General features: G+C 65.9%; 60 protein-coding genes and 1 pseudogene (1 of these 61 running past the window's edge). 21 read left to right on the top strand and 40 right to left on the bottom strand.

Annotated features, from left to right (window positions below):
- The 4 genes from tatC to QMG28_RS08555 all read right to left on the bottom strand — a co-directional run.
- Positions 1-110, bottom strand: the 5' portion of a protein-coding gene (gene tatC, locus QMG28_RS08570; RefSeq protein ID WP_281841812.1) for a twin-arginine translocase subunit TatC. 940 nt of this gene lie to the left of the window's left edge; the window shows 110 of its 1,050 coding nt (coding positions 1-110); the start codon lies at positions 108-110; its stop codon lies beyond the left edge, outside the window.
- A complete protein-coding gene (gene tatB, locus QMG28_RS08565; RefSeq protein WP_281841811.1) occupies positions 107-763 on the bottom strand; it encodes a Sec-independent protein translocase protein TatB in 657 nt (218 codons plus the stop codon). The genes tatC and tatB overlap by 4 nt, the downstream gene beginning before the upstream one ends.
- Positions 764-783: 20 nt before the next feature.
- Positions 784-993 (bottom strand): twin-arginine translocase TatA/TatE family subunit, encoded by a 210-nt coding sequence (tatA, locus tag QMG28_RS08560; RefSeq protein ID WP_281842039.1) that lies wholly within the window; start codon positions 991-993, stop codon positions 784-786.
- A gap of 111 nt (positions 994-1,104) precedes the next feature.
- Positions 1,105-2,208, bottom strand: a complete 1,104-nt coding sequence (locus tag QMG28_RS08555; protein WP_281841810.1) for an ABC transporter ATP-binding protein — start codon at positions 2,206-2,208, stop codon at positions 1,105-1,107.
- 159 nt (positions 2,209-2,367) lie between these two features.
- On the opposite strand from QMG28_RS08555, the gene QMG28_RS08550 reads away from it, so the two are divergent.
- Positions 2,368-3,192 (top strand): universal stress protein, encoded by an 825-nt coding sequence (locus QMG28_RS08550; protein ID WP_281841809.1) that lies wholly within the window; start codon positions 2,368-2,370, stop codon positions 3,190-3,192.
- A 9-nt stretch (positions 3,193-3,201) separates the two neighbouring features.
- On the opposite strand, the gene QMG28_RS08545 is transcribed toward QMG28_RS08550, so the two are convergent.
- Complete coding sequence (locus QMG28_RS08545) at positions 3,202-3,981, bottom strand: SDR family oxidoreductase (protein WP_281841808.1); 780 nt, start codon at positions 3,979-3,981, stop codon at positions 3,202-3,204.
- A gap of 236 nt (positions 3,982-4,217) precedes the next feature.
- Between QMG28_RS08545 and QMG28_RS08540 the strand changes: the two genes are divergently transcribed.
- The 3 genes from QMG28_RS08540 (at position 4,218) to QMG28_RS08530 (ending at position 7,458) form a co-directional block, all read left to right on the top strand.
- Positions 4,218-5,237, top strand: coding sequence for a Hint domain-containing protein (locus QMG28_RS08540; protein WP_281841807.1), 1,020 nt, complete (start codon positions 4,218-4,220; stop codon positions 5,235-5,237).
- A gap of 41 nt (positions 5,238-5,278) precedes the next feature.
- Positions 5,279-6,892 carry a peptide chain release factor 3 gene (locus QMG28_RS08535; protein WP_281841806.1) on the top strand — a complete coding sequence of 538 codons (1,614 nt, stop codon included), beginning with the start codon at positions 5,279-5,281 and terminating at the stop codon, positions 6,890-6,892.
- Positions 6,893-6,963: 71 nt separating this feature from the next.
- The gene (locus QMG28_RS08530; RefSeq protein WP_281841805.1) at positions 6,964-7,458 is read left to right on the top strand and encodes a DUF6869 domain-containing protein; all 495 of its coding nucleotides are present in this window, start codon (positions 6,964-6,966) and stop codon (positions 7,456-7,458) included.
- Positions 7,459-7,461: 3 nt separating this feature from the next.
- Here the strand turns inward: QMG28_RS08530 and QMG28_RS08525 are convergent, their stop codons facing one another.
- Entirely contained in the window at positions 7,462-7,881 is a 420-nt protein-coding gene (locus tag QMG28_RS08525) for an OsmC family peroxiredoxin (RefSeq protein WP_281841804.1), read from the bottom strand.
- Between the two features lie 196 nt (positions 7,882-8,077).
- Between QMG28_RS08525 and QMG28_RS08520 the strand changes: the two genes are divergently transcribed.
- On the top strand, positions 8,078-9,553 hold the full coding sequence (locus QMG28_RS08520; protein ID WP_281841803.1) for a DEAD/DEAH box helicase: 1,476 nt from the start codon (positions 8,078-8,080) through the stop codon (positions 9,551-9,553).
- A 177-nt stretch (positions 9,554-9,730) separates the two neighbouring features.
- Here QMG28_RS08520 and QMG28_RS08515 read toward each other — a convergent pair whose 3' ends face one another.
- From QMG28_RS08515 to QMG28_RS08385, 27 genes are all read right to left on the bottom strand, one after another.
- Entirely contained in the window at positions 9,731-11,395 is a 1,665-nt protein-coding gene (locus tag QMG28_RS08515) for a ribonuclease J (protein ID WP_281841802.1), read from the bottom strand.
- A 28-nt stretch (positions 11,396-11,423) separates the two neighbouring features.
- Entirely contained in the window at positions 11,424-12,206 is a 783-nt protein-coding gene (locus QMG28_RS08510) for a type III pantothenate kinase (protein ID WP_281841800.1), read from the bottom strand.
- Positions 12,207-12,218: 12 nt separating this feature from the next.
- On the bottom strand, positions 12,219-12,968 hold the full coding sequence (locus tag QMG28_RS08505; RefSeq protein WP_281841799.1) for a biotin--[acetyl-CoA-carboxylase] ligase: 750 nt from the start codon (positions 12,966-12,968) through the stop codon (positions 12,219-12,221).
- A gap of 69 nt (positions 12,969-13,037) precedes the next feature.
- A complete protein-coding gene (gene nuoN, locus QMG28_RS08500; RefSeq protein ID WP_281841798.1) occupies positions 13,038-14,477 on the bottom strand; it encodes an NADH-quinone oxidoreductase subunit NuoN in 1,440 nt (479 codons plus the stop codon).
- Between the two features lie 10 nt (positions 14,478-14,487).
- Positions 14,488-16,026, bottom strand: a complete 1,539-nt coding sequence (locus QMG28_RS08495) for an NADH-quinone oxidoreductase subunit M (RefSeq protein ID WP_281841796.1) — start codon at positions 16,024-16,026, stop codon at positions 14,488-14,490.
- Positions 16,026-18,140: an NADH-quinone oxidoreductase subunit L gene (gene nuoL / locus QMG28_RS08490; RefSeq protein ID WP_281841795.1), complete on the bottom strand. Its 2,115-nt coding sequence runs from the start codon at positions 18,138-18,140 to the stop codon at positions 16,026-16,028. Before nuoL ends, QMG28_RS08495 begins: the two co-directional genes overlap by 1 nt.
- 5 nt (positions 18,141-18,145) lie before the next feature.
- The gene (gene nuoK, locus QMG28_RS08485; protein WP_281841794.1) at positions 18,146-18,451 is read right to left on the bottom strand and encodes an NADH-quinone oxidoreductase subunit NuoK; all 306 of its coding nucleotides are present in this window, start codon (positions 18,449-18,451) and stop codon (positions 18,146-18,148) included.
- A gap of 37 nt (positions 18,452-18,488) precedes the next feature.
- Positions 18,489-19,094: an NADH-quinone oxidoreductase subunit J gene (locus QMG28_RS08480; protein WP_281841793.1), complete on the bottom strand. Its 606-nt coding sequence runs from the start codon at positions 19,092-19,094 to the stop codon at positions 18,489-18,491.
- The gene (locus QMG28_RS08475; protein ID WP_281841792.1) at positions 19,091-19,501 is read right to left on the bottom strand and encodes a carboxymuconolactone decarboxylase family protein; all 411 of its coding nucleotides are present in this window, start codon (positions 19,499-19,501) and stop codon (positions 19,091-19,093) included. Before QMG28_RS08475 ends, QMG28_RS08480 begins: the two co-directional genes overlap by 4 nt.
- A complete protein-coding gene (nuoI, locus tag QMG28_RS08470; protein WP_281841791.1) occupies positions 19,498-19,989 on the bottom strand; it encodes an NADH-quinone oxidoreductase subunit NuoI in 492 nt (163 codons plus the stop codon). Before nuoI ends, QMG28_RS08475 begins: the two co-directional genes overlap by 4 nt.
- 3 nt (positions 19,990-19,992) lie before the next feature.
- On the bottom strand, positions 19,993-21,030 hold the full coding sequence (gene nuoH, locus QMG28_RS08465) for an NADH-quinone oxidoreductase subunit NuoH (protein ID WP_281841790.1): 1,038 nt from the start codon (positions 21,028-21,030) through the stop codon (positions 19,993-19,995).
- A gap of 12 nt (positions 21,031-21,042) precedes the next feature.
- The gene (locus tag QMG28_RS08460; protein WP_281841789.1) at positions 21,043-21,444 is read right to left on the bottom strand and encodes a YNQ4 family lipoprotein; all 402 of its coding nucleotides are present in this window, start codon (positions 21,442-21,444) and stop codon (positions 21,043-21,045) included.
- Positions 21,441-23,462 carry an NADH-quinone oxidoreductase subunit NuoG gene (gene nuoG, locus QMG28_RS08455; RefSeq protein ID WP_281841788.1) on the bottom strand — a complete coding sequence of 674 codons (2,022 nt, stop codon included), beginning with the start codon at positions 23,460-23,462 and terminating at the stop codon, positions 21,441-21,443. The genes QMG28_RS08460 and nuoG overlap by 4 nt, the downstream gene beginning before the upstream one ends.
- A 3-nt stretch (positions 23,463-23,465) precedes the next feature.
- On the bottom strand, positions 23,466-24,755 hold the full coding sequence (nuoF, locus tag QMG28_RS08450) for an NADH-quinone oxidoreductase subunit NuoF (RefSeq protein ID WP_281841787.1): 1,290 nt from the start codon (positions 24,753-24,755) through the stop codon (positions 23,466-23,468).
- 6 nt (positions 24,756-24,761) lie between these two features.
- A complete protein-coding gene (locus QMG28_RS08445) occupies positions 24,762-24,989 on the bottom strand; it encodes a DUF5337 domain-containing protein (RefSeq protein WP_281841786.1) in 228 nt (75 codons plus the stop codon).
- Between the two features lie 20 nt (positions 24,990-25,009).
- On the bottom strand, positions 25,010-25,882 hold the full coding sequence (locus QMG28_RS08440; protein ID WP_281841785.1) for a helix-hairpin-helix domain-containing protein: 873 nt from the start codon (positions 25,880-25,882) through the stop codon (positions 25,010-25,012).
- Positions 25,883-25,982: 100 nt separating this feature from the next.
- On the bottom strand, positions 25,983-27,098 hold the full coding sequence (gene nuoE / locus QMG28_RS08435) for an NADH-quinone oxidoreductase subunit NuoE (RefSeq protein ID WP_281841784.1): 1,116 nt from the start codon (positions 27,096-27,098) through the stop codon (positions 25,983-25,985).
- A gap of 2 nt (positions 27,099-27,100) precedes the next feature.
- Positions 27,101-27,391: a hypothetical protein gene (locus QMG28_RS08430; RefSeq protein WP_281841783.1), complete on the bottom strand. Its 291-nt coding sequence runs from the start codon at positions 27,389-27,391 to the stop codon at positions 27,101-27,103.
- Positions 27,388-27,642 (bottom strand): hypothetical protein, encoded by a 255-nt coding sequence (locus QMG28_RS08425; RefSeq protein WP_281841782.1) that lies wholly within the window; start codon positions 27,640-27,642, stop codon positions 27,388-27,390. Before QMG28_RS08425 ends, QMG28_RS08430 begins: the two co-directional genes overlap by 4 nt.
- Positions 27,639-28,007, bottom strand: a complete 369-nt coding sequence (locus QMG28_RS08420) for a hypothetical protein (protein ID WP_281841781.1) — start codon at positions 28,005-28,007, stop codon at positions 27,639-27,641. Before QMG28_RS08420 ends, QMG28_RS08425 begins: the two co-directional genes overlap by 4 nt.
- Positions 28,007-29,227, bottom strand: a complete 1,221-nt coding sequence (locus QMG28_RS08415; protein WP_281842038.1) for an NADH-quinone oxidoreductase subunit D — start codon at positions 29,225-29,227, stop codon at positions 28,007-28,009. Before QMG28_RS08415 ends, QMG28_RS08420 begins: the two co-directional genes overlap by 1 nt.
- Positions 29,227-30,090: a sulfotransferase gene (locus QMG28_RS08410; protein ID WP_281841780.1), complete on the bottom strand. Its 864-nt coding sequence runs from the start codon at positions 30,088-30,090 to the stop codon at positions 29,227-29,229. Before QMG28_RS08410 ends, QMG28_RS08415 begins: the two co-directional genes overlap by 1 nt.
- Before the next feature lies 1 nt (position 30,091).
- On the bottom strand, positions 30,092-30,706 hold the full coding sequence (locus tag QMG28_RS08405; RefSeq protein WP_281841779.1) for an NADH-quinone oxidoreductase subunit C: 615 nt from the start codon (positions 30,704-30,706) through the stop codon (positions 30,092-30,094).
- 4 nt (positions 30,707-30,710) lie between these two features.
- Positions 30,711-31,244 carry a NuoB/complex I 20 kDa subunit family protein gene (locus tag QMG28_RS08400; protein ID WP_281841778.1) on the bottom strand — a complete coding sequence of 178 codons (534 nt, stop codon included), beginning with the start codon at positions 31,242-31,244 and terminating at the stop codon, positions 30,711-30,713.
- Positions 31,235-31,600 (bottom strand): NADH-quinone oxidoreductase subunit A, encoded by a 366-nt coding sequence (locus tag QMG28_RS08395; RefSeq protein ID WP_281841777.1) that lies wholly within the window; start codon positions 31,598-31,600, stop codon positions 31,235-31,237. The genes QMG28_RS08400 and QMG28_RS08395 overlap by 10 nt, the downstream gene beginning before the upstream one ends.
- Before the next feature lie 242 nt (positions 31,601-31,842).
- Positions 31,843-32,214: a hypothetical protein gene (locus tag QMG28_RS08390; RefSeq protein WP_281841776.1), complete on the bottom strand. Its 372-nt coding sequence runs from the start codon at positions 32,212-32,214 to the stop codon at positions 31,843-31,845.
- 122 nt (positions 32,215-32,336) lie between these two features.
- Positions 32,337-32,852, bottom strand: coding sequence for an O-acetyl-ADP-ribose deacetylase (locus tag QMG28_RS08385; protein WP_281841775.1), 516 nt, complete (start codon positions 32,850-32,852; stop codon positions 32,337-32,339).
- Positions 32,853-32,952: 100 nt separating this feature from the next.
- Between QMG28_RS08385 and pyrC the strand changes: the two genes are divergently transcribed.
- The 6 genes from pyrC to QMG28_RS08355 all read left to right on the top strand — a co-directional run bounded on the left by pyrC (position 32,953) and on the right by QMG28_RS08355 (position 39,695).
- The gene (gene pyrC / locus QMG28_RS08380; protein ID WP_281841774.1) at positions 32,953-33,993 is read left to right on the top strand and encodes a dihydroorotase; all 1,041 of its coding nucleotides are present in this window, start codon (positions 32,953-32,955) and stop codon (positions 33,991-33,993) included.
- Positions 33,994-34,063: 70 nt separating this feature from the next.
- Positions 34,064-34,744 carry an orotate phosphoribosyltransferase gene (locus QMG28_RS08375; RefSeq protein ID WP_281841773.1) on the top strand — a complete coding sequence of 227 codons (681 nt, stop codon included), beginning with the start codon at positions 34,064-34,066 and terminating at the stop codon, positions 34,742-34,744.
- A 168-nt stretch (positions 34,745-34,912) separates the two neighbouring features.
- A complete protein-coding gene (locus QMG28_RS08370) occupies positions 34,913-36,403 on the top strand; it encodes a replicative DNA helicase (RefSeq protein ID WP_281841772.1) in 1,491 nt (496 codons plus the stop codon).
- A 121-nt stretch (positions 36,404-36,524) separates the two neighbouring features.
- Complete coding sequence (locus QMG28_RS08365) at positions 36,525-37,889, top strand: DUF1800 domain-containing protein (protein WP_281841771.1); 1,365 nt, start codon at positions 36,525-36,527, stop codon at positions 37,887-37,889.
- Positions 37,890-37,899: 10 nt separating this feature from the next.
- Positions 37,900-39,084: a DUF1501 domain-containing protein gene (locus tag QMG28_RS08360; RefSeq protein ID WP_281841770.1), complete on the top strand. Its 1,185-nt coding sequence runs from the start codon at positions 37,900-37,902 to the stop codon at positions 39,082-39,084.
- 38 nt (positions 39,085-39,122) lie between these two features.
- Entirely contained in the window at positions 39,123-39,695 is a 573-nt protein-coding gene (locus QMG28_RS08355) for an NYN domain-containing protein (protein ID WP_281841769.1), read from the top strand.
- Positions 39,696-39,754: 59 nt separating this feature from the next.
- Here QMG28_RS08355 and QMG28_RS08350 read toward each other — a convergent pair whose 3' ends face one another.
- Positions 39,755-40,339: a biotin transporter BioY gene (locus QMG28_RS08350; protein ID WP_281841768.1), complete on the bottom strand. Its 585-nt coding sequence runs from the start codon at positions 40,337-40,339 to the stop codon at positions 39,755-39,757.
- Positions 40,340-40,505: 166 nt separating this feature from the next.
- Positions 40,506-40,922 carry a DUF6314 family protein gene (locus QMG28_RS08345; protein ID WP_281841767.1) on the bottom strand — a complete coding sequence of 139 codons (417 nt, stop codon included), beginning with the start codon at positions 40,920-40,922 and terminating at the stop codon, positions 40,506-40,508.
- Between the two features lie 76 nt (positions 40,923-40,998).
- Between QMG28_RS08345 and purB the strand changes: the two genes are divergently transcribed.
- From purB to QMG28_RS08320, 5 genes are all read left to right on the top strand, one after another.
- Positions 40,999-42,306 carry an adenylosuccinate lyase gene (gene purB / locus QMG28_RS08340; RefSeq protein WP_281841766.1) on the top strand — a complete coding sequence of 436 codons (1,308 nt, stop codon included), beginning with the start codon at positions 40,999-41,001 and terminating at the stop codon, positions 42,304-42,306.
- Positions 42,307-42,390: 84 nt separating this feature from the next.
- Complete coding sequence (locus tag QMG28_RS08335; RefSeq protein ID WP_281841765.1) at positions 42,391-42,546, top strand: hypothetical protein; 156 nt, start codon at positions 42,391-42,393, stop codon at positions 42,544-42,546.
- A 138-nt stretch (positions 42,547-42,684) separates the two neighbouring features.
- Positions 42,685-43,758: a flagellar motor switch protein FliG gene (locus tag QMG28_RS08330; protein WP_307726347.1), complete on the top strand. Its 1,074-nt coding sequence runs from the start codon at positions 42,685-42,687 to the stop codon at positions 43,756-43,758.
- Positions 43,759-43,844: 86 nt separating this feature from the next.
- Entirely contained in the window at positions 43,845-44,213 is a 369-nt protein-coding gene (locus tag QMG28_RS08325; protein ID WP_281841764.1) for a hypothetical protein, read from the top strand.
- A gap of 103 nt (positions 44,214-44,316) precedes the next feature.
- A complete protein-coding gene (locus QMG28_RS08320; RefSeq protein WP_281841763.1) occupies positions 44,317-45,210 on the top strand; it encodes a DMT family transporter in 894 nt (297 codons plus the stop codon).
- Here the strand turns inward: QMG28_RS08320 and QMG28_RS08315 are convergent.
- On the bottom strand, positions 45,197-45,907 hold the full coding sequence (locus tag QMG28_RS08315; protein WP_281841762.1) for a DUF1223 domain-containing protein: 711 nt from the start codon (positions 45,905-45,907) through the stop codon (positions 45,197-45,199). The two genes, QMG28_RS08320 and QMG28_RS08315, sit on opposite strands and share 14 nt — an antisense overlap.
- Before the next feature lie 218 nt (positions 45,908-46,125).
- On the opposite strand from QMG28_RS08315, the gene acnA reads away from it, so the two are divergent.
- The gene (acnA, locus tag QMG28_RS08310; RefSeq protein WP_281841761.1) at positions 46,126-48,879 is read left to right on the top strand and encodes an aconitate hydratase AcnA; all 2,754 of its coding nucleotides are present in this window, start codon (positions 46,126-46,128) and stop codon (positions 48,877-48,879) included.
- Between the two features lie 69 nt (positions 48,880-48,948).
- Here acnA and QMG28_RS08305 read toward each other — a convergent pair whose 3' ends face one another.
- Positions 48,949-49,677 carry a hypothetical protein gene (locus tag QMG28_RS08305; RefSeq protein ID WP_281841760.1) on the bottom strand — a complete coding sequence of 243 codons (729 nt, stop codon included), beginning with the start codon at positions 49,675-49,677 and terminating at the stop codon, positions 48,949-48,951.
- 91 nt (positions 49,678-49,768) lie between these two features.
- Here QMG28_RS08305 and QMG28_RS08300 point away from each other — a divergent pair, with 91 nt between their 5' ends.
- On the top strand, positions 49,769-49,933 hold the full coding sequence (locus QMG28_RS08300) for a hypothetical protein (protein ID WP_281841759.1): 165 nt from the start codon (positions 49,769-49,771) through the stop codon (positions 49,931-49,933).
- A 57-nt stretch (positions 49,934-49,990) separates the two neighbouring features.
- On the opposite strand, the gene QMG28_RS08295 is transcribed toward QMG28_RS08300, so the two are convergent.
- On the bottom strand, positions 49,991-50,617 hold the full coding sequence (locus QMG28_RS08295) for a peptidylprolyl isomerase (RefSeq protein WP_434784435.1): 627 nt from the start codon (positions 50,615-50,617) through the stop codon (positions 49,991-49,993).
- Positions 50,610-51,110: a peptidylprolyl isomerase gene (locus QMG28_RS08290; RefSeq protein WP_281841758.1), complete on the bottom strand. Its 501-nt coding sequence runs from the start codon at positions 51,108-51,110 to the stop codon at positions 50,610-50,612. Before QMG28_RS08290 ends, QMG28_RS08295 begins: the two co-directional genes overlap by 8 nt.
- Before the next feature lie 219 nt (positions 51,111-51,329).
- Between QMG28_RS08290 and QMG28_RS08285 the strand changes: the two genes are divergently transcribed.
- The 3 genes from QMG28_RS08285 (at position 51,330) to QMG28_RS08275 (ending at position 54,031) form a co-directional block, all read left to right on the top strand.
- Complete coding sequence (locus QMG28_RS08285) at positions 51,330-52,523, top strand: phosphoglycerate kinase (protein WP_281841757.1); 1,194 nt, start codon at positions 51,330-51,332, stop codon at positions 52,521-52,523.
- 179 nt (positions 52,524-52,702) lie between these two features.
- Positions 52,703-53,593 carry a fructose bisphosphate aldolase gene (locus QMG28_RS08280; RefSeq protein ID WP_281841756.1) on the top strand — a complete coding sequence of 297 codons (891 nt, stop codon included), beginning with the start codon at positions 52,703-52,705 and terminating at the stop codon, positions 53,591-53,593.
- A 135-nt stretch (positions 53,594-53,728) separates the two neighbouring features.
- Positions 53,729-54,031, top strand: a complete 303-nt coding sequence (locus QMG28_RS08275; protein WP_281841755.1) for a septum formation initiator family protein — start codon at positions 53,729-53,731, stop codon at positions 54,029-54,031.
- A 19-nt stretch (positions 54,032-54,050) separates the two neighbouring features.
- Here the strand turns inward: QMG28_RS08275 and QMG28_RS08270 are convergent.
- A pseudogene (locus tag QMG28_RS08270) lies at positions 54,051-54,245 on the bottom strand (hypothetical protein); the annotation flags it as partial.

The following is a 54,245-nucleotide window of genomic DNA, read 5'->3' as shown; positions in this document are numbered from 1 at the left end:
AAGGCCAGCACGAAGGCCAGCACCGCCCGGATCAGCCGGGTGCGCAGCTCGGCCAGGTGTTCGATCAGCGGCGCGGAGCTGTCTTCGATCTCGTCTTCGGTGCGGCTCATGCGTCGTCGGCCTTGTCAGTCCTGGCGGATGGTTTCGGCGCGGCTTTCTTCGCCGGAGCCTTTTTCGCGGCCGGTTTTGCAGCCGGTTTCGCGGTGGCGGGCTTTTTCGCGGCCGGTTTCTTCGCGGCAGGCTTTTTCGCGGGGGCCTTGGCGGCGGGTTTCTTCGCCGCCGCGGTCTTCGCGGGGGCCTTGGCCGGTTTGGCTGGCGCTTCCGCCTCGGTTTTCACCTCCGCCCCGGCTTTCGTCGCCGCTTCGCGCTCCAGCTTCGCCCGGCCCGCCTTCTCGGTGGCGGCGCGGATCTTTTCGATATCCGCCTGACGCTCCGGATCGACCGGCTTGGCCGGTTCGGCCTCGTCCTTCGCCTTTGCCGGCTTGGACGGGTCCCATTTGTCGAAGGCGTCGGCGGCCTCGTTGAGCTTGTTGAGCCCGTAGGAGCGCGGCGAGGTCATGCTCTTGAGCTCCTTGGCCGCGTCGCGCATGCCGCTTTCATCGGCGGCGGCGTTCATGGCGGAGGTGAACTCACGCCCCAGCGCCCGCGCCCGCGCGGTAAACCGGCCCAGCGTGCGGAACATCGCGGGCAGATCCTTCGGCCCGACGACGATCAGCGCCACGACGCCGATCACAAGCAGCTCAGTGAACCCGATATCGAACATGAGACGGCCCCCGGGCTAAATCAGGCGTCGTCCTTGTCCTTTTCCGGGGTGACGTCTTTCGCCGCCTCGGCCGCCTGATCCTCGATTTCCCGCTTGCCTTCGTCGACGCCCCGTTTGAACGAGGTAATCCCCTTGCCGACTTCGCCCATCAGCGAGGCGATCTTGCCGCGCCCGAAGAGAACGAGAACGACAACCGCAATCAACAAGACTTGCCATGGCCCAAGTGACATTCGCTTTCCTTTCGCGGAATGATTTGAAAACTCCCGGCTCGTATCTATTGCCTCGCGGCTCAAGATCAAACCCCGAATGCATCTCTGCGGGCAATAAAATGCCGCCCGGCGTCAGTCTTCGCGCCTGCGCCAGTCTTTTTTCGGGGTCACCGGGAAGACGAAACACCGGTCGCGGCGGATCGCGATCCAGAGCGGCGTGCCGGGTTTGGGCAGGAACACACTGGGCACGGTGGCCTTGAGCGAGGAGCCGTCGAACTCCATCCGGAACTCGACCAGGCTCTCCTTGCCGATGAAGCGCGCCCGTTCGACGATGCCGCGCGCCCAGACGCCGTGTTCGGGGCTGGGCGCCGGCCCCTGCCCGCCCCGGTCGAAGTCGATCTTGAGGTGCTGGGGCCGGATCACGATCTCGACATTGGCGCCGTCGGCCTGCCCCGGCGCCATGAACTTGCCGAACGCCGTCTCGGTCAGCAGCCCCTGCACGCTGCCACGGATCACATTGATATCGCTGAAAAAAGCCGCAGCCTCTCGGTCGACCGGCGCGTTATAGACGTTGTAGGGCGCGCCCTGCTGAACGATCTCGCCCTTGCGCATCAGGGCGATGTCATCGGCCATGCGCATCGCCTCCTCAGGCTCGTGGGTAACGAGCAGTACCGCCGTGCCCTCGTCCTTCAGGATCGACAGCGTCTCGTCGCGGATCCCGTCGCGCAGCCGGTTGTCGAGGCCCGAAAACGGCTCGTCCATCAGCATGATGCGGGGGCGCGGTGCGAGCGCCCGCGCCAGCGCGACGCGCTGCTGTTCACCGCCGGAAAGCTCATGGGGGAAGTTGTCCATGTAACGCACGAGGCCGACCTTTTCGAGCAGCTCGCGCACCCGCAGGCGCTTTTCGGTGCGGGTGCCCGTGAGGCCGAAGGCGACGTTGTCGAACACGCTCAGATGCGGAAACAGCGCAAAATCCTGAAACATCAGCCCGGTGCCGCGCTGTTCGGGCGGCACGAAGACGCCCTGGTTCACGATCACCGTGCCGTCCATGCGAATCTCGCCGGTATCGGGCCGGTCGACACCGGCGATGATCCTGAGCGTGGTGGACTTGCCGCAGCCGGAGGGGCCGAGCAGGCAGGTCACCTGCCCGGGCATGACCTTGAGCGACACGTCGCGCACCACCGCCCGCCCGCCATAGGCCCGCGTGATGTTTCGCACTTCCAGCCGAGGTTCCATGCGCGCGCCGTTCCGCTCCCGATACCCGATCAAACTGCTCGGAATTTCCCTTAAGCCGCAGATAACAGCCGGCGTCTCGCCCCGCAAGCCTGCGGCACCCGGCCCCGCTTGCAGCCGGCAAAAGCGTCCCCATTTGTGTAGGAGGAAGGGAGTACTGCTGTGAAAACAATTCTCGTTGCCACCGATCTGTCTGAACGCTCCGATCGCGCGGTGCGCCGCGCTCTGCGCCTGGCGGCGCAGTTCGGCGCCGATTGCCACGTTCTGCATATTGTCGATGACAGCCTGCCGACGGATATGGCCGAACCGCTGCGTGCGGAGGCCGAACTTCGTCTGCGCCGTTTCGTGACCCACAACCAGGGCGACGTGGACGCCCGCGTTCACGTGCTCATCGGCGATCCGCCCAGTGTGGTGCCCGCCGAAGCCCGCGCCCTCGATGCCGATCTCGTGGTGGTCGGCCTGCACCGCCCGCGCGCCATTCTCGACCGGCTGCGCGAAACCACGATGGAACGGATCGTGCGGTTGCTGAACCGGCCCGTGCTCCTGGTGCGCGACACCGCCGACCACGATTATGGCCGGGCGCTGGTGCCGGTGAGCTTCTCGCCCGCCTGCGCCTCGGCGTTGCGTGCGGCCAATACGCTGGCGCCGCAAGGCGAGATCACCGTGTTTCACGCCGTCTACCTGCCCTTTGCCGGCCTCACCCGCGAGCACCCGGGCGGCCCGATGGACCGCGAACTGACCCGCGAAGCCAAGGCCGTCTGCGAACACTGGCGCGACACCGAAAAGCTTACCGGCCCCGAAGGGCGGGTGAGCTTCACATCCGGCAGCCTGTCGGAAGTATTCCAGCGCAAGCTGGCCGAGGTGCAACCGGACCTGGTCGCGCTCGGCGCGCATACGCGCGGGCCGCTCGCCGTGTATACGCTCGGCAGCTTCGCCGCCGATCTGCTGCGCGATCCGCCGACCGATCTGCTGTTGGCGCATCCATAGGCGTTAGGCTCAGAAGGTCGCGTTCACCTCGCCACCGTCGACCAGAACGTTCTGGCCGACCATGAAGGCCGCCTGCTGCGAGCACAGGAAGGCGCAGACAGCGCCGAATTCCTGCGGTGTGCCGTCACGCCCCACCGGGTTGGCGGCCAGCCGGGCGGCTTTCTGCGCCTCGACGGTGATGCCCTTCTGCCCGGCATTGCGGGCATCGGTGCCGCGCAGGCGGTCGGTGTCATGGCTGCCGGGCAACAGGTTGTTGACGGTCACGCCCGAGCCGGCCACCTGCCGCGCCATCCCGGCGACAAAGCCGGTCAGCCCGGTGCGCGCGGTGGTGGACAGGCCAAGCGCGGGCAGCGGCGCCTTCACCGCGCGCGAGGTGATGTTGACCACACGGCCCCAGCCGCGCGCCATCATCCCCGGCACCAGCGCCTGCATCAATGCGACGGCCGAGAGCATGTTGGCGTCGAAGGCGGCGATGAAAGCGTCGCGGTCCCAGTCGGTCCAGACACCCGGCGGCGGGCCACCGGCATTGGTGACGAGGATATCCACCTCGCCGGCCATTGCGAGCACCGCGGCACGCCCCTCTTCGGTCGAAATATCGGCGGCAACGGTCTCGACCGGCACACCGCAGCGCGCGCGAATCTCCGCCGCCGTCGCCTCAAGCGCTTCGGCGCCGCGCGCGTTCAGCACGAGGGCCACGCCCTCGCCCGCCAGCGCCTCGGCCACGCCGCGCCCCAGCCCCTTCGACGCGGCGCAGACCAGCGCCCGTTTGCCCCTGATGCCGAAATCCATGCCGTTTCCTTTCGCGTCGCCAGATTTGCCCCCCCGGTAACAAACCCCGCGCGATTCGCCCATGCCGCCCGGCGCGGGAACAATCACCCCCGCTCGCGCCCGCCCGTCGCCGCCCCGGCAACAAAGTCCGCCCGGCCCCGTCCGGATCGCGGCATATCCCAAGGGATTTGTTGACCTTTTGCAGCGCTCGGACTACCGTCATGCGGCTGCGGTGGGGGCCGCGCGGTGGAGTTGTCATGTCGTTTCAACCCTCTCTTATCGAGTTGCCGGTTCGTCACCTGTCCGTGTTCCGGGCGGATCTGTTCCGGGTGTCGCATGGCGTGAACGAAAACGAACCGCTCAGCGACGCCTCCGAACTCATTCACGAAGATATCTACATGCTCGCTGAGGGCGCCCAGCCCGTGCGCCTCGCGCTCGCCCCGGAGGATGAGCGCGGCGCCTTCCGGGTGGCCGCCGACAGCGCAGCCGGCCGTGCCGGTGCGCCGCTCTACCTCGACAGCCTGCTCACCTTCATGGACGCCACCGGCGATACCCGCGAAGTGCTCGTCTTCGTCGAGGTCGACGGGCGCGAAGGCACCATCGCGCAGGTCTATCTCCATGCGCTCGCCCCGCTCGACGAAAAAACCGGCTATACCCTCGTCACCATCGACCGTGACGGCGCCCGCGCCCGGCTCGCGGCCTCGGCCACGATTGCCTTCACCCGCGGCACCCGGATCACGATGGCGGACGGGCGGCAGGTGCCGATCGAAGCCCTGCGGCCCGGCGACCGCGTGCTCACCCGCGACAGCGGCCCGCAGGCCGTGCGCTGGACGGGGATGCAGACGCTGCGCGCCACCGGCGCCTTCGCGCCGATCACCATCGCGGCGGGCACGCTCAACAATACCGGCACGCTGGTGGTGAGCCCGAACCACCGGCTGTTCATCTACCAGCGCGTCGATGCGCTGAAGGCCGGGCGCAAGGAAATCCTCGTCAAAGCCGGGCTTCTGGTGAACGGCACCAGCGTGACGCAGGAACCGGGCGGCTTTGTCGATTACTTCCAGGTCCTCTTCGACAAGCACGAGATCATCTATGCCGAGGGGATCGCCGCCGAGAGCCTGTTCCTCGACACCAATACCCGGCCCGCCCTGCCCGAAGAAGTGGCCCGCCGCCTCGCCGGCACCGCCGCCACCCGCCTGCCCGGCCATGAGCTGCACGAGGCCGACCTTGCCGCCCGCAAGGATGCGGTGGCGCTGCTCAAGCGAATCTCGGCGCTCTGACGCCGCTTGCCGCGCCCCCGGCGCGCGGCTATATCGCGCCCATGTTGGACGCAGCCGCCCCGAACCGCCCGAACCTGCCGCCGGAGATTGCCCGGCGGCGCACCTTTGCCATCATCTCGCACCCCGATGCCGGCAAGACGACGCTGACCGAAAAGTTCCTGCTCTACGGCGGCGCGATCCAGATGGCGGGCCAGGTGCGCGCCAAGGGCGAGGCCCGGCGCACCCGCTCGGACTTCATGAAGATGGAGCAGGACCGGGGCATCTCCGTCTCGGCCTCGGCGATGAGCTTCGATTTCGGCAAATACCGCTTCAACCTCGTCGACACGCCGGGCCACTCCGACTTCTCGGAAGACACCTACCGCACGCTCACCGCGGTGGATGCCGCGATCATGGTGATCGACGGCGCGAAGGGTGTGGAGAGCCAGACGCAGAAGCTGTTTGAAGTCTGCCGGATGCGCGATCTGCCGATCCTGACCTTTTGCAACAAGATGGACCGCGAGGCGCGCGACACGTTCGAGATCATCGACGAAATCCAGGAGATGCTGGCGATCCACGTCACGCCCGCAAGCTGGCCGATCGGCATGGGGCGCGACTTTCTCGGCTGTTACGACATGCTGAACGACCGGCTGGAACTGATGGACCGCGCCGACCGCAACAAGGTGGCCGAGAGCATCAAGATGGAGGGGCTCGACGACCCGAAACTGGCCGACCATGTGCCCGCCCATCTGCTGGAGCTATTGCGCGAAGAGGTCGAGATGGCGCGCGAGCTGCTGCCCGCCATCGACGCCGAAGAAGTGGCGGCGGGGATGATGACGCCGATCTGGTTCGGCTCGGCGATCAACTCCTTCGGCGTGAAGGAACTGATGGAGGGGATCGCCAAATACGGCCCCGAACCGCAGCCGCAAAGCGCCGAACCGCGCCAGATTTCCCCAGAGGAAACAACGGTTTCCGGCTTCGTCTTCAAGGTTCAGGCGAATATGGACGCCAAGCACCGCGACCGGGTGGCCTTCGTGCGCATGGCCTCGGGGCATTTCAAACGCGGCATGAAACTGACCCATGTGCGCTCGAAGAAACCGATGGCGATCTCCAACCCGGTGATGTTCCTCGCCTCCGACCGGGAACTGGCCGAGGAAGCCTGGGCCGGCGATATCATCGGCATCCCCAATCACGGCCAGCTGCGCATCGGCGACACGCTCACCGAGGGCGAGGCGCTGCGGGTGACGGGCATCCCCTCCTTCGCGCCGGAACTGCTGCAGACCGTGCGCGCCGGCGATCCGATGAAGGCCAAGCATCTGGAGAAAGCCCTGATGCAATTCGCCGAGGAAGGGGCCGCCAAGGTGTTCAAGCCCGATATCGGCTCGGGCTTCATCGTCGGCGTTGTCGGCGCGCTGCAATTCGAGGTGCTGGCGAGCCGGATCGAGCTGGAATACGGATTGCCCGTGCGCTTCGAGGCCACGCAATTCACCTCCGCGCGCTGGATCTCGGGCCCGAAGGCGGAGATGGAGGCATTCATCAAGGCCAACAAGCAGCATATCGGCCATGACCATGACGGCGACCCGGTCTATCTGACCCGCCTGCAATGGGATATCGACCGCGCCGAGCGGGATTACCCGGAGCTGACGCTCTCCGCGACGAAGGAAATGCACGGGGCGTAAGCGGCGGCGAGGGGGCCAGCCCCCTCGCGCTCCCCCGAGGTATTTTTGGAACGAAGAAAAGGAGGCCCGCCATGCCTCAGGCCATCCCGCGCACCCTCGTCGCCAGCGCCCTCGGCGTGCCGGAATCCGACCTGCCGCCGGGCGATCTGCCGCTCGACCGGCTCGCCACCCGTTTCCTCGCCTATACCCGCGCGGGCGATGGCGAGACGGTGCCCGAGGGCCATCCCGACGCCTGGACCTATGCGCTGTTTGATGACTTGACCCGCGCACACCCCGCCCTCGCCCTGGCCGCGCTGCGCGCCACGCTGGCGGCCTGCGCCAGCCCCGAAGACGTGGCGATGGTCGCCGCCGGGCCGCTGGAAGACCTGATCGCCGAGAACGGCGCGGCGGTGATCGGCGAAATCGAGGCGCTGGCCGCAAGCGCGCCGCGCTTCGCCTATGCGCTCACCGGCGTTTGGCAGCGCGAAACCCCGCCGCTCCTCTGGGCGCGGATCGAGGCGGCGCGGGCAGGCGCGGACGGGCTCGACGACGGCGCGCCGCTGCCCGCCGCCGGGGGGCTGGGCTGAGGTTCAGCCCAGCTTCGCGTCCATCGTGATCTCGCAGGACAGAAGCTGCGACACCGGGCAGCCCGTCTCCGCCGCTTTCGCCGCCGCCATCAGCGTGGCCTCGTCGCCGGCGGCCGAGAAGGTCACATCCAGATGCGCAGCGACGATCTTCGCCCCGTCGCTCAGATCGAGCGAGATGGTCGAGCGGGCCTCGATCCGGGTCGCGGTAATGCCCTGTTCGGCAAGGATATTCGAAAGCGCCATCGAGAAGCAGGCCGCGTGGGCGGCGCCGATCAGCTCTTCGGGGTTGGTCCCCGGCGCGCCCTCGAAGCGCTCCCTGAAATCGTAGGCCACATCCTTGAGCACGCCGCTTTGCGACGACAGATGCCCCTGCCCCTCTTTCAACGTGCCTTCCCAGACGGCGCTGCCATATTTGCGGATCATATCATCCTCCTGTTCGCTGTCTCTCCATCCCGACCCGTGAGCGCGGCGCTGTCAAGCCCGCTGTGATGGCGACTTCCTTGACCTTTGCGCGCCTGCGCAGTAAGGCCTCTTTCATCAAGACGCCCCGGCAATCCGGCCGGGCGGGCCGCGTGGGGTTTGCGGCCAGTCACGCCGCAACATTCACGAAAGGCATCACTTGACCAAGTTTTCCGATCTCAATCTGAGCCCGAAGGTGCTCAAGGCCGTCGAAGAGGCGGGCTACGAAACGCCCACCCCGATTCAGGAAGGCGCAATCCCGCCGGCGCTCGAAGGGCGCGACGTGCTGGGCATCGCCCAGACCGGCACCGGCAAGACCGCCTCCTTCACCCTGCCGATGGTGACGATGCTGGCGCGGGGCCGCGCCCGGGCCCGGATGCCGCGCTCGCTGGTGCTCTGTCCGACGCGCGAACTGGCGGCCCAGGTGGCCGAGAACTTCGACACCTACGCCAAGCATGTGAAGCTGACCAAGGCGCTGCTGATCGGCGGCGTTTCGTTCAAGGAACAGGACCAGCTCATCGACCGCGGCGTCGACGTGCTGATCGCCACGCCGGGCCGGCTGCTCGACCATTTCGAGCGCGGCAAGCTGTTGCTGACCGGCGTGCAGATCATGGTGGTCGACGAGGCCGACCGGATGCTCGACATGGGCTTCATCCCCGATATCGAGCGCATTTTCGGCCTCGTGCCCTTCACCCGGCAGACACTGTTCTTCTCGGCCACGATGGCGCCCGAGATCGAGCGGATCACCAACACCTTCCTGTCCAACCCCGCCCGCGTCGAGGTGGCCCGTCAGGCGACGGCCTCGGCCACGATCGAACAGGGCAAGGTGATGTTCAAACCGGGCCGGCGCGACCGCGCGGCCTCGGACAAGCGCGCGTTGCTGCGCGCAATGATCGACGGCGAGGGCGCGGCCTGCACCAACGCGATCATCTTCTGCAACCGCAAGACGGATGTGGATATCGTCGCCAAGAGCCTCAAGCAGCATGGCTACAACGCCCAGCCGATCCACGGCGATCTCGACCAGTCGAAGCGCATGGAAGTGCTTCAGGGCTTCCGCGACGGCACGATCCAGTTTCTCTGCGCCTCCGACGTGGCGGCGCGGGGGCTCGACATTCCGAATGTGAGCCACGTGTTCAACTTCGACGTGCCCAGCCATGCCGAAGACTACGTGCACCGGATCGGGCGGACCGGGCGTGCCGGGCGCAAGGGCAAGACGCTGATGATCTGCGAGCCGCGCGACGGCAAGAACCTCGATGCGGTGGAACGGCTGATCGGCAACGAGATCCCCGTGCTTGAAAATCCGCTCGCCGGCAAGGCCGAGGCAGCGGAAGAAAGCCCGCGCGAGGAGAGCCCGAAGAAAACCACGAGCGGATCGCGCGGCAAAAGCGGCTCGTCGCGCAGCAAAAGCAGCGCACCGGCCCGCAAGGACGAGGCGCCCCGCGAAGAGGCCGCGCGCGACGACAGCGCCAGGGACAAGAGCGAAAGCCGATCGTCATCCGGCTCGGGTTCGGACAGCGGCCGCAGCAGCCGAGGGCGCAAACCTTCGGGCCGTGACGGCGGCAAGGGTGTGGTCGGCATGGGCGACCACATGCCGGGCTTCATCGCCCAGAGCTTCGACGAACGCCGCGACGACTGAGCGGTCGCAATGGCGCCTTGGGCCGGTCTTCGCATCGACCCATCGCCATTGAGGCTGGCTGGCTCACCCGCCCGCGTGATCCGGTAGGTCTTTAAGCTGCAGGCGCCTTGAGGAATATGAGGGACGAGTGCGAGGGGCAGCGCCCCTCGCTCCGGCAACCGGCACAAGCGGTGGCGCTCAGGGTTCCAGCCGGCTCATCACCACGGTCACTTCGGGTTTGCGGCCAATCTCATCCAGCGCCGTCTTCTTGGCGATCTTCACCAACTCGCCCTCCAGCGCGTCATCGTCGCGCAGGGTCTTGCCCTTGGCGCGCATCAGGAACTGGCCCAGATCTTCCTCCAGCACGTCGATCAGCGAGGCGCGGCTCTTGCCGGTTTCCGGCAGGCCCACGATCTCGACCCAGGGATCGCCCAGCGGCTCGTCGCCTTCGAGGATGACGTTGACGATCACGTGACCGTTCAGCGCCAGCCGGATGCGGTCGCGCACGATGCCGTCAAGCGCGCCGATCAGGATATCGCCGTCGAGATAGACCCGGTCCGCCTCGACATGCTCGACCACATGCGGCACGGGGCCTGTCAGATCGGCCAGCGCGCCGTTGACCACCACCAGCGATTGCCGCCCGTTGGCCTGCGCCAGTTTCGCATGTTCGCGCAGGTGGCGGTGCTCGCCATGCATGGGGATCACGAATTCCGGGTCCACCACCGCGTGCATCTTTTCAAGATCGGGCCGGTTGGCATGGCCGGAAACGTGATAGCGGTCGTCCTCGGCAACCACGTCCACGCCCATCTCGGAAAAGGCGTTGAGGATGCGGCCCACCGAGCGCTCGTTGCCCGGAATGGTCTTGGAGGAAAACAGAAAGGTGTCGCCCTCGGCCATTTCCAGCCCGAGATACTTGCCGCGCGCAAGCTGGGCCGACGCCGCGCGGCGCTCGCCCTGGCTGCCTGTGACGATCAGCATCAGGCTTTCGCGCGGGATGTCGCGCGCGTCTTCCGGGGTCACGGTCGCCGGGAAGCTCTCGACGATCCCGGTTTTCACCGCCGCCTCGATCATCCGCCGCATCGCCCGGCCCAGCAGGCAGACCGAGCGGCCCGCCGCCTGCCCGGCCTCGGCCAGCGTCTTCACCCGGGCGACGTTGGAGGCGAAGGTGGTGGCCACCACCATATGCGGGGCCTTTGTCACCAGCGCCTCGATCTCCGATTTCAGCCCGGCCTCGGAGCGGCCCGGATGCGGCGAGAACACGTTGGTCGAGTCGCAGACCAGCGCCCGCACCCGCCCGCCGGTGGCTTCACGCCAGAGCGCCTCGTCCCACGGCTCGCCGACGCCGGGCGCCGGATCGAGCTTGAAATCGCCGGTATGCACGATCCGCCCGCCGGGGCTGTCGATCACCAGGCCGGCGCTTTCGGGGATCGAATGCGAGATCGGCAGGAACGCCACCTTGAACGGCCCGGCCTCGACCTTCTCCGGCCAGGCGCCGACGATCTCGACGTTCGAGGGGTCCTGGCCCGCATCCTCCAGCTTGAGCTGGGCCAGGTGGCCGGTGAAGGCGCGGGCATAGACCGGCACCTTGAGCTCGGGCCAGAGCCGCCCCACCGCGCCCACATGGTCCTCATGGGCATGGGTGATGAAGATCGCCTCCAGCCGGTCGATATTCTCCTTGAGGAAGGAGATGTCGGGCATGATCAGGTTGACCCCCGGCGTGGTGTCCATGTCGGGGAAGGTGACGCCCAGATCGACGAGGATCAGCCGTTCCTCGCCCGGCTTGCCCCAGCCGTAGACATAGGCGTTCATGCCGATCTCCCCCGCGCCGCCAAGGGGAAGGTAGATCAGCCTGTTCTTGCTCATGTGGGGTCCTGCTCTTTTGTTGCGGCACTCATACCGTGCCCTGTTCTTTGTTATACGCCCAGATCGTCACAAGGCCATGCATGGTCAGCTCATCGGCGAATTCGTCGAAAACCGGGGCATGGCTCTGGAACAGGGGCGCGAGGCCGCCGGTGCCGATCACCTTCATCGGGCGGCCATGCTCTTGCTTGATCCGGGCCGAGATTTCCTTGATCAGCCCGACATAGCCCCAGAAGATGCCCGATTGCATACAGGCGACCGTGTTGGTGCCGATCACATGGTCGGGATGGGTGATGTCCACATGCGGCAGCGCCGCGGCGGCCATGTGCAGGGCTTCGAGGCTGAGGTTCACCCCCGGCGCGATCACCCCGCCGATATAGGCGCCGTCCTTGTCGGCCACGTCGAAGGTGGTGGCGGTGCCGAAATCGACGATGATCAGATCGCCGCCGTATTTGTCGTACCCGGCGACGGTGTTGACCAGCCGGTCCGGCCCCACCTGCGTGCCCGCGTCCACCCGCACGCCCACCGGCAACAGGCACTCGGGCTTGCCCACCACCAGCGGACGGATGCCGAAATAGCGGTCGGTGAAGACGCGCAGATTGAACACCACGCGCGGCACGGTCGAGGAGATCACCACGCCGGTGATCTCGGGCCTGACCAGCCCGTGATGGCGCGTGAGCGTGTCCCACCAGACGAAATACTGATCGGCGGTGCGCTGGTACTCGGTCGAGGTGCGCAGGCTGAACAGAAACTTTTCGCCGTCCCAGATAGAGAAGACGGTATTGGTATTGCCGCAATCGATGGCAAGGAGCATGGGGGGACCCCCTCAGAAGAAAATATCGCCTGCCGCGATGCGGCGAAGACCATGCGGGGTTGATAAGACAAGTCGCCCCCCCTCGTCCACCTCGCGGAAGGTGCCGGTGATCTCCTCGGCGGGCAGGCGCGCGGTGATCGCCTCGCCCAGCCGGGCGGCGCGGGCGAGCCAGGCGGTGCGGATCGGGGCGAAGCCGAGCGTGGTGAACTGCTCGTCCCGCTCGGCAAAGGCGGGCGCGAGGGTTTCGAGGAAGCTTTCGGGCGTGACCCGCACCCCGGTCTCGCCAACGAGTGAGACCGGGCGCAGCGCCTGCGCCTCCACCTCGCCCGCGCCGGGCGCTTCGGCAAGGTTCACGCCGATACCGATGGCGACCCCGGCGATGCGCCCGCCGCTCATCAGGCTTTCAAGCAGAATACCCGCCACCTTGCCACCGTTCAGCAGCACGTCATTGGGCCATTTGAGGGCAAGAGGCTCAGCCCGCCCGGTGAGGTGCAGAAAGGCATCGTGCACCGCCAGCGCGGTCACGAAGCTGCGCAAGGCTGCGGTTTCGGGGTCGTCGACGGGCAACACCAGCGTGGCGGCGAAATTGCCCGCCGGGTTGGCCCAGGCCCGGCCCCGCCGGCCGCGCGCGGCAGTCTGGCGGCTGGCGGTGATCCAGGTCGGCCCGGCGAAATCGGCAAAGCGGCGCACCGCCTCGTCGAGCGTGGAATCGACCTCGCCCAGCGGCAGGTGGCCATAGCCGCGTGGCCAGCCACCCGTCATCGCGCTCCCCGAAGTCTTTCCAAGACTTCGGGCCGTTTTCCTAGCAAGAAAACGGCAACATGCCCCCGGTCAGTTGACAAGGGCCGCCGCCGCCGCCGCCGCCGCGCCCTCGACGCCGAACAGGTTGATGACGCCGAGCAGCATCGCCGCCGCCGACCCCACCAGCATCACCCAGGCCGCCGGGCTCATCGGTGTTTCAAGCCGCTCCTCGCTTTCGCCGAAATACATGTAATAGACGATGCGCAGATAGTAGAAGGCGCCGATCACCGAGGCGATCACCCCGGCCACGGCAAGCCAGGTCAGATCGGCCTGCACCGCGGCGTTGAGCACGTAGAGCTTACCGAAAAAGCCCACCATCGGCGGCACACCGGCAAGCGAGAACAAGAGCACCAGCATCGCCAGCGCCTTCACCGGCTCATGCTTGGCATATTGGTTCAGCGCCGAGATTTCCGTCACCTGCATCCCGTCGCGCTCCATCGACATGATGAAGGCGAAGGTGCCCACATTCATGGTGAGATAGATCGCCATATAGACGAGCATCGCCTGCACCCCGTAGGCGGTGCCGGCGGCGAGGCCGAGCAGGGCAAAGCCCATGTGCGAGATCGAGGAATAGGCCATCAGCCGCTTGATGTTGGTCTGCCCGATCGCGGCAACCGCACCGAGGAACATCGAGAGCACCGCCATCAGCGCGATGATCTGCTGCCAGTCGGCCACGGCATTGCCGAAGGCGTCGAACATCACCCGGCCAAACAGGCCCATCGCGGCGAGTTTCGGCGCCGTGGCGAAGAAGGCGGTGACCGGGGTCGGCGCGCCTTCGTAAACATCCGGCGTCCACATGTGGAAGGGCACGGCGGAGACCTTGAAGGCAAGGCCGGCGGCGACGAAGGTGAGGCCGAAGAGCAGCCCCATCCCCACATGCCCATCGGTCGCGGCGGCGATGATGCCGTCAAACCGGGTGGTGCCGGCATAGCCGTAGGCAAGCGAGGCGCCGTAGAGCAACAGGCCCGACGAGAGCGCGCCGAGGATGAAGTATTTCATCCCCGCTTCGGTCGATTTCACGCTGTCGCGCTTCATCGCGGCGACCACGTAGAGCGAGAGCGATTGCAGCTCGAGCCCCATATAGAGCGTCATCAGATCGGCGGCGGAGACCATGATCATCATGCCCACCGTGGCGAGCGAAATGAGCAGCGGGTATTCAAACCGCCCCAGCCCGCGGCGCAGCATCGTCGCCTCGCCGGCCAGCAGCACGGCGGCGGCGGCCACGAGGATGCCCACCTTGGCGAAGCGGGCATAGGCATCGGCCATGATCAGCCCGCCGAAGGCCGGGCCGGTCACCGGATCGCCGAGGCCGATATAGAGCGCCAGCGCCAGCATCACAGCCGCCGTGGCATAGGTGACGAGCGGGGTCGTCTTGTCCTTGCCGGTATAGACGGCGGCCAGCAGAGCGAGCATCGCGTAGACCGCGAGGATCAGCTCGGGGAGAATGGCTTGCAGATCGAACGAGGTCATGTCGTTCCCCTCAATGCGCGGCCGTGGCGGCATCCGCGAGGGCGGGTGCGGCGGCGTGGTAATGGGTGAGCAGCGCCTCGACCGAGGGGCCGATGATATCGGTCACCAGGCCCGGATAGACGCCGAGGATGAGCGTCATGGCCACGAGCGGGGCGAAGATCGCCTTTTCGCGCGCGTCCATGTCGGTGATCGCCTTCAGGCTCTCCTTGATCAGATCGCCGAACACGACACGGCGGTAGAGCCAGAGCGCATAGGCGGCCGAGAGGATCACGCCCGAGGCGGCCACCAGCGCGATCCAGGTATTGGCCTGGAACATGCCGATCAGGGTGAGAAACTCGCCGACGAAGCCGGAGGTGCCCGGCAGGCCGACATTGGCCATGGTGAAGAACATGAACACCGCCGCATAGGCCGGCATCTTCACCGCGAGGCCGCCATAGGCGTCGATCTCGCGGGTATGCATCCGGTCGTAGATCACGCCGACGGCAAGGAAGAGCGCGCCGGAGATGAAGCCGTGGCTGATCATCTGGAAGATGGCCCCGTCCATGCCCTGCTGGTTGGCCGCGAAGATGCCCGCCGTCACATAGCCCATATGGGCGACGGAACTATAGGCGATGAGCTTCTTCATATCCTCCTGCACCAGCGCCACGAGCGAGGCCCAGACGATGGCGATGACGCTGATCCAGAGGATGAAATCGGTCATCACCTGCGAGCCGACCGGAAACATCGGCAGCGAGAAGCGCAGGAAGCCGTAGCCGCCCATCTTCAAGAGCACCGCGGCCAGGATCACCGAGCCGGCGGTGGGGGCCTGCACGTGGGCGTCGGGCAGCCAGGTATGGACCGGCCACATCGGCATTTTCACCGCGAAAGAGGCGAAGAAGGCGAGGAACAGCAGCGTCTGCGCGCCGCCGACGATCTGGATGCCGAGCAGCGAGAAATCCTGGCTTCCGAACGAGTGGTTCAGCAGCGTCGGAATGTCGGTCGTGCCGGCCTCGACATACATGTAGATCATCGCCACCAGCATCAGCACCGAGCCGAGGAAGGTGTAGAGGAAGAACTTGAAGGCGGCATAGATCCGGTTCTTCCCGCCCCAGATGCCGATGATCAGGAACATCGGGATCAGACCGGCCTCGAAGAACAGGTAGAACAGCACCATGTCCAGCGCCACGAAAACGCCGATCATCAGCGTCTCGAGGATCAGGAAGGCGATCATGTATTCCTTGACCCGGGTGGTCACCCCCCAGGTCGAGGCGATGGTGATCGGCATCAGCGCGGTGGTCAGCATCACGAAGAGCACGCTGATCCCGTCGACCCCGAGCTTGTAGGTGAAGCCCATCAGCCAGCTCTGTTCCTCGACCATCTGGAAGCCGGTATCGGCCGGGTCGAAGCGGAACAGCACCGCCAGCGAGACAAGGAAGGTCGCCGTGGTCGCCGCCAGCGCCAGCCATTTGGCATTGCGCTGCGCCGCCGCATCGTCGCCGCGCAGGAAGGCGGCGAGGATCGCCGCCGCCACCAGCGGCAGGAAGGTGACGATAGAAAGCAGGTTATCCATCAGTTCGCCCCTCCGGTGATCGCCACGATGGTAATGAGTACGACGATGCCGATGACCATCGTGAAGGCATAGGTAAAGACGTAGCCCGATTGCAGCCGTTGCGCGGCGCGGGTGAAGAAGGGCACCACGCCCATCGCCAGCCCGTTGATCGCGCCGTCGATCACGTTGCCGTCGCCGCGCTTCCACAGGAAGCGGCCAAGCGCCTTGGCCGGGCGAACGAAGAGGAAGTCATAGGCTTCGTCGAAATACCACTTGTTGAGCAGGAAGCGGTAGAGATGCGGCTGCGCCTCGGCCAGACGCTTGGGCAGCGCCGGGTTGACGATGTAGAACCAGAAGGCGGTGAGGAAGCCGATCACCATCGCCACGAAGGGCGAGAGCTTGACCCAGGTCGGCGCATGGTGGGCGTCGTCGATCACGTGGTTGTCGGGGTGCATGAAGATCGCCCCTTCCGGCGCGGCGGCAACATGCGGCTCGGCAGCAGCATGATCGGCCGCGTCCGGTGCGGCGGCGGCATCGTCGCCCTCGCCCGCACTCTCCGCCGCCGGAGCGGCATCCTCGGCGGCATGGCCGGCATCGGCCTCGGCATGGGCCGGGATGCCGAAGAAGGCGTTCACCTTGTTGTGGTCGCCGAAGAACGAGCCATACCAGATCATCCCGGCAAAGACCGCACCCGCCGCGAGCACGCCCAGCGGCACGAGCATCACGGTCGGGCTTTCATGGGCATGATCATGGGTGTGCTTGTCGCCGCGCGGGCGCCCCCAGAAGGTGAGGAACATCAGCCGCCAGGAATAGAAGCTGGTGAACAGCGCGGCGATGACCAGCGCCCAGAAGGCAGCGCCGCCATTGGTGCCGGCCCAGGCGCTCTCGATGATCGCGTCTTTCGACAGGAAACCGGCAAAACCGATGGCGGTGAGCGGGATGCCCACGCCGGTGATCGCCAGCGTGCCGATCAGCATGATCCAGAAGGTGAAGGGCAGCTTGTCCTTCAGCCCGCCGTAATTGCGCATGTCCTGCTCGTGATGCATCCCGTGGATGACCGAGCCGGCGCCGAGAAACAGCATCGCCTTGAAGAAGGCGTGGGTGAGCAGGTGGAACATCGCCACCGAATAGACGCCCACGCCCGCAGCCACGAACATGTAGCCGAGCTGCGACATGGTCGAATAGGCGATCACGCGCTTGATGTCGTTCTGCACGAGGCCGATCGTGGCGGCGATGAAGGCCGAGGCCGCGCCGATGACGACGATGAAGCTCGTCGCAGCGGGGGCGTATTCCATCAGCGGCGACATCCGGCTGACGAGGAAGACGCCCGCCGTCACCATCGTGGCGGCGTGGATCAGCGCCGAAACCGGGGTCGGGCCTTCCATCGCGTCCGGCAACCAGGTGTGCAGGAAGAGCTGCGCCGATTTGCCCATCGCACCGACGAAGAGCAGGAAGGCGAGCACGTTGGCCGCGTTCCACTCGGCCCAGAGGAAGTGGATCTGGGTTTCGGCCAGGTGCGGCGCGGCGGCGAACACGTCGTCGAGCCGGATCGAGTCGGTCATCAGGAACAGCCCGGCAATGCCCAGCACGAAGCCGAAATCGCCCACCCGGTTGACCACGAACGCCTTGATCGCGGCGGCGTTGGCCGAGGGTTTCTTGTAGTAGAAGCCGATGAGCAGGTAGGAGGCGAGGCCCACGCCCTCCCAGCCGAAGAACATCTGCGCGAGGTTGTCGGCGGTCACCAGCATCAGCATGGCGAAGGTGAAGAGCGAGAGATAGGCAAAGAAGCGCGGCCGGTAGCTCACGCCCTCGAACTGCGGATCATGGGCCATGTAGCCCATCGAGTAGAGGTGCACGAGCGCCGAGACGGTGGTGACCACCACCAGCATGATCGCCGTCAGCCGGTCAAGGCGGATCGCCCAGTCGGTCTGCAGCGAGCCGGAGTCGATCCAGCGCAGGATCTGGATATGCTGGGTGCCCTCGGGCAGCCACAGGAAGACGATCCAGCTCAGGAGCGCCGAGAGGAACAGAAGCCCGGTGGTGAGCCATTGCGCGCCCTTGTCGCCGATCACGCGATGGCCGAAGCCCGCGATGATGGCGCCGATCAGCGGGGCGAAGAGGATGATCTGGACCATGTGGCTCAGCCTTTCATCACGTTCACGTCTTCCACCGCGATCGAACCGCGGCCACGGAAGAAGGTCACCAGGATCGCGAGGCCGATGGCGGCCTCCGCGGCAGCCACCGTCAGCACGAACATCGTGAAGACCTGGCCCTGCAGGTTGCCCAGGTGGGTCGAGAAGGCCACCAGGTTGATGTTCACCGCCAGCAGGATCAGCTCGATCGACATGAGCAGCACGATGATATTCTTGCGGTTGAGGAAGATCCCGAAGATGCCGACGACGAACAAAGCCGCCGCGACCCCGAGGTAATGTTCAAGTCCAACCATGTCGTCCCTCTCGTCTGGCCTTTGCGGCCCAGTTCTTTCAGAGCCCTTGCCCGGGCTTCACATCCACCAGCTTGATCGCCGCTTTCGGGTCGCGCTGCATCTGCATCACGACGTTCTGGCGCTTGATGTCCTTGCGGTGGCGCATCGTCAGCACGATGGCCCCGATCATCGCCACCAGCAGCACCAGCCCGGCGAGCTGGAACAGCAGCAGATACTCGGTATAGACCACGCGCCCCAGCGCCTCGGTATTGGCGATCTCGCCCGCTTCCGGCCGCGCCAGCAGCGTCACGCCATCGGCGGCGACCCAGGTGCCGAAGATCATCGCCAGCTCAATGAGCAGAATCACCCCGATCAGCAGCGCGATGGGCAGGTATTTCGCCATCCCCGCCTTCAGTTCGGCGAAGTCGATATCGAGCATCATCACCACGAAGAGGAACAGCACCGCCACCGCGCCGACATAGACGATCATCAGGAGCATCGCGAGAAACTCCGCGCCCATCAGCACGAACAGCCCGGTCGCACCGATGAAGGCGGTGATCAGCCAGAGCACCGAATGCACCGGGTTGCGGCTCACCACGGTGAAGACGCCGCCCGCGAGCACGGTGAGCGCGAAAATATAGAATACAACTCCGGCGACACTCATGCGTCCCCCTCCTCGTTTCCTTCCGCGAAGACCTCGTTGGCGAGTTCCAGCGCGCGGTTCATGGCCGGCAGACCGCCCAGCATCGACATCTGGTAGATCACTTCGGCAATTTCCTTCTCCGTCGCCCCGGTCTCGATCAGGTGGCGCACGGTGAGCTTGATCTGCGGCTCCGCCATCGCGCCGGTGGCGACGAGGCCGCCAAGCGTGACCAGAAGCCGGGTTTTCGCGTCCAGCCCCTCGGGGTTGAAGGCGTTGCCAAACACCGCTTCCATCCAGTCTTTCGGCATGGTCGGGAACAGCTTGTCGAAGCCCTGCGGCGTGAATTGCTCGAGCGCCGGGTTCATCGCCCGGAGCGCGGCAGCCCCCTGCTCCATCATCGCGGCATATGTCTTGGCGAAATCGCTCATCTGTAAGGCGCGTCCAGCTCGATATTGCGGGCGATCTCGGCTTCCCAGCGCTCGCCGTTATCGAGCAGTTTCTGCTTGTCGTAAAACAGCTCCTCGCGGCTCTCGGTGGCAAACTCGAAATTCGGCCCCTCGACGATGGCATCGACCGGGCAGGCCTCCTGGCAATAGCCGCAATAGATGCACTTGGTCATGTCGATGTCGTAGCGCGTGGTGCGCCGCGAGCCGTCGTCGCGCGGCTCGGCGTCGATGGTGATCGCCTGGGCCGGGCAGATCGCCTCGCACAGCTTGCAGGCGATGCAGCGCTCTTCGCCGTTCGGGTAGCGGCGCAGCGCGTGCTCGCCCCGGAAGCGCACCGAGAGCGGGTTTTTCTCATAGGGGTAGTTCACCGTGTATTTCGGCTTGAAGAAGTATTTCAGCCCCAGCCTGAAGCCGGTGATGAAATCCCAGAGCACGAAATATTTCGCGGCGCGGACATAGTCGAAAGCCATCAATCAGCCCCCCGTGGTCCAGCGCGCATAGGTGCCCCAGAACGCGCCGTATTGAGCAAAGAAGGCCACCAGCACGACCCAGGCGAGCGAGAGCGGCAGGAACACTTTCCAGCCGATCCGCATGAGCTGGTCATAGCGGTAGCGCGGGACGACCGACTTGGTCATCATGAAGACGAACCAGAAGAAGGCCATCTTGAGGAACAGCCACAGGATGCCGTCGGGCAGCCCGGGGATCGGCGACAGCCAGCCGCCGAAGAACAGGATCGAAATCAGCGCCGTCATCAGCGTGATCGCGACGTATTCGCCGATCATGTAGAGCAGGAAGGGGGTGGAGGAATATTCCACCTGATAGCCCGCCACCAGCTCGGATTCCGCTTCCGGCAGGTCGAAGGGCGGGCGGTTGGTTTCGGCATGCGCCGAGATGATGAACAGGATCACCATCGGGAAATGCGGGATCCAGTACCACGAGAACAGCCCCGCCCCCTCCTGGGCATGGACGATGGCGGTCAGGTTCATCGAGCCGGTCGACAGGATCACGCCGATGATGATGAGGCCGATGGAAACCTCGTAGGAAATCATCTGCGCCGCCGAGCGCAGGCTGCCGAGGAACGGGTATTTCGAGTTCGACGCCCAGCCGCCCATGATCACGCCATAGACCTCGAGCGAGGAGACGGCGAAGATGAACAGGATGGCGACGTTGATATCGGCCACGACCCAGCCATCGTTGAACGGGATCACCGCCCAGGCCACCAGCGCCAGCACCAGCGAGGTCATCGGTGCGAGGAAAAAGACGAACTTGTCGGCCCCCGCCGGCACCACGATCTCTTTCAGCACGTATTTGATGAAGTCGGCAAAGCTTTGCAGCAGGCCGAAAGCGCCCACCACGTTGGGGCCCTTGCGCAGCTGCACCGCAGCCCAGACCTTGCGGTCGGCCCAGAGCAGGAAGGCCAGCGCCACCAGAAGCGGCACCACGATCAGCAGCACCTGCCCGAGAATGAGCAGCGCTATGCCGAGGTTGGTCGTCGTGAAGAATTCATACATCGTGCATGTGCCTCAGATCGTCGGTATCCCGTTTTCTTCGCAGGCGGCGACCGTCACTTCCGCGTCGATCGTCTTCAAGCCCTGCGGCAGCGCATCGGAAATGACATAGACGGCATTTCCGTTCCACACGCTGCCCTTCTGTTCCACGTTGGTGCGCACATGCCGGGCAAAGCCATAGCCCCGGATGAGCGCATATTGCGCCGCCGCGCATTCGCCATAGGCCGCCACATCGGCATTGTCGCGCGCGCCGGTCATGCTCACCAGGAACGACACCAGATCGCCGTCGAGCAGCGCCGTTTCGATCCCCAGATAGCCCGGCGCGAACGGCTGCGCCGCCCGGTCCGCCGTATCGGCGGCGGTGGCGCAGCCCGCAAGCGCGAGCATCGGGGCGATATGGGCACGGCGCAGCGTCATTCGGCGGCGATGTCCTCGGCCTTGCGGGCCCTGGCCTGGGCCGACAGCTCGGCCATCAGCGCCGAGGCGCGGGCGATCGGGTTGGTCAGGTAGAAATCCTTCACCGCGTTGCGGAAGGTCGCCTTGCCCGGTTTCTTCGCCTTGAGCATCGTCCAGTCGTTCTGCGGCACCACGTCGAGCGCGCCCAGATGCGGCACGGCGGCGATCATCGCCCGGCGCAGGGCGGCTTGCGTATCCCACGGCTGGGTGGCCTTGAGGTCCGCCGACAGCGCGCGCAGCACCGCCCAGTTTTCCTTCGCCTCACCCGGCGGGAAGGCGGCGCGCAGCGCCAGTTGCGGGCGGCCCTCGGTGTTGACGAACAGGCCGGATTCCTCGGTATAGGCGGCGGCGGGCAGGATGATATCGGCCCGGTGCGCGCCACGGTCGCCGTGGCTGCCCATATAGATCACCTTCGGCCCGGCCTCGATCTCGATCTCGTCGGCGCCCATGTTGAAGATCACGTCGGCCCCATCCGTCGCGGCGGCGAGCCCGCCTTTGGTGGTGGCGCCCACATCCATCGCGCCGACCCGGCCGGCGGCTGTGTGCAGCACCATGAATTTGGAGTTGGTCAGCTCGGCAAGCCGCATGGCGGTGGCGAGAACCGCCTCGCCATCGGCCTCGTTGATCGCACCCTGCCCGATCACCACGACCGAGGGCACATCGAGAACCGTGGTGAACTTATGGTCGAGCAGGCCCTCAAGCGCGGCGCGGTCATTGCCGACATAGGCGTAATCGTAGGTCAGATCGACCTGTTCGCCGACCAGCCCGATATTGGCGCCCTTGAGCCACGCCTTGCGGATGCGCGCGTTGAGCACCGGCGCCTCGTCGCGCGGGTTGGTGCCGATGAGCTGGATCATCTGAGCGTTTTCAAGGTCTTCGATGGTGGCGGTGCCGACATAGGCCGAGCGGTTGCCCTCCGGCAGCTTCGCCCCGTCGGTGCGGCATTCGACGTTGCCGCCCTGCCCCTCGATCAATTGCTTGAGCGCAAAGGCCGCCTCGGTCGAGGCGAGATCGCCGACCAGACCGGCCAGCGTCTTGGCCCCCTTGATCGTCTTCGCCGCAGCGGCGAGCGCTTCGGGCCAGGTCGCGGGCTGGAGCTTGCCGCCCTTGCGCAGATAGGGCTTGTCGAGCCGCTGGCGCTTGAGGCCGTCCCAGACGAAGCGGGTCTTGTCGGAGATCCACTCCTCATTCACCCCGTCATGGTTGCGCGGCAGGATGCGCATCACTTCACGGCCCTTCGTATCCACCCGGATGTTGGAGCCAAGCGCATCCATCACGTCGATGGTCTCGGTCTTGGTGAGTTCCCACGGGCGGGCGGTGAAGGCATAGGGCTTAGAGGTGAGCGCGCCGACCGGGCAAAGGTCGATGATGTTGCCCTGCAGGTTCGAATCCAGCGTTTCGTTGAGGTAGGAGACGATCTCGGCATCCTCGCCCCGGCCCGTCTGACCCATCTGGCTGATCCCCGCCACCTCGGTGGTGAAGCGCACGCAGCGGGTGCAGGAGATGCAGCGCGTCATCTGCGTGCTCACCAGCGGGCCGAGGTTGATATCCTCGACCGCCCGCTTGGGCTCGCGGAAGCGCGAGAAATCCATGCCGTAGGCGACGGCCTGATCCTGAAGGTCGCATTCGCCGCCCTGATCGCAGATCGGGCAATCGAGCGGGTGGTTGATGAGGATGAACTCCATCACCCCTTCGCGCGCCTTCTTCACCATCGGCGAGTTGGTCTTGACCACCGGCGGCTGACCTTCCGGCCCGGGCCGCAGATCGCGCACCTGCATGGCGCAGGAGGCGGCGGGCTTGGGCGGGCCGCCGACCACTTCGACAAGGCACATCCGGCAATTGCCGGCGATGCTGAGGCGCTCGTGATAGCAGAAACGCGGCACCTCGATGCCGGCCACTTCGCAAGCCTGAAGGATGGTCATCGCGCCATCCACCTCGACTTCATTGCCGTCGATGACGATTTTCTTGAGGTCGCTCATGTCTTACTCCGCCGCCATCCGGCCCGCCTTCTGGGCCTTGATGCGGTCTTCGATCTCGCCGCGGAAATTCTTGATCAGCCCCTGGATCGGCCAGGCGGCGGCATCGCCGAGGGCGCAGATCGTGTGGCCTTCCACCTGTTTGGTCACGTCAAACAGCATGTCGATCTCTTCCAGCTCCGCCTCGCCGCGCACGAGGCGGTCCATCACCCGCATCATCCAGCCGGTGCCTTCGCGGCAGGGCGTGCACTGGCCGCAGCTTTCATGCTTGTAGAATTTCGACAGTCGCCAGATCGCCTTCACGATGTCGACCGAACGGTCCATCACGATCACCGCCGCGGTGCCGAGGCCGGAGCCCAGCTCGCCGCGCAGGTAGTCGAAATCCATCAGCGCGTCGCGCATGTTTTCGCCGCGCACCACCGGCACCGACGAGCCGCCGGGGATAACGGCGAGCAGGTTGTCCCAGCCGCCGCGAATGCCGCCGGCGTGTTTCTCGATCAACTCCTCGAAGCTGATCGACATCGCCTCTTCCACCACCACCGGGTTGTTCACATGGCCGGAGATGGCGAACAGCTTGGTGCCTTCGTTGTTCTTGCGCCCGAAACCGGCAAACCATGTCGCCCCCCGGCGCAGGATCGTGGGCACCACGGCAATGCTCTCGACGTTGTTCACCGTGGTCGGCGCACCGTACAGGCCCGCCCCCGCCGGGAAGGGCGGCTTCATCCGGGGCATGCCCTTCTTGCCTTCGAGGCTTTCAAGCAGCGCCGTTTCCTCGCCGCAGATATAGGCCCCGGCGCCGTGATGGACGAACAGGTCAAAATCCCAGCCCGAGCCGGCGGCGTTCTTTCCGAGCAGCCCGGCATCATAGGCTTCGTCGATCGCCGCCTGAAGCGCCTCGCGCTCGCGGATGAACTCGCCGCGCACGTAGATATAGGCCACATGCGCGCCCATCGCGAAGCTGGCGATCAGCGCCCCCTCGATCAGCGTATGCGGATCGTGGCGCAGGATCTCGCGGTCCTTGCAGGTGCCGGGCTCGGATTCGTCGGCATTGATCACCAGATAGGCCGGGCGCCCGTCCGTTTCCTTCGGCATGAATGACCATTTGAGGCCGGTGGGAAAGCCCGCACCTCCACGCCCGCGCAACCCGCTGGCCTTCATCTCGTCGATGATCCAGTCGCGCCCCTTGGCGATGATCCCCGCCGTGCCATCCCAATGGCCGCGCGCCTTCGCGCCCGCGAGCGTGCGCTCGTGCATCCCATACAGGTTGGTGAAGATCCGGTCCTGATCCGTCAGCATCCGCTCTTATCCTTCATCCTTCTGGCCTGCGCGCCAGATCCGCCAGGTCACGATCAGCGCAAAGGCGAAGCCGCCAAACGCCGCGAGATCAACCAGCGCTCGGGTGCGCTGCGGCCAATCCCAATGGTTTCCCGCCCAGGTTGCCCCGACCCAGAGCGCGCCGGTCATGGCGATGACGAGACCAGCCAGCCTGCCCTGCCGCGTGCGCGCGTGTTTCTCCGGATCGGTGCTCATTTTCACTCAGCCCTTCGGCCTTATTTCTCGTACTTGCCCGTCTTGGTGGCACGTTTGGAAAACTCCGTCGTGCCGCCCTTGGCGAGCGTCTTGGCCTGCTTGATCCAATCGTCGCGCTCGATCCGCCCCTTGAACCTGAGCTGACCGTCGACCCATTCGACTTCCTTCTTCCGCCACCCGGCGATCTGGCTGTAATGCCACACGCCCAGCTCGTTCAACGTGGTTTCGAGCTTGGGGCCGACACCCTTGATCAGCTTCAGATCGTCCGCCGCACCCTGCGGCTTGGTGAAAAGCTCGGGCTTGCCGTCCTTCGCCACCGGCGTGCGGGCGGGCTTGGCCGTTGCCGTGGCCGTCTTGCTGGCCGAGGGTTTCGGCGCGGCAGCCTTCGCCTTCGGCTTGGCATCAGCTTTCGGTTTGGCTTCGGCCTTCGGCTTTGCCGCCGCTTTCGGTTTCGGCGTCGCCGCCACGGCCTCGCCGCCATGCGCCTGCGCCGGCCGGTCGGCCTTCACCGAGGCGGCGTTCAGCGCCGCCGCGGGCGTCGAACGCCCACCTTCGCCGGCAAGGCCGGAGGCGGTTTCCTCGTCGCCCATCATCGCCGAAACGGCCGCATCCGCCGCCGCATCCGATGCCTTGTCATGCGCCAGCGCATCCGAGCCGCCGGCGCCACTGGCCAGCGCCGCATCGCGCGCCACGGTGGGCACATGGGTGCCGGCCACGGCCGGGCCTGAGCAGAACAGCCGGAGCAGCACCAGCGCGATCGCCACCGCAACCACGATGCCGATAATCAGGCCCCAGAGCCCGCCAATCAAAAGGAACGCGACGAGGCCCAGAAGCGCCCCGGCGATCCAGCATATGTTGCGGCAGGAAAAGATGCCGCCATCCGTATCATTCATATCTCAATCCCCTGTTTCCTGTTGGCTCACTCATCACCAGGGCCCCGACCCGCCGGCTTCTGCCGGTCTGATTGGCCAGCGGGGCCCGCACATTGGGCGCTCAGTAAACGTCGCCCTTCTTCACTTTCTGCGAAAATGCCGTTTCGCCGCCTGCGGCCAGCACCTTCGCCTGGTCGACCCAGCCGTCGCGGCTGACCCGGCCCTTGAACCCTTCGAGGTTTTCATCGACCCAGGCCACTTCCGCCCCGGTCCATTTCGCCACCTGATCGAAATGGAAGAACCCCATGCGGTTGAGCAGCGCCTCCAGCTTCGGCCCGACGCCCCTGATCTGCTTGAGATCGTCGGCCCCGGCCTTGCGCGGCGCTTTCATCGTGCGCGGCTTGGTGCCGCCGGCGGGTGCCGCAGCGGCCTTCGCCGGCGCGGGTTTGGCGGCGGCTTTGGCCGGCTTGGCGGCGGCTTTGGCCTTGGCGGGCGCGGTCTTCTTCGCCGTCACATGCACCTTGCGGCCACCGGCCACCCAGGGGGCCGAGAGCGGCACTTCGCTGCCGTCGATGCGCTTGATCGTATCGCCGATCTCCACCGCCAGCGCGGCGGAGGCGTTGTATTGCGTGCGCCCGCTTTCATATTCGGTCAGGCTGGTGAGGCCCGCGAGCGGCTCGGCGCCGTAACGGCCATTCTGCGGCCCCGGCACCGGCACCTCGCCCGCCGCCATCCGGTCGATGATCCCGGCAAAGCTCTCGGTGGTCAGGTCTTCGTAGTAATCCTTGCCGATCTGCGCCATCGGCGCATTGGCGCAGGAGCCGAGGCACTCGACCTCCTCCCACGAAAACCTGCCATCCGCCGACAGTTCATGCGGGTTCGGCGCGATCTTTTCCTTCGCCACCGCAATCAGATCTTCCGCGCCCATGATCATGCAGCTCAGTGTGCCGCAGATCTGGAAATGCGCGACCGACCCCACCGGCTGCAACTGGAACATGAAGTAGAAGGTCGCCACTTCCAGCGCCCGGATATGGGCCATGCCCAGCATGTCGGCCACATGCTCGATGGCAGGCTTGGTCAGCCAGCCTTCCTGCTCCTGCGCACGCCACAGAAGCGGGATCACCGCGCTGGCTTGCCGCCCTTCGGGGTATTTCGTCAGCTGTGCCTCGGCCCAGGCCTGGTTGGCGGGCGTGAAGGCGAAGCTTTCGGGCTGTTCATGGTGCAGGCGTCGCAGCATGGTCACTCCATGAGGTTCTTGAAATGGCTCGCGGGCACGCAGACCGCCCCGGGCACCGTTTGATCCACCACCACGTCGTCGCCCGCGATCAGGGCGGCAAAGTGGTTCGAGTTGATATTGATGGCGCAGACCCAGGCGCCGTCCTCTCTGGCGACGAAGAGATACTGCGCCATCGCGGTCATCGCGGTCGCGCCCTGCATCACCTCATCGAGCGTCGGGCGCGGCTCGGCGTCCTGTGCGGCGGCCAGGGTCGGCAAGGCGGCGGCGACAAGGGCAATCAGAATGCGGCTCATGAGCATGTCCCCGTGGTGATACGAAGGTCATCATCCTGCGGCACCGCGCGGCCATCCGACATCAGCAGGGTGACGATCAGCGTGCCTTCCGCGGGCGTCATGCCGAGCTGGGCGAGGATCGCCTGGTTGTTGGCCTCGTGGACGACGCAGCCCGCCGCCTCGACCGCGCGCAGAAACTCCGCGACCCGGTCGGCGCTTTGCGCCAGCGCCGGAGCGGCGGCAAGGGCGAGGAGAAGGGCAAGGCGCGTCATCCTGCAGCCCCCGCGAACCGCGCCGCCAGCGCAACAGCCGCGACGATCCCGGCACCGATCCCGGCGATGAAATGCGGCATGTAGGGCTTCGAGGCGCGGGCATAGATCGCCGCATCGGCAAAGGCCATGAAGGCGAAGACGGCGAACAGCACCGCGATCACCGACAGGTCGCCATAGAGCGTGGCCGCCACCGCCAGCACGAGGTTGGCGACATAGCGATCCGCCATCACCTGCGGCAGAAACTCCGGCAGGTGATGCACCTTGCGCATCGCCGCCGCCGGGTTCGCCACGAAGATCGCGGCGAGATAGCCGGTGACGAGAATGCCAAGGGCAGAGAGCGTTATGGCCAGCGCGGCGAGGCTCATCAGCGGTCGATCTCCCCGAACACGATGTCGATCGTGCCGACCAGCGCCGCCACGTCGGCGAGCTGGTGGCCGCGTGCGAAATGGATCAGCGATTGCAGATGCGGAAAGCCCGGCGCGCGGATCTTGCAGCGGTAGGGCCGGTTCGAGCCGTCGGCGATCAGGTAAACGCCGAACTCGCCCTTCGGCGCTTCGATGGCGGTGTAAGTCTCGCCGGCGGGCACGTGGAAGCCCTCGGTGTAGAGCTTGAAGTGATGGATCAGCGCTTCCATCGAGGTCTTCATCTCGCCCCGCTTGGGCGGCGCGATCTTGCCACGGGCGAGCACATCGCCCTGCCCCTCCGGCGCGCGCAGCTTGGCGACGGCCTGCTTCATGATCTTCACCGATTCCCGCATCTCGGCGATCCGCACATTGTTGCGGTCATAGGTGTCGCCATGAGTGCCGATGGGAATGTCGAAGTCGAACTCGTCGTAAAGCTCATAGGGCTGCGCGCGGCGCAGATCCCAGGCCAGCCCCGAGCCGCGCACCATCACGCCGGTGAGGCCCCAGGTCTGGATATCGTCCTCGGTGACGATGCCGATATCCACCGTGCGCTGCTTGAAGATGCGGTTGTCGGTATAGAGCGCGTCGAGATCGTCGAGCGCCTTGGGAAAGCTCTCGCACCAGGCTTCGATATCGTCGAGCAGCTCGGGCGGCAGATCCTGATGCACGCCGCCGGGGCGGAAATAGTTGGCGTGCAGCCGGGCGCCACAGGCGCGGTCATAGAAGCTCATCAGCTTCTCGCGCTCGACATAGCCCCAGAGCGGCGGGGTGAGCGCGCCCACGTCGAGCGCCAGCGAGGTGGTGTTGAGCAGGTGGTTCAGGATCCGCCCGATCTCGGAATAGAGCACCCGGATCAGCGAGGCGCGGCGCGGCACGGCGGTGCCGGTCAGCTTTTCGATGGCGAGGCAGAAGGCATGTTCCTGGTTCATCGGCGCGACGTAGTCGAGCCGGTCGAAATAGGGGATGTTCTGCAGATAGGTGCGGCTTTCCATCAGCTTTTCGGTGCCGCGATGCAAGAGGCCGATATGCGGGTCCGCCCGTTCGACGATTTCGCCGTCCAACTCCAGCACCAGCCGCAGCACGCCATGCGCCGCCGGGTGCTGCGGGCCGAAATTGATGTTGAAGTTGCGGATCTTCTGTTCGCCGGTCATGGCGTCTTCGAAGCCCTTGCCACCGTCCATCATGCCACCACCTGTCTGTCGGTCCATGCGGGCGGAAGCTCGCCCATGAACTTGCTCACGAAATTGTATTGCGGCGCCAGCAGATCGCGCGCCGCCGCCTGCCGGGCCGGATCGAGCGCGATCTCGGCGCTGCGGTTCACCTGCTTGGCGAAATCGGGCTGCACCGGGGCGAGGCCGAGAAAGCCCATCAGCCGCGCCACCGCTTCCGGCGTGAACAGCCGCTCGTAGAATTCCACGAACAGGTTCTCGCGCGGGATCACGTCGAGCAGCTTGTTGAGCGTGCGCCGGTAATTGTTGCGCCTGGCGATGTTCTGTTCGCCGCCGTTCAGAAAATCGTCGAACTTGGCCAGCGCCGCCGCCTCGCCCTTGTCGCCATTGTCCATGCGGATATGGCTCCAGGCCCGCGCCACCGGGTCGCGCAGCAGGAAGATGAACTTCACCCGTTCCATCACCCCCGCCATCGCCTTGAAGCTCGGCTTTTCGAGCAGCGCGTAGGAGGGGGTAAAATCGCCGATCACCTTCGCACCGCCCCGGCCACGGCCGAGAAAATCAAGATAGGCGTCATCGTTGCGGGTCTGGCCGTCGAAGGCATCGAGCCAGCCGCGGATATCCGCCATCGAGCGATCCTGATAGGCGTTCACCTCCGGGTCGGTCACCTGCGCGCGGCGCATCTGCAGCCAGTCGAGCCGCTTCAGCGATTGCTCGCGGAAGAAGCCGCCGGTGCCGTTTTCGAGCACGTCCCAGTAATGCATTTCCTTCACCGCCGGGAAATGGGCCTCGGCATGGTGAAAGAGCACGTCAAAGAGCCATGACGTGCCGGCCTTGGCGGCGCCGACGCAATATATGAACGTCTGCCCGGTCATCTCAGCCCTTGTCGCCCTCGCCCTTCTCGTCGCCCGGAAGCACGTATTTCGCGCCTTCCCACGGGCTCATGAAATCGAACTGGCGGTATTCCTGCACCAGATTCACCGGCTCGTAGACCACGCGCTTCTCGGCCTCGTCATAACGCACCTCGGTATAGCCGGTGGTCGGGAAATCCTTGCGCAGCGGATGGCCGCGGAAGCCGTAATCGGTGAGGATGCGGCGCAGGTCCGGGTGGCCGGTGAAGATGATGCCGAACAGGTCGAACACCTCGCGCTCGAACCAGTTGGCGCCGTGGTGAATGGCCGTGATCGAGGGCACAAGCTCGCCCTCGCCCACCGGGCATTTCACCCGGATACGGTGGTTCTGGTACATCGACAGCAGGTGATAGACCACATCGAAGCGGTGCTCGCGCTCGGGCCAGTCCACGGCGGTGATGTCGATCAGGGTCGAGAACTGGCAGGCCGGGTCGGCCTTGAGAAACTCGATGAAACCGGGCAGCGCGCTGGAGCGGATCTCTACGCTCAGCTCACCATGCTCCACGCTCCAGCCGGTCACCTGTTCGGGGCGTTTGAGCTCGATCTGCGCGCCAAGCTCTTTCAGGGCGTCGTCCGACATGGGCTTACCTCGCAATCGTTCCGGTGCGGCGGATTTTGCGCTGGAGCTGCATCACACCGTAAAGCAGCGCCTCGGCGGTCGGCGGGCAGCCCGGCACGTAGACATCGACCGGAATCAGCCGGTCCACCCCGCGCACGACGCTGTAGGAATAATGGTAGTAGCCGCCGCCATTGGCGCAGGAGCCCATCGAGATCACATAGCGCGGCTCGGGCATCTGGTCGTAGAGCTTGCGGATCGCGGGGGCCATCTTGTTGGTCACGGTGCCGGCCACGATCATCAGGTCGGCCTGGCGCGGGCTGGCGCGGGGCGCGGTGCCGAAGCGCTCGAAATCGAAGCGCGGCATAGCGCCGTGGATCATCTCGACGGCGCAGCAGGCGAGCCCGAAGGTCATCCAGTGCAGCGAGCCGGTGCGCGCCCAGTTGATGATGTCGTCCGTGGTTGTGAGCAGAAAGCCCTTGTCGGCCAGCTCCTCGCCCATCGCCCGCGCGGTGGCCTCCTTGTCGGCCCCGGCAGTGTTGGCTCCGGTCATCACTCCCATTCCAGCGCCCCCTTCTTCCATTCATAGGCAAAGCCGATGGTGAGCACGGCGAGGAAAACCATCATCGACCAGAACCCGAGCATCCCCACATCCTTGAACGCCACCGCCCACGGGAAGAGAAAGGCGATTTCGAGGTCGAAGATGATGAAGAGGATCGAAACGAGGTAGAACCGCACATCGAATTTCATCCGTGCGTCGTCGAAGGCGTTGAAGCCGCATTCATAGGCCGACACCTTTTCCGGGTCCGGGTTGCGCACCGCAAGCAGCGCGGCGGCCAGCAGGAACACCAGGCCCAGGGCGATGGCAACGGCGAGGAAGATGACGATGGGGAGGTATTCGCGAAGAAGATCGTCCACGTAGGTCTCCTTTGCGGGGCGAACCCGCTTCGATTGCTCAGGCGCGGTTTACTCCCCGCGTTCGGGGGGGTCAACCGAACCGCCAACACATTCCTTTATTAGCATGTATTTGACGAAGCGCCAATTTTTGCACGGGTTTGCCCGTTGTATACCGTTGTTTACAGGCCCCCTGAACCCGGCTCCCGCGCCGCATCCGGGCGTGGAAGCCCATGCAGTTGCAGCAAAATTCATGCTGCGCTGCGTCATCCATAGGCAACCCGCAGAATCGCGATGAGCATGAGCAGCGCTACGGGGCCCCAGAGCCGGCGTTCGGGAATCGACGGGGTGATGAGGTTCATGACCGCCGAGATGGCCGCAAATACCACCGCAATCCAGAACAACCAGCCCGGCGGCGCGGGGCTGACCGCGCCGGCCCGGCCCAGCACCACCAGGGCGAACAATGCGATCAGCGCACCCTGCAACACCGCGCCCAGCCGCAGACGGACCGGAAAGCGCCCGGGCCAGCGCCCGCCCATGGCCAGATGCCCCCAGGGTGCCCCGAAAGCGAGCGCGAGCTGAAACAGAACGAGCACGAGGGCAAGAAGCGCGTAGAGCCAGGCGGCGGCAATGAGCATGAGCGAACCTTTCTGAAGTTCCGGATGGGGTCACGAGAGCACCGCAATATTTCACTTTTTCAACATATCTACTCTGGCTATGATTGCTTTTTTGAACTTTGCTTTCATTTTTTCAACATCTGTCACATCGCCCGCGCCCGGGCCAGCGCCTTCAGATGCGCCTCGGCGCTCGATTCGGAGAAGCAGCACAGCACGATCCGCTCCGGCAGCGCGCGGGCCTCTTTCCACGCGATTGCCTCGCGCACCGCGATCCGCGCGGCAGCCTCCACCGGATAGCCGTAAACCCCGGTCGAGATCGCCGGAAAGGCGATGGAACGGCAGCCCGCCGCCTCGGCCAGCGTGAGCGACTGGCGGTAGCACGCGGCAAGCAGCTCCGCCTCCCCGGCCCCGCCGCCGCGCCAGACCGGGCCGACGGTGTGAATCACATGTTTCGCCGGCAGATCGTACCCGCCGGTCATCCGCGCCTCGCCGGTGGGGCAGCCGCCGATCATCCGGCATTCCTCCAGCAGATCCGGCCCGGCCGCGCGGTGGATCGCGCCATCGACCCCACCGCCGCCCAGAAGGCTCTCATTGGCGGCATTCACGATGGCGTCCACCGGCTGTCTGGTGATGTCGCCGACGATTACCTCGATGCTCATCCCGTCCCCTCGCTTGCAGCGCGCCAACCCAGCATACACCGCCCGCCCCGACCGCGAAACAGGCTGGTCCCCGCCCGTGCCTTGCGCTATCTCAGCGGCGATGACCCAGAGCCTCACGATCCGCCGCCCCGACGACTGGCACCTGCATCTGCGCGATGGCGCGATGCTCGCCGCCGTCCTGCCCGAAACCGCGCGCCATTTCGCCCGCGCCATAATCATGCCGAACCTCGTGCCGCCGGTGGTGACGGGGGCCGATGCCGCCGCCTATCGCAGCCGGATCATGGCGGCGCTGCCTGCGGGGATGACCTTTACCCCGCTGATGACGCTTTATCTGACCGAAGATACCGATGCCGCCGACGTGGCCGCCGCCGCGGCCTCCGGCCTCATCACGGCCGTCAAACTCTACCCCGCCGGGGCAACGACCAATTCCGCCTCCGGCGTGCGCGACTTCGACAAGGTGCGCCCGGTACTGGAAAAGATGGCCGGAATCGGCTTGCCGCTCTGCGTCCATGGCGAGGTGACCGGCCCGGAGGTGGACATTTTCGACCGCGAAGCTGTGTTCATCGACACAGTGCTCGACCCGATCCGCCGCGCCACGCCCGGCCTGCGGGTGGTGATGGAGCATATCACCACGTCGCAGGCGGCGGATTACGTGGCGGCGGGCGGCGACACACTCGCGGCGACGATCACCGTTCAGCACCTGATGCTCGACCGCAACGACATGCTCGTCGGCGGGATGCGCCCGCATTATTACTGCCTGCCGATCCTGAAGCGGCGCGATCATCGCGAGGCCCTGCTCGCCGCCGCCATTTCGGGCAATCCGCGCATCTTTCTCGGCACCGACAGCGCGCCGCACCCGACCCATGCGAAAGAGGCCGAATGCTGTTCGGCCGGCTGCTTCACCGCGCCGCTCGCGCTGTCCTGCCTCGCGGAAACCTTCGAACAGGCCGGCGCGCTCGACCGGCTGGAAGCCTTCACCTCGCTGAACGGGCCGCGCTTCTACGGGCTGCCGGTGAACGAGGAAACCATCACGCTGGTCAAGGGCGACCCGATCGCCTGGCCCGACAGGATCGGTGCCGGCGAAGCGACGGTGACATTGTTCAACCCCGGCATCCCGCTGCATTGGCGGGTAGAGGCTTGAGCCAAATTTCTTCGAAGAAATTTTCCAAGGAAATTCGAATTTCCTTGGCCCCATACAGAGGAGACCGCAGATGATCCCTTCCGCCTACCCCGACAAGGCCGAAATCGCCCGCCTCTCGGCGCGGATGCTGCTGGAGATCGGCGCGGTCAATTTCCGGCCCGAAGAGCCCTTCATCCTCGCCTCCGGCCTGCCCTCGGCCACCTATATCGACTGCCGCAAGCTGATCTCCTACCCCCGCATCCGCTCGACGCTGATGGATTTCATGGCCGTCACCGTGATGCGCGAGGCGGGCTTCGAGGCGTTCGACAATATCGCCGGCGGCGAAACGGCGGGCATCCCCTTTGCCGCGCTGGTGGCCGAACGGCTGGCGCTGCCGATGAGCTATGTCCGCAAGAAGCCCAAGGGCTACGGACGCAACGCCCGGATCGAGGGCGCGATGAGCGAGGGCGAGCGGGTGCTGCTGGTCGAAGACCTCACCACCGATGGCGGCTCGAAGCTCTCCTTCGTCGACGCGATTCGCGAAACCGGGGCGAGCTGCGGCCATACGGCGGTGATCTTCTATTACGACATCTTCCCCGAAACCGAGAAAACCCTTGGGGATCATGGCGTTCAGCTTCACTACCTCTGCACCTGGTGGGATGTGCTGGCCGAAGCCCGCGCCCAGTCCGCCTTCAGCGCCGCCACGCTCGACGAGGTCGAAGCCTTCCTGAAAGCCCCGCGCGACTGGCAGGAAAAGCACAAAACCAGCTGATAAATCAGCGCATCTTCGCTGCGAATTTCACAAAATCTGGCAGAGGCCGCGCATTGGCCCGCCAGATGTGGTAGGCTGTGGACCAAAGCGCACTTTGTCCACAAGATATCCAGATTGCCCGCCCCCGCGCGCGGGCTGTAAGACCGTCCGGGCAGACCGGGGACCAGAATGAACGAGATCAGCCAGATCAAGGGCGGCGAGACCACGCCCGACGATGACGCCATCGCGGCGCCGCACAATATCGAAGCCGAGCAGCAGCTTCTCGGCGCGATCCTGACCAACAACGACATCTTCGACCGGATCGCCCAGATCATCAAACCGGCGCATTTCTACGAGCCGGTGCATGGCCGGATCTTCGAGGAAGCCTCCAAGCGCATCACCGCCAACATGCTGGCTTCGCCGGTCACGCTGAAAGCCTATCTCGCCGACGACGAGGGGCTGAAGGAACTGGGCGGCGCACCCTATCTCGCCCGCCTCGCCGGGGCCGCGATCTCGTCCTTCGCGGCACAGGATTACGCGCAGATGATCTACGAGATGCATCTGCGCCGCCAGCTCATGCAGCTCGGCGCGGATATCTCGTCGAATGCCAGCCGGATGGCCGAGACCTCGGCCCCCTCCGAGCAGATCGTCGAGGCCGAGCAGGCGCTCTACAAACTGGCCGAAACCGGCCAGACCACATCGGGCTTCCAGTCGTTCCTGACCGCCGTCACCGATGCGGTGCGCGTCGCCAATGCCGCCTATCAGCGCGATGGCGGGCTGGCGGGTATCTCCACCGGGCTGACCGATCTCGACCAGAAGCTCGGCGGGCTGCACAAATCGGACCTGCTGATCCTCGCCGGCCGCCCCTCGATGGGCAAGACCTCGCTGGCCACCAATATCGCCTTCAACATCGCCAAGGCCTACAAGAAGGGCAAGCTGCCCGATGGCTCGGACGGCGCGATCAATGGCGGCGTGGTGGGCTTCTATTCGCTCGAAATGTCGGCCGAACAGCTTGCGGCGCGGATTCTCTCCGAAGCCTCCGAAGTGCCCAGCGAGCAGATCCGCCGGGGCGACATGACCGAGGCCGAATTCCGCCGCTTCGTCGAGGCGGCCAAGGCGCTCGAAGCCTGCCCGCTCTATATCGACGACACGCCCGCCCTGCCCATCGCCCAGCTTGCCGCCCGCGCCCGGCGGCTGAAGCGGATGCACGGGCTGGATGCGCTCTTCGTCGACTACCTCCAGCTTGTGCGCGGCACCGCCGAGAACCGGGTGAACGAGATCGCCGAAATCTCGATGGGTCTCAAGGCGATAGCGAAAGAACTTAACATCCCCGTGGTGGCGCTGTCGCAGCTCAGCCGCCAGGTCGAAAGCCGCGACGACAAGCGCCCGCAGCTCTCGGATCTCAGGGAATCGGGCTCGATCGAGCAGGACGCCGATGTGGTCATGTTCGTCTTCCGCGAGGAATATTACGCCGAGCGCGAGAAGCCATCGGAAGACCGGCTGGAGGAAATGGCGGCCTGGCAGGAGCGGATGGACCGGCTGCACGGCAAGGCCGAGGTGATCATCGGCAAGCAGCGTCACGGCCCCATCGGCTCGGTCGATCTCAGCTTCGAGGGCCGCTTCACCCGCTTCGGCAACCTCGTCAAAGCCTGGCAGCAAGGCTCGGGCGGCGGTTTCTGACCCGGCCCGCGCCGCGCCGGCCATTCGCCGCCGCCGCCGGGGCTTTCCGCTAGGCGGCTCCGCCGCCGCACGCTACCATGGCCCGGCGCAACAGGCGCAGTTTTTGGCCGGGGTATCAGTTATGTCGTCCGCCACCATCGCCGCGATCCGGTTCGGCTACGGCCTGTCCGCGGGCCAGCCCGCGCCGGGCGATGCCGGTGCCCTGAGCGCCGCCCTGGCCGCCCCCGATGCGATGGCGGCGCGCTTTCCGGTCACCGGCATGGCCGGGGTCTTTCCGCTGATCCGCGAATACAACCAGGCGCGCCGCGCCAGCCGCCAGGACGAGCCGGGCGGCGAAGATCGCTTTCAGGCCGCGCGCCGCAATCTGCGGCTGACCATGCTGGAGGGGCTGCGCGCCCAGCTCATGCGGGCGGTGCTCGCGCCGGACGGGATGCGCGAACGGCTGCACGCCTTCTGGAGCGATCATTTCACCGTGCGCGCCAAGGGCGTGCGTTTCATCGCCGCGCCGTCCGCCTTTGCCGAAGATGCGATCCGCCCGCATATCACCGGCTCCTTCCCCGCCATGCTGCGCGCCGCCGTCACCCATCCGGCGATGCTCGCCTATCTCGACCAGAACCGCTCGATCGGCCCCGACAGCCCTGCCGGCCAGCGCCAGGGGGCGGGGCTGAACGAAAACCTCGCCCGCGAGGTGCTGGAACTGCACACGCTGGGCGTGGATGGCGGCTATGCGCAAGGCGACGTGACGCAATTCGCCGAGTTGCTCACCGGCCTCACCTTCGATGTGCAGGAGGGCTTTCTCTTCCGCCCCCGCTGGGCCGAACCGGGGGCCGAGACGGTGCTGGGCACCCGCTATGGCGGCGCGGAACGGGCCCGGCTCGACGAGGTTTTTGCCGCGCTCGACGATATCGCACTGCATCCGGCCACCGCCCGGCATCTCGCCCGCAAGCTCGCCGTGCATTTCGTCTCCGACAGACCCGACCCCGATCTCGTCGCCACGCTGGCCGCCGCTTATACCGCCGGGGGCGGCGCGCTGATGCCGGTCTATGAGGCGCTGCTGGCCCATCCCGCCGCCTGGGTCCTGCCCTTTGCCAAGGCCCGCCAGCCCTGGGATTTCATGGTGGCGAGCCTGCGCGCCCTCGGCGCGACCGAGGCGGCGCTGGCCGGGCTTGGCTATCCCGAATTGCGCAAGGGCATCCGCCAGCCGCTGGCCCATATGGGCCAGCCCTATCAGGCCCCGCCCGGCCCCGATGGCTGGCCGGAAGAGGCCGAAGCCTGGATCACCCCGCCGGCGCTGGCCGAACGGATCGGCTGGGCGATGGCGCTGGCGGGCGAGTATTCCGCCGCCCTGCCCGACCCCCGCGCCTTTGTCGAGACCGCGCTTGGCGGCACCGCCAGCGAAACGCTGCTGGGCGCCGTGCGCGCCGCCGAAAGCCGCGAGGCGGCGGTGGCGCTCGTGCTCGCCTCGGCCGAGTTCAACCGGCGATAGGAGATACGCGATGCCCTCTGCTCCCCTCTCACGCCGCCATTTCCTGCGCGGCGCCACGCTGGCCGGATGCTCCGCCGCCGCCTGGCCGCTGATGAGCCATGTCACGCTGGCCGCCGCGCCGGGCGATCACCGGCTGGTGGTCATCATCCTGCGCGGTGCGATGGACGGGCTCGACGCGCTGCGCCCGGTGGGCGACCCGGATTTCGCCACCCTGCGCGCCGCCAGCCTCACCGGCGATGCCCCGGCCCTGCCGCTTGACGGGTTCTTCGCCCTGCATCCCGATATGGGCGGGCTGATGCCCTTGTGGCAAAAGGGCGAGCTGGCCTTCGCCCATGCCGTCGCCACCCCTTACCGCGACCGGCGCAGCCATTTCGACGGGCAGGACATTCTGGAGGCAGGCACCGGCATGGACCTCGCCCCCGATCAGGTGCGCGGCGGCTGGCTCAACCGGATGATCCAGTCCGTTCCCGGCATGACCTCCGAAACAGCTTATGCGGTGGGGCGCAGCGGGCTCAAGGTGATCGCGGGCGATGCCCCGGTCACCCAATGGAGCCCCGACACGCGGGTCGAGCTCGACGATCAGACCCAGCGGCTGCTGGAACGGATCTACGAGGACGATCCGCTGTTTCATGCCGCAGGAAACGAAGCGTTCGATCTGCTCGCACGGGCGGATGCCGGCATGATGGACGATGGCGACGCCGCCGGCGCGGCGGCGCTGGCCGAATTCGCCGCCGCCCGGCTGAACGAAGAGGCGCGCATCGCCGCCTTCTCGATCAGCGGCTGGGACACGCACCGCAACCAGAAGGGCGTGCTGGGCCGCCGGCTGCGCGGCCTTTCCGCCGCGCTTCTCGCCCTGCGCGACGGGCTGGGCGACGCCTGGGGGCAAACAACCGTTCTGGCGATGACCGAGTTCGGTCGCACCGCGCGCGAAAACGGCACCAACGGCACCGACCACGGCACCGGCAGCGCTCTGATCATGGCCGGCGGCGCGTTGCGCGGCGGCAGGGTTTACGGCGCATGGCCGGGGCTGGCGGCGGCGGATCTCTACCAGGAGCGCGATCTGCTGCCCACCGCCGATGTACGCGCCTATGCCGCCTGGGCGATGCGCGGGCTTTACGGGCTGGAGCGGACGTTGCTTGAAGCCAGCGTGTTCCCCGGCCTCGACATGGGCACAGACCCTGGCATCCTGCTGTAACCATTGCCTGACGCCGTGCCGCGCCCTAGCCTCACCCCATGATCGCCCCTGCCATCCTCTTCCTGCTGTCCGCCGCCGGGCTTGCCGCGGCGGTGCTGTTGCCCGGCTGGTCCGACCTCGTGCTGGTAGCCGGCCCCGCCGCGCTCGCCAGCCTCTACCTGCTGCTGCGCGCCGCGCGCACCGGGCTGCGGCGCAAGCACTGGGTGATCCTCGACGGCTCCAACGTGATGCACTGGCAGGACGGCGTGCCGCGGCTCGACGTGCTGCGCGAGGTGCTGGCCCAGGCGCGCGCCCTCGGCATGACGCCGGGCGTGGTGTTCGACGCCAATGCCGGCCATCTGCTGTTTGGCCGCTACCTTGACGACAAGGGCTTCGCCCGCCAGCTCGGTCTGCCGCGCGACCGGGTGATGGTGGTGGCGAAGGGCACGCCCGCCGATCCCACCATCCTCACCGCCGCGCGCGACCTCGGGGCGCGGATCATCTCCAACGACCGCTTCCGCGACTGGGCGGCGGATTTTCCCGAACTCGCCACGCCCGGCCAGCTCATCCGGGGCGGCTACCGCACCGATGGCCTCTGGCTGGATACGGGTGCGGAGAATGGCGGGCGGTGACATGAAAACGCCGCCCCGGAGGGCGGCGCTTCAGGATTGTCAGGTTTTCGCCGTCAGGCTCAGCGGGCGAGCTTCCACAGCCCCGGCACCACCAGCGCGGCCAGCACCAGTTTCAGCGCGTCGCCAACGAGGAAGTTGCCCATCCCGTACTGGAACACCCAGGCCGCGCCCTTGTCGGCGAGGAAGAGATGCGCCATCCAGCCGAGGCCGAAGACGTAGATGATCGCCGTGCCGACGAGCATCGCCCCCGCCATGCCCGTTACGCTGCGGTCCCAGCCGCGGCGCGCCAGCGCACCCATCGCGGCGGCGGCGAAGGCGAAGCCCACAAGGTAGCCCCCGGTCGGCCCGGCCATATAGGCCAGCCCGGTGCCCTCGCCGGTAAACACGCCAAGGCCCAGCGCGCCCAGCGCCAGATAGGCCAGCACGCTGATCAGCCCGAGGCGCAGGCCAAGCCCGGCGCCGAGGGTGAGGACCGCGAAGGTCTGCATGGTGATCGGCACCGGCCACATCGGCACGCGGATCTTGGCGGCGATGGTCAGCACCGCGATACCGGCCAGAACCAGCATCACATCCTTGACCGCGCGCGCCGCGCCTTCGGTGGGGCCGAAGGCTTCGCCCAGCACCTTGTTCATCGTGATCGCCATGGGTCACTCCCCTTTTCAATGCGTCGAACGCCGTTTTGCCGCACCTGCGAGCGTCGCGCAAGCCTGCCGGTGAGAAATCCGCATCGCGGCCCGGCCAAATTTGCAAACCCGGCAGGTCAGATACGCAAATCCGCAAATCCCAGGGCGTTTTGCAAAATCCGCCGCCCTACAGGGGCGCGAAATCCGAGATCGAGACGTAATCCTTGCGCGGCCCCCGCACCTTCCAGATCATCCGCCAGCGTGGCCAATGGGTGAAATTATAGGTCACGTCATAGGTGTCGGGCGGGCAATCGTGCCAGTCCTGCGCCACCCGGGCGGCGGCGGCGATCTTGTGAAACGGGCGGCCATCGTCGTAGAGCACGCAGATCCCGCCATCCTCTTCCGCGCGCCAGAGAAACTTGCGGCGCGCCGTCATCGGCGCCTCCTGCGGCAGTTTCAGCTCGCCCACCTCGGAATAGAGCAGCCCCTCGCCATCGGGCGAGAACCGGGCCACCCCTTCGTAAAGCCCGGTGGTGCCCATCCAGGCATCCTCGATCCGCCGGGCGATCCGCCAGCGGCCTTCGAAATCGGCGAGTGTCGGCATCTTCCCTCCGCCTTGTCGCGCCTGCCCGCGCAGTTTATGACCGCCGCGACGCTGCCACAAACCGAAAGGTCCGCCGATGATCCCCCGCTATGCCCGCCCCGAGATGACCGCGATCTGGGAACCCGCCACCAAGTTCCGCATCTGGTACGAGATCGAGGCCCATGCCTGCGACGCGCAGGCCGATCTGGGCGTGATCCCGCGCGAAAGCGCCGAGGCGGTGTGGAAGGCGAAGGATGTCGAATTCGACGTGGCCCGGATCGACGAGATCGAGGCCGTCACCAAGCATGACGTGATCGCGTTCCTCACCCATCTGGCCGAGCATATCGGCGGGGCGGAGGCGCGCTTCGTCCATCAGGGGATGACCAGTTCCGACGTGCTCGACACGACCTTCAACGTCCAGCTCGTGCGCGCCGCCGACATTCTGCTCGCCGATATGGACAAGCTCCTCGCCGCCCTCAAAACCCGCGCCTTCGAGCACAAGGACACGGTACGGATCGGCCGCAGCCACGGCATTCATGCCGAGCCGACCACGATGGGCCTCACCTTCGCGCGCTTCTATGCCGAGATGGACCGGGGCAAGAACCGGCTGGAAAAGGCCCGCTGGGAAGTGGCCACCGGCGCGATTTCGGGCGCGGTCGGCACCTTCGCCAATATCGACCCGGCGGTGGAAGAGCATGTCTGCGACAAGCTTGGCCTGCGTCCGGAGCCGATTTCCACCCAGGTGATCCCGCGCGACCGGCACGCGATGTTCTTCGCCACGCTCGGGGTGATCGCCTCGTCGATCGAGAACATCGCCATCGAGATTCGCCACATGCAGCGCACCGAGGTGCTGGAGGCGGAGGAATTCTTCTCCAAGGGGCAGAAGGGCTCCTCGGCGATGCCGCACAAGCGCAACCCGGTGCTGACCGAAAACCTCACCGGCCTTGCGCGCCTCGTGCGCATGGCGGTGGTGCCGGCGATGGAGAATGTGGCGCTCTGGCATGAGCGCGATATCTCGCACAGTTCCGTCGAGCGCGGCATCGGACCGGACGCGACGATCACCCTCGACTTCGCGCTGAACCGGCTGGCCGGCGTGGTGGAAAAGCTGGTGATCTACCCCGAGAACATGCTGGCGAACATGAACAAGTTCAAAGGCCTGGTGATGAGCCAGCGGGTGCTCCTGGCGCTGACCCAGGCGGGCGTGAGCCGTGAAGACGCCTACCGCCTCGTCCAGCGCAACGCGATGAAGGTGTGGGAACAGGGCAAGGACTTCAAAGAAGAGCTGCTGGCCGATGACGAGGTGACGGCGGCGCTCTCGCCGACCGAGATCGAAGAGAAATTCGACCTTGGCTACCACACCAAGCATGTCGACACGATCTTCAGGCGCGTCTTCGGCGAAACCTGAACGCAGGCGGCACTTCACGCCTGATTGAAGCGCGGCGCGGCAAATCCGTGTTATCCTGTTGCCACACAACAGGAGAGAGCCCCGATGAAACCCTTTGCCATTCTGGCCGCCGCGCTCATCGCCCTCGCCCCTGCGGCGGCGCTGGCGCGCGAATGCAACAAGGAAACCGCCAATATCTGCCAGGACGGTTTCTCCTGGAACGCGGAAACGCAAACCTGCGTTGAGATCGTCACCGGCTGAGCCGGCGGATAAGGTCAGCATTTTCCGAATCCGGCACCCCCCAATGCCGGAAAATGCCGCATATAAGCGGCTTGTTAACGGCTGTCTGCCAGTCTCCGGACCGGACGTGCGTATCTGCGTCCGGCCTGGAGATATAATGTGACGACAGCCCTGCCCGCCCCCTTCGACGATCCCGTACCGCTGGCCGGGCCGGGCCTGTCCGGGGCCGCCACGCCGCGCCTGCTCAGCCGCCGGCAGAAGGCGGCGATCGTCGTCCGGCTGCTGCTCGCCGAGGGCGCGAAAATCTCGCTCGCCACCCTGCCCGAAGAGCTTCAGGCCGAACTGGCCCGGCAAATCTCCACCATGCGATTCGTCGACCGGGTGACGCTGAAAGCGGTGATCGACGAATTCGTCGCCGAGATCGAGGATGTGGGCCTGAGCTTTCCCACCGGGATGGAGGGGGCGCTCACCATGCTCGACGGCACGATCAGCGCCGCCACCGCCGCGCGGATCCGGCGTGCCAGCGGGGTCACCATTCTTGGCGATCCGTGGGAGGTGATCGCCGGGCTCGATCCCGACAGGCTGCTGCCGGTGCTGGAGGAAGAAAGCACCGAAGTGGCCGCCGTGCTGCTTTCCAAGCTCAAGGTTTCCACCGCCGCGGCGCTGCTCGGGCGGCTGCCGGGGCCGCGCGCGCGGCGGGTGGCCTATGCCGTCTCACTCACCGGCTCGATCGCGCCGGAGGTGGTCGAGCGGATCGGCCGCGCCCTGGCCGAACAGCTTGACGCCCAGCCGCCGAAAGCCTTTGCCGACGGGCCGGTGGAGCGGGTCGGCGCGATCCTCAACTTCGCCCCCGGCGCGACCCGCGACGAGGTGCTTGAAGGGCTCGACGCCGAAGATGCCGCCTTTGCCGAGGAGGTGCGCAAGGCGATCTTCACCTTCGCCAATATCCCCGACCGGATCGACCCGCGCGACATCCCCAAGATCACCCGCGAGGTGGATCAGGCGGTGCTGATTACCGCGCTGGCGGGGGCGACGGGCGATCTCGCCCCGGCGGCGGAGTTCATCCTCGCGGCGATGTCGAAGCGGATGGCCGAGCAATTGCGCGAGGAGATGGACAATCTCGGCAATGTCAAACCGAAGGAGGCCGAGGCGGCGATGAACGATGTTGTGGGCGCGATCCGGGCGCTGGAAGCGGCGGGGGAAATCCTGCTCATCGCCGGCGACGAAGAATAGCCGCCTGCGGCCAGAGCCGGCATTTGCCCGCGGCAGCGGGGCGGCCTAGGCTTGCGCTATTCCAGCACTCGCATTTGGAGGCCGCCATGCCCTTTGCCCGTTTCGCCCTCGCCGCCTTGCTCGCCCTCGCCCCCGCCGCCGCCAGCGCCCAGAGCTGCGCCATCGTCGAACTGGAGGCCGGGTTTACCGCCGGCGATCTCAGCGGCATAGCCCCGCCCGAAGGCGTGCTGTGCTACGAGCTGCACATCCCGCGCGGCCAGAACATGTCGATCGAAGTGATCAACGGCATCAATGTGGCGGTGACGGTGCCCGACTATTACGATGCCCGCAGCGCACGCACCTTCATCGGCGATCTGCCCGAACGGCTGGAACTGCGGGTGTTTCAGCTCCTGCGCTCGGTCAGGCCCGAACCCTTCACCGTGCGCCTGCGCTTCGAACCGCCCGGCAACGGCTGACCGGGCTATGGATCACATAGGCCCCTGAACGCGGCCCGCGCCTTGCCCTCGGCGCGCGCCGCCCCTAGGGTCGCGCCACGTTTCCGGTACAAGGCCAGCCCTCATGACGCGACTGACGCCCACCGCCTTGGGTATCGTGCTATACCTGTTCGCGATCCTGACGATGAGCATCGTCGACACCGCCGCAAAGACCCTTTCGGCCGAATTGCCGGTGATCCAGATCGTCTGGGCGCGCTATGCCGGGCAGACCCTCATCGTCACCCTGATCGTGTTGCCGCGGATCGGCCAGGTGGTGCGCACCGCCTATCCCGGCCTGCAATTCCTGCGCTCGCTGTTCCTGCTCGGCGCCACCTCGTTGTTCTTCCTCTCGATCAGCCGGATGGGGCTGGCGGAGGCCACGGCGCTGATGGACATCAACCCTGTGCTCATCACCTTGGGCGCGGCGCTGTTTCTGGGCGAGAAGATCGGGCTCCGGCGCGCCATCGGCATCGGCGCGGCGCTGGTCGGCGCGCTGATCGTGATCCGCCCCGGCAGCGCCGTCTTTTCGCTCACCGCCGTGCTGCCGCTCGCGGCGGCGTTCTTCTATGCCAGCTTCGCCCTCGCCACGCGCCGCGTCGGCCATGCCGAGACGGTCTGGACCTCGCTGTTCTACACCGCGCTGCTCGGCGCGGTGGTGCTGAGCCTGGCGGTGATCCCGTTCTGGGTGGCGCCGAGCGGCAAGGCCATCGCCCTGATGGCGCTGATCGGATCGGTGGCGGCGCTGGCGCAATTCCTGATCATCCGCGCCTTCATGCTGGCGGAAGCCTCGGTGGTCGCGCCCTTCTCCTATATCGGGCTGCTGTTCGCGGCGCTCTGGGGCATGATCTTTTTCGGCGATGTGCCGGACGGGCCGACCATCATCGGCGCCGGGATCATCGTCGCCGCCGGGGTCTATGTCTGGCACCGCGAAACGCGCGATGCGCGTGCGGCGCGGCAGGCCCAGATCAGGGAAGTCTGAGCGCGGCCAGCACCCGGCCCGGCCCCGCCGCCTGCACGATCACCGCGTAATGGCCGCCTTCCGGCAGGGTCGCCTCGAACTCGAAGCTGCCCGAGCCATTCCAGGTGCCGAGCCGGTCCCAGCTCTGCACGATATTGGCATAGGTGATCGTCTTGCCCTCGTTCTCGCCATGGGCGATGTCGACCGAGGCTTCGCGGATATAGCCGACGAGATCGACGTTGATCGTATGCGGCAGCGCCGCCCCGGCGCGCGCGGCGCAGCGGATGCGCAGACCCTCGCCCGCCTGTTCCACGCTGATCTCGACCGGCGGCATCTCGTCGCCGTGGGTGCTCAGAAGCTCGGCCACCTGCATCGGCTTGAAGCCGATAACGTGATCCACCCCCGCCACCACGATCTGCGGCGTATAGATCGAACCGGAATGGGCCATCCGGGCATAGGCCTTCTGGCGCTTGGTATTTTGCGGCCGGGCGAAACTGTCGGCCCAGCCGATATAATCCCAGTAATCCACATGCAGTGCCAGCGCGAGCACATCGTCACGGCCCGCAAGCTCGGCGATCATCGCATCGGCCGGCGGGCAGGACGAGCAGCCTTGCGAGGTGAACAGCTCCAGCACGACGAGCGGCTTTTCATCGGCCCGCAGGGGGCCGGCAAGAAGGGCGGCGGCGAGGGAGAGAATCGCGAAAAGGCGCAGCGGCATGATGCTTCCGGTTTTTATGTTGCCTGCCCTGTCTAGACCACGGCCACGCTCACCCGCCAATCAAGGTTTTGCGATGTTCTGCAACACGTGGACGCTCGGCAACAGCATGATTGCATTTCGGTGTGCAATGGTATACATCGGCGCCGATCCCCCCTTGCGCGAAAGCGCGGAACGGGGCACATCACCGCAAACCCAAGCGCTGCGCCAGGAGGAGCCCGATGACCATCACCGTCGGCCACGACACCGCCAAAACCCGCAAGACACTGAGCGCCGGCGGCGCCAGCCTTGCCTATTACTCGATCCCCGCCGCCGAGGCCGCCGGCCTGGGCGATTTCAGCCGCCTGCCCGCCTCGCTGAAGGTGGTGCTGGAAAACATGCTCCGCTTCGAAGATGGCGGCCGCACGGTCAGCGTGGACGACATCAAGGCGTTTTCCGACTGGGGCAAGATGGGCGGCCAGAACCCGCGCGAGATCGCCTACCGCCCGGCCCGCGTGCTGATGCAGGACTTTACCGGCGTGCCCGCCGTGGTCGACCTTGCGGCGATGCGCGACGGCATCAAGGCGCTTGGCGGCGACGCGAAAAAGATCAACCCGCTGGTGCCGGTCGACCTCGTGATCGACCACTCGGTGATGATCGACGAGTTTGGCAATCCGCGCGCCTTCCAGATGAACGTGGACCGCGAATACGAGCGCAACATGGAGCGCTACAAGTTCCTCAAATGGGGCCAGACCGCGTTTGAAAACTTCCGCGTGGTGCCGCCGGGCACCGGCATCTGCCATCAGGTGAACCTCGAATACCTTGCCCAGACGGTCTGGACCGACACCGACCAGAACGGTGACGAGGTGGCCTACCCCGATACGCTCGTCGGCACCGACAGCCACACCACCATGGTCAACGGCGCCGCCGTTCTGGGCTGGGGCGTGGGCGGGATCGAGGCCGAGGCCGCGATGCTCGGCCAGCCGATCTCGATGCTGATCCCCGAAGTGGTGGGCTTCAAGCTCACCAGCGAGATGGTCGAAGGCACCACCGGCACCGACCTTGTGCTGAAAGTGGTGGAGATGCTGCGCAAACATGGCGTGGTCGGCAAGTTCGTGGAATTCTATGGGCCCGGCCTCGACAATCTGCCGCTCGCGCAGCGCGCCACCATCGCCAACATGGCCCCGGAATACGGCGCCACCTGCGGCTTCTTCCCGATCGACGACGAAACCCTGCGCTACCTGCGCCAGACCGGCCGCGACGAAGACCGCATCGCGCTGGTCGAAGCCTATGCCAAAGAAAACGGCTTCTGGCGCGGCGCGGATTATGCGCCGGTCTATACCTCGACGCTGGAGCTTGACATGGGCACCATCGTGCCGGCGATCTCGGGGCCGAAACGGCCGCAGGATTACCTGCCGCTGTCGACCGCGGCGGGTGCCTTCAAGGACGTGATCGCCGAATATCGCGGCGGGATCGACACCACCAACGGCGCGCTCGACATGGTGGGCGAAGGCCCTGCCCCGACCGCCGGGGCCATCGCGCCGAAGACCGGCGCGGTCGAGGGCGAAGATTACGCGCTGAAAGACGGCTCGGTGGTGATCGCCTCGATCACCTCCTGCACCAACACCTCCAACCCCTATGTGCTGATCGGCGCGGGGCTGGTGGCGCGCAAGGCGCGCGAGCTTGGCCTTACCCGCAAGCCCTGGGTGAAAACCTCGCTCGCCCCCGGCAGCCAGGTGGTGACCGAATATCTCGAAGCCGCCGGGCTGCAGGACGATCTCGATGCGATCGGCTTCAACCTCGTCGGCTACGGCTGCACCACCTGCATCGGCAATTCGGGCCCGCTCCAGCCGGAGATCTCGAAGGCGATCCACGACAATGACCTGATCGCCACCTCGGTGCTCTCGGGCAACCGCAACTTCGAGGGCCGCATCAGCCCCGATGTGCGCGCCAACTACCTCGCCTCGCCGCCGCTGGTGGTGGCCTATGCGCTTTCGGGCGACATGAATATCGACATGTCGAACGATCCCATCGCACAGACGCCGGAGGGCAAGGATGTCTACCTCAAGGACATCTGGCCGACCGACAAGGAGATCGCTGACCTCGTGAACAAGGTCGTCACCCGCGAAGCCTTCCAGTCGAAATACGCCGACGTGTTCAAGGGCGACGAGAAATGGCAGGCGGTCGAGGTTTCGGGCGGCGAAACCTACGATTGGCCGGCTGGCTCGACCTATATCCAGAACCCGCCCTATTTCCGCGGCATGAGCCCGCAGGCGGGCACGATCTCGGACCTCGAAGGCGCGCGCGTGCTCGCCGTGCTGGGCGACATGATCACCACCGACCACATCTCGCCCGCCGGCAGCTTCAAGGCGGAAACCCCGGCGGGCAAATACCTGACCGACCACCAGGTGCCGGTGCGCGACTTCAACTCCTACGGCTCGCGCCGGGGCAACCACGAAGTGATGATGCGCGGCACCTTCGCCAATATCCGCATCAAGAACGAGATGCTGGAAGGCGTCGAGGGCGGCTTCACCAAGGGGCCGGACGGAGCGCAGACCACGATCTACGATGCCTCGATGGCCTATCAGGCGGCGGGCATTCCGCTGGTGGTGTTCGGCGGCGAGCAATACGGCGCAGGCTCTTCGCGCGACTGGGCGGCGAAGGGCACCAACCTGCTCGGCGTCAAAGCCGTGATCGCGGAGAATTTCGAGCGTATCCACCGCTCGAACCTCGTCGGCATGGGCGTGATCCCCTTCGAGTTCACCGGCGGCGATACCCGCAAGACGCTGGGCCTCAAAGGCGACGAGACCATCGCGATCCACGGGCTGGCCGACGGGCTGAAGCCGCTCTCGGACGTGCCCTGCACCATCACCTATGGCGATGGCAGCCAGAAGACGATCCAGCTCAAGTGCCGGATCGACACCGAAGTGGAGATCGAATACGTCGAAAACGGCGGCGTTCTGCACTACGTGCTGCGCAATCTCGCCAAGGCGTAAGCGCCACGGCAGACAACAAAAAGCCCCGGGCCGCACGGTCCGGGGCTTTTTTCATGGCCGGGCGCCGGATCAGGCGATGGCCGTGAGCTTGATATCCTCCGGCGCGATCCCGGCATCGCCCTGCAATTGCACCACTTCGGTGCCGTTCAGGGTGACAGAGGTGACATCGGCCTCGCTGTCGTAGCTGACATCGACATCCGGCACGATCGGTGCGCCGCTTGTCGGGTCGGCTTCCGGGTAATATTCGATTTCGAGCAGGTCCGAACCGGCATCGAAATCCGCGATGGCGGCGGGCGCCGCATCGGTTGCCAGTTCGAAGATTTCGGTCACCTCGCCCTCGGCGGCCATCGCGGCGGCGAAATGAAAATGGTCTGTTCCCATGTCCCAGTCATCATCGCCGTCATCCCCGGCGGCCAGGTCATGCTCTCCGCTCCAATCGTCGTCGCCCCAGTCATCGCCCCAATCGTCGTCGGCACCGATAAGCTGCGCCGAGGTCGGCCCGCTCCACCAATTGCCCGCGCCGTCATGGTCGAGCGGTTCGTCGTCGGCCCCGGCAGCCGTTGCGCCATCGTCCTGCGCCGGCTCTGCGGCCTGCGCCGAAGCACCTGTGCCGAAGACCATGTCGATGAAAGCGTCGGGGTCATAATCGGGGCCGAACCCGGTGGAGGTGACGGGCGTGAAATCGTCGCCGGTTTCGTCCTCGTCCGTCTCGTCGTGCGATTCAAAGCCAACCCACGCCGCGCCGGCGCCAAGGACACCGGCGGCAAACGCGAGATAGGCAATGTCGGTCCATTCCACCATAGCGATGTGCTCGTATCAGACACCGAGACAATCGCCGCCAATCACGGCAATTTGTGGGAAGTTAGACGTCAATTGAAAGGAAGTTTAGATGCCGGATCGGAAACCCAGTGTTTCTCACCCGCAATCTGACACTCAGATTTTATTAAGTTTTTCCGGGCAGGCTGCGCCCATGAGACCGAATTTTCGCATCCCCGCGTTTGAGGCGCTGGCCTTCGGGGCCTTCATCCTGCTTCTGGCTGCTGCCGCAGCCTGAGCCCCAAGCGCCCCCCGCGCTGGCAGACGGGGCGGCGCACCGCCCCGTCCCGGCACGTCATTCGACGACGCGCACGCTTTCCATCACATCGGGCTGGCCGATCACCTCGCCGTTGCGCCCGGTGCCGCGCTTGATCGCGTTGACCACGTCCATGCCCTCGATCACCCGGCCGACAACGGTATATTCCCCGTCGAGATGCGTCGCTTCGGCGAACATGATGAAGAACTGGCTGTTGGCGCTGTCAGGGCTGGCGGAGCGGGCCATGCCCACCACACCGGCGACGAAGGGCTCTTTCGAGGCCTCCAGCGGCAGGTTCGGGTAGGACGAGCCGCCGGTGCCAGCATAGGAGAGATCGGAGCCGAGCTTGCCGTTTTCCACGTCCCCGGTCTGGGCCATGAAACCGTCGATCACCCGGTGGAACACCACGCCGTCATAAGCGCCTTCACGCGCCAGCGTCGTAATCCGCTCGGCATGTTTCGGCGCCAGCGTGTCGAACAGTTCGATCACGATCCTGCCATTGGCCTCGCCCGCGACGGTGATCTCGATCTGCGGCCCACCCGCCTGACCTGGCGCGTCATTGACCACCTTCGGCGCCGCGCCCGGCACGGTCATGAAGTAGTAAAGCCCCACGAGCGCCACGCCGACGATGAAGATGATCCATGCCACAAGGGTGGATCTAGACATCCGCCGCCACCTTCACCGAGATCATCATGTCGGGGTTTGCGGGCGGCTCGCCGCGCACGATCTTGTCGACATGCTCCATCCCCGAAACCACCCGGCCATACACGGTGTACTGGCCGTTGAGGAAGTGGTTGTCGCTGAAATTGATGAAGAACTGGCTGTTGGCCGAGTTCGGGTTCTGCGAGCGGGCCGCGCCCAGCGTGCCCCGGTCATGCGGCAGCTTGGAAAACTCCGCCGGCAGGTCGGGCTTCGACGAGCCGCCGGTGCCCGCGCGGCGCAGATTGGCGGCGTCCTTGCCATGTTCCACATCGCCGGTCTGGGCCATGAAGCCCTCGATCACGCGGTGAAACACCACGCCGTCATAGGCGCCTTCGCGCGCCAGCTCCTTCATCCGCTCGACATGCCTGGGGGCGACATCGGGCAGCAGTTCGATGGTGACGGTGCCGTCCTTGAGTTCGATCAGGACGGTATTTTCGGGATCTTTGATATCGGCCATGTGGCCCTCCTTCCATTGCGTTCCATTGCGTTGGCCGCAACCTATGCATGGCGCGGCGAAAGGGAAAGGGCCACGAGGCCCGGAACAGCGGCAGGCGCGGCTCGTATTCAATTTTTCTTCATGGAAAGCAAAAAGATTTCAACCAAAGGTTCGCTTTGCCGCATTGACCGGGATAGGTAATCAGTGTGACTCGCGGCACAGGGAAACAGGGAGACCGTTATGGCCTGGAAAACGCTCGACGACATGGATCTTGCCGGCAAGGTGGTGCTGGCTCGTGTGGACATCAACGTGCCGGTGGACGATGCCGGCAACGTCACCGACGCAACCCGGATCGAACGGATCGTGCCAACGGTGAAGGATATCGTCGCCAAGGGCGGCAAGCCGGTGCTGATGGCCCATTTCGGCCGGCCCAAGGGGCAGGTCGTGCCCGAGATGAGCCTGCGCGCCGTGGTTCCGGCGCTGGAAGCGGCCTTTGGCATGCCCGTCAGATTCGCCACCGATTGCATCGGCGGCCCGGCCAAGACGGCGGTGACCGAGCTGAAGGATGGCGAGGTGCTGCTGCTGGAAAACACCCGCTTCCACAAGGAAGAAACCGACAACGATCCGGGCTTTGCCGCCGCCCTCGCCGCGCTCGGCGATGTCTACGTGAACGATGCCTTTTCCGCCGCCCATCGCGCCCATGCCTCCACCGAGGGCATCGCCCGGCTGCTCCCCGCCTGCGCCGGCCGGCTGATGCAGGCCGAACTGGAGGCGCTGGAAGCCGCGCTCGGCGATCCGGTGCGCCCGGTGGTGGCCGTGGTCGGCGGTGCCAAGGTCTCGACCAAGCTCGACCTGCTCGGCAACCTCGTCGGCAAGGTCGATCACCTGGTGATCGGCGGCGGCATGGCCAACACCTTCCTCGCCGCCCAGGGCATCGACGTGGGCAAATCGCTCTGCGAACATGACCTGGCCGACACCGCCCGCGACATTCTCGCCAAGGCCGAGGCGGCGGGCTGCGAGATCATCCTGCCCGAAGACGTGGTGGTGGCCTGGGAATTCGCGGCCAATGCGAAGAACGAAACCGTGCCTGCCGATGCCTGCCCGCCCGACGCGATGATCCTCGACGCCGGCCCCGCCGCCGTGGCGAAGATCAACGCCACGCTCGACACCGCCCGCACGCTGATCTGGAACGGCCCGCTCGGCGCCTTCGAGATCGTGCCCTTCAACGCCGCGACCGATGCGGCGGCGGCCCATGCGGCGGCGCTGTCGAAAGAGGGCAAGCTTACCTCGGTGGCGGGCGGCGGCGATACGGTGGCGGCGCTGAACCAGGCCGGCGCGGCGGCCAGCTTCACCTATATCTCGACCGCCGGCGGCGCCTTCCTCGAATGGATGGAAGGCAAGGACCTGCCCGGCGTCGCGGCGCTCAGCGCTTGAGCCGCGCGACAGCGGAGCGATCAAGGGGGTGGGCCACCGCGCCTGCCCCTTTTTTCATCACTTCCCCCGGCCACGACATTCACGCGGCCCTGCCCCGGCGATATAGCGCTACCATGATTGAACCGCCGCGCCGGTCGGCCTAGAAGGTCTGCGATACATTCAGATCGAAGGGATCAGACATGCCGAACCAGGACCAACTCGCCCAGATGAAAACCGGCCAGGGCTTCATCGCCGCGCTCGACCAATCGGGCGGCTCGACCCCGAAAGCCCTCAAGCTCTACGGCATCGACGAGAGCGCCTATGGCTCGGAAGCGGAGATGTTCGACCTGATCCATGCCATGCGCTCGCGCATCGCCCAGGCCCCCGCCTTCACCGGCGACAAGGTGATCGGCGCGATCCTGTTCGAGATGACGATGGACCGCGAGATCGCCGGCAAGCCCGCCGCCGAGTTTCTCTGGAAGGAGCGCGGCGTGGTGCCCTTCCTCAAGGTCGACAAGGGGCTGGAGGCGGAAGCGAACGGCTGCCAGCTGATGAAACCGATGCCCGATCTCGACGCCCTGCTCGACCGCGCCGTCGCCGCGGGCATCTTCGGCACCAAGATGCGCTCGGTCATTTCCGCGGCGAACGCCGAGGGGATCAAGGCCGTGGTGGCGCAGCAATTCGAGGTGGGCAAGCAGATCATCGCCAAGGGCCTCGTGCCGATCATCGAACCGGAGGTGACGATCTCGATCGCCGACAAGGCCGATGCGGAGGATATTTTGCTGGAGGAAATCACCAAGCAGCTCGACGCGCTCGGCGATGACGAACTGGTGATGCTCAAGCTTTCGCTGCCGACTGTCGCCAATCATTACGGCACGCTGATCCGCCACCCGAAGGTGGTGCGCGTGGTGGCGCTTTCGGGCGGCTATGAGCGCGACAAGGCCAATGCGCTGCTGGCGGAAAACACCGGCATGATCGCCTCGTTCTCGCGCGCGTTGACCGAGGGGCTTTCGGCCCAGCAGAGCGACGACGAATTCAACGCCGCCATCGGCGCCGCGATCGACGGGATCTATGCCGCCTCGATCACCTGACCGGCGCAACAGATGTGAGCGAAAGGCGGCCCATCGCGGCCGCCTTTTTCATTTCCGATTCGTTTTGGGATTCACAACGCGAATCACCTGTGCGATACTCGTTTTCAACGCCCGTCAGAGGCGAAGTGAGGCAGAATGAGCGGTCAGCGCAGACAATCCGGGTTCGGCGGGGTGGTCTACTTCATCGGGATCATCTCGGCAGGCGTCTATTTCACCTTCGCCAGCGTGCAGGGGGATTACGGGCTGTTTCGCCGCGTGCGGATCGACGCCGAAGCGGCGGCGCTCGCGGCCGAACGCGATGCGCTGATGGTCGAGATCGCCGCGCTGCGCAACAAGACCCACCGGCTCTCGGACGAATATCTCGACCTCGACCTGCTCGACGAACAGGCCCGCTCGATGCTGGGCCTGGTGCGCGGCGACGAGGTGGTGCTGCGCTGAGACCTTCGGTGTAGGTTGGTTAACGTGCCGTTACCCGAGCGGGCGCGCCGCCAGAAAAATCTTTGCGTGACAGTATGATACCAGAAATCCGGTTTTCCGGTTTTCCGGTTTTCCGGTTTTCCGGTTTTCCGGTTTTCCGGTTTTCCGGTTTTCCGGTTTTCCGGTTTTCCGGTTTTCCGGTTTTCCGGTTTTCCGGTTTTCCGGTTTTCCGGTT

This window comes from Sinisalibacter aestuarii, assembly GCF_027923545.1.
Taxonomy (GTDB): domain Bacteria; phylum Pseudomonadota; class Alphaproteobacteria; order Rhodobacterales; family Rhodobacteraceae; genus Sinisalibacter; species Sinisalibacter aestuarii.
This window is presented reverse-complemented; position numbering and strand designations above follow the sequence as displayed.

What these genes read in the sequence shown, in the direction of transcription:
- QMG28_RS08525 (WP_281841804.1), bottom strand. Translation starts at nt 7,881, where the DNA reads ATGATCCGCAAATATGGCAGCGCCGTCTGGGAAGGCACGTTGAAAGAG.
- QMG28_RS08515 (WP_281841802.1), bottom strand. Translation starts at nt 11,395, where the DNA reads ATGAGCAAGAACAGGCTGATCTACCTTCCCCTTGGCGGCGCGGGGGAG.
- purB (WP_281841766.1), top strand. Translation starts at nt 40,999, where the DNA reads ATGATCCCCCGCTATGCCCGCCCCGAGATGACCGCGATCTGGGAACCC.
- QMG28_RS08495 (WP_281841796.1), bottom strand. Translation starts at nt 16,026, where the DNA reads ATGGATAACCTGCTTTCTATCGTCACCTTCCTGCCGCTGGTGGCGGCG.
- tatA (WP_281842039.1), bottom strand. Translation starts at nt 993, where the DNA reads ATGTCACTTGGGCCATGGCAAGTCTTGTTGATTGCGGTTGTCGTTCTC.
- QMG28_RS08390 (WP_281841776.1), bottom strand. Translation starts at nt 32,214, where the DNA reads ATGCTCATTGCCGCCGCCTGGCTCTACGCGCTTCTTGCCCTCGTGCTC.
- QMG28_RS08430 (WP_281841783.1), bottom strand. Translation starts at nt 27,391, where the DNA reads ATGAGCCGCATTCTGATTGCCCTTGTCGCCGCCGCCTTGCCGACCCTG.
- QMG28_RS08460 (WP_281841789.1), bottom strand. Translation starts at nt 21,444, where the DNA reads ATGACGCTGCGCCGTGCCCATATCGCCCCGATGCTCGCGCTTGCGGGC.
- QMG28_RS08415 (WP_281842038.1), bottom strand. Translation starts at nt 29,227, where the DNA reads ATGGACGGTGGCAAGGGCTTCGAAGACGCCATGACCGGCGAACAGAAG.
- QMG28_RS08360 (WP_281841770.1), top strand. Translation starts at nt 37,900, where the DNA reads ATGCCCTCTGCTCCCCTCTCACGCCGCCATTTCCTGCGCGGCGCCACG.
- QMG28_RS08480 (WP_281841793.1), bottom strand. Translation starts at nt 19,094, where the DNA reads ATGAGTGTCGCCGGAGTTGTATTCTATATTTTCGCGCTCACCGTGCTC.
- pyrC (WP_281841774.1), top strand. Translation starts at nt 32,953, where the DNA reads ATGACCCAGAGCCTCACGATCCGCCGCCCCGACGACTGGCACCTGCAT.
- QMG28_RS08535 (WP_281841806.1), top strand. Translation starts at nt 5,279, where the DNA reads ATGTTGGACGCAGCCGCCCCGAACCGCCCGAACCTGCCGCCGGAGATT.
- QMG28_RS08290 (WP_281841758.1), bottom strand. Translation starts at nt 51,110, where the DNA reads ATGGCCGATATCAAAGATCCCGAAAATACCGTCCTGATCGAACTCAAG.
- QMG28_RS08440 (WP_281841785.1), bottom strand. Translation starts at nt 25,882, where the DNA reads ATGAATGATACGGATGGCGGCATCTTTTCCTGCCGCAACATATGCTGG.
- QMG28_RS08335 (WP_281841765.1), top strand. Translation starts at nt 42,391, where the DNA reads ATGAAACCCTTTGCCATTCTGGCCGCCGCGCTCATCGCCCTCGCCCCT.
- QMG28_RS08475 (WP_281841792.1), bottom strand. Translation starts at nt 19,501, where the DNA reads ATGAGCGATTTCGCCAAGACATATGCCGCGATGATGGAGCAGGGGGCT.
- nuoE (WP_281841784.1), bottom strand. Translation starts at nt 27,098, where the DNA reads ATGCTGCGACGCCTGCACCATGAACAGCCCGAAAGCTTCGCCTTCACG.
- QMG28_RS08510 (WP_281841800.1), bottom strand. Translation starts at nt 12,206, where the DNA reads ATGCTCCTTGCCATCGATTGCGGCAATACCAATACCGTCTTCTCTATC.
- QMG28_RS08365 (WP_281841771.1), top strand. Translation starts at nt 36,525, where the DNA reads ATGTCGTCCGCCACCATCGCCGCGATCCGGTTCGGCTACGGCCTGTCC.
- QMG28_RS08540 (WP_281841807.1), top strand. Translation starts at nt 4,218, where the DNA reads ATGTCGTTTCAACCCTCTCTTATCGAGTTGCCGGTTCGTCACCTGTCC.
- QMG28_RS08370 (WP_281841772.1), top strand. Translation starts at nt 34,913, where the DNA reads ATGAACGAGATCAGCCAGATCAAGGGCGGCGAGACCACGCCCGACGAT.
- QMG28_RS08530 (WP_281841805.1), top strand. Translation starts at nt 6,964, where the DNA reads ATGCCTCAGGCCATCCCGCGCACCCTCGTCGCCAGCGCCCTCGGCGTG.
- tatB (WP_281841811.1), bottom strand. Translation starts at nt 763, where the DNA reads ATGTTCGATATCGGGTTCACTGAGCTGCTTGTGATCGGCGTCGTGGCG.
- QMG28_RS08300 (WP_281841759.1), top strand. Translation starts at nt 49,769, where the DNA reads ATGCCGGATCGGAAACCCAGTGTTTCTCACCCGCAATCTGACACTCAG.
- QMG28_RS08555 (WP_281841810.1), bottom strand. Translation starts at nt 2,208, where the DNA reads ATGGAACCTCGGCTGGAAGTGCGAAACATCACGCGGGCCTATGGCGGG.
- nuoH (WP_281841790.1), bottom strand. Translation starts at nt 21,030, where the DNA reads ATGTATGAATTCTTCACGACGACCAACCTCGGCATAGCGCTGCTCATT.
- nuoG (WP_281841788.1), bottom strand. Translation starts at nt 23,462, where the DNA reads ATGAGCGACCTCAAGAAAATCGTCATCGACGGCAATGAAGTCGAGGTG.
- QMG28_RS08350 (WP_281841768.1), bottom strand. Translation starts at nt 40,339, where the DNA reads ATGGCGATCACGATGAACAAGGTGCTGGGCGAAGCCTTCGGCCCCACC.
- QMG28_RS08285 (WP_281841757.1), top strand. Translation starts at nt 51,330, where the DNA reads ATGGCCTGGAAAACGCTCGACGACATGGATCTTGCCGGCAAGGTGGTG.
- QMG28_RS08375 (WP_281841773.1), top strand. Translation starts at nt 34,064, where the DNA reads ATGATCCCTTCCGCCTACCCCGACAAGGCCGAAATCGCCCGCCTCTCG.
- nuoL (WP_281841795.1), bottom strand. Translation starts at nt 18,140, where the DNA reads ATGGTCCAGATCATCCTCTTCGCCCCGCTGATCGGCGCCATCATCGCG.
- QMG28_RS08280 (WP_281841756.1), top strand. Translation starts at nt 52,703, where the DNA reads ATGCCGAACCAGGACCAACTCGCCCAGATGAAAACCGGCCAGGGCTTC.
- QMG28_RS08355 (WP_281841769.1), top strand. Translation starts at nt 39,123, where the DNA reads ATGATCGCCCCTGCCATCCTCTTCCTGCTGTCCGCCGCCGGGCTTGCC.
- nuoK (WP_281841794.1), bottom strand. Translation starts at nt 18,451, where the DNA reads ATGGTTGGACTTGAACATTACCTCGGGGTCGCGGCGGCTTTGTTCGTC.
- QMG28_RS08410 (WP_281841780.1), bottom strand. Translation starts at nt 30,090, where the DNA reads ATGACCGGGCAGACGTTCATATATTGCGTCGGCGCCGCCAAGGCCGGC.
- QMG28_RS08320 (WP_281841763.1), top strand. Translation starts at nt 44,317, where the DNA reads ATGACGCGACTGACGCCCACCGCCTTGGGTATCGTGCTATACCTGTTC.
- QMG28_RS08315 (WP_281841762.1), bottom strand. Translation starts at nt 45,907, where the DNA reads ATGCCGCTGCGCCTTTTCGCGATTCTCTCCCTCGCCGCCGCCCTTCTT.
- nuoN (WP_281841798.1), bottom strand. Translation starts at nt 14,477, where the DNA reads ATGACCTCGTTCGATCTGCAAGCCATTCTCCCCGAGCTGATCCTCGCG.
- QMG28_RS08345 (WP_281841767.1), bottom strand. Translation starts at nt 40,922, where the DNA reads ATGCCGACACTCGCCGATTTCGAAGGCCGCTGGCGGATCGCCCGGCGG.
- QMG28_RS08445 (WP_281841786.1), bottom strand. Translation starts at nt 24,989, where the DNA reads ATGAGCACCGATCCGGAGAAACACGCGCGCACGCGGCAGGGCAGGCTG.
- QMG28_RS08405 (WP_281841779.1), bottom strand. Translation starts at nt 30,706, where the DNA reads ATGTCGGACGACGCCCTGAAAGAGCTTGGCGCGCAGATCGAGCTCAAA.
- QMG28_RS08400 (WP_281841778.1), bottom strand. Translation starts at nt 31,244, where the DNA reads ATGGGAGTGATGACCGGAGCCAACACTGCCGGGGCCGACAAGGAGGCC.
- QMG28_RS08385 (WP_281841775.1), bottom strand. Translation starts at nt 32,852, where the DNA reads ATGAGCATCGAGGTAATCGTCGGCGACATCACCAGACAGCCGGTGGAC.
- nuoI (WP_281841791.1), bottom strand. Translation starts at nt 19,989, where the DNA reads ATGGCTTTCGACTATGTCCGCGCCGCGAAATATTTCGTGCTCTGGGAT.
- QMG28_RS08545 (WP_281841808.1), bottom strand. Translation starts at nt 3,981, where the DNA reads ATGGATTTCGGCATCAGGGGCAAACGGGCGCTGGTCTGCGCCGCGTCG.
- QMG28_RS08325 (WP_281841764.1), top strand. Translation starts at nt 43,845, where the DNA reads ATGCCCTTTGCCCGTTTCGCCCTCGCCGCCTTGCTCGCCCTCGCCCCC.
- QMG28_RS08275 (WP_281841755.1), top strand. Translation starts at nt 53,729, where the DNA reads ATGAGCGGTCAGCGCAGACAATCCGGGTTCGGCGGGGTGGTCTACTTC.
- nuoF (WP_281841787.1), bottom strand. Translation starts at nt 24,755, where the DNA reads ATGCTGACGGATCAGGACCGGATCTTCACCAACCTGTATGGGATGCAC.
- QMG28_RS08505 (WP_281841799.1), bottom strand. Translation starts at nt 12,968, where the DNA reads ATGACGGGTGGCTGGCCACGCGGCTATGGCCACCTGCCGCTGGGCGAG.
- QMG28_RS08420 (WP_281841781.1), bottom strand. Translation starts at nt 28,007, where the DNA reads ATGAGCCTCGCCGCGCTGGCCATAACGCTCTCTGCCCTTGGCATTCTC.
- QMG28_RS08425 (WP_281841782.1), bottom strand. Translation starts at nt 27,642, where the DNA reads ATGACGCGCCTTGCCCTTCTCCTCGCCCTTGCCGCCGCTCCGGCGCTG.
- QMG28_RS08295 (WP_434784435.1), bottom strand. Translation starts at nt 50,617, where the DNA reads ATGTCTAGATCCACCCTTGTGGCATGGATCATCTTCATCGTCGGCGTG.
- acnA (WP_281841761.1), top strand. Translation starts at nt 46,126, where the DNA reads ATGACCATCACCGTCGGCCACGACACCGCCAAAACCCGCAAGACACTG.